Origin of the sequence: Umezawaea sp. NPDC059074 (assembly GCF_042738955.1) — a bacterium.
Taxonomy (GTDB): Bacteria; Actinomycetota; Actinomycetes; order Mycobacteriales; family Pseudonocardiaceae; genus Umezawaea.
In genome coordinates, this window is record NZ_JBHYHC010000011.1 from 53,145 (window position 1) to 108,592 (window position 55,448).

General features: G+C 71.0%; 57 protein-coding genes (2 of these 57 cut by a window edge). 31 read left to right on the forward strand and 26 right to left on the reverse strand.

Annotation, left to right across the window (positions count from 1 at the left end; translation table 11 throughout):
- From ACFWW9_RS08195 to ACFWW9_RS08205, 3 genes are all read left to right on the forward strand, one after another.
- Window positions 1-87: the 3' end of a gamma-glutamylcyclotransferase gene (locus ACFWW9_RS08195; RefSeq protein ID WP_390373167.1), read on the forward strand. It extends 966 nt beyond the left edge of the window; only the last 87 of its 1,053 coding nucleotides appear in the window; its start codon lies beyond the left edge, outside the window; the stop codon is at window positions 85-87.
- A gap of 135 nt (window positions 88-222) precedes the next feature.
- The gene (locus tag ACFWW9_RS08200) at window positions 223-843 is read left to right on the forward strand and encodes a DUF4232 domain-containing protein (RefSeq protein WP_390373169.1); all 621 of its coding nucleotides are present in this window, start codon (window positions 223-225) and stop codon (window positions 841-843) included.
- The gene (locus ACFWW9_RS08205; protein ID WP_390373171.1) at window positions 844-1,632 is read left to right on the forward strand and encodes an alpha/beta fold hydrolase; all 789 of its coding nucleotides are present in this window, start codon (window positions 844-846) and stop codon (window positions 1,630-1,632) included.
- A 668-nt stretch (window positions 1,633-2,300) separates the two neighbouring features.
- Here the strand turns inward: ACFWW9_RS08205 and ACFWW9_RS08210 are convergent.
- Window positions 2,301-2,813 (reverse strand): GNAT family N-acetyltransferase, encoded by a 513-nt coding sequence (locus ACFWW9_RS08210; RefSeq protein WP_390373173.1) that lies wholly within the window; start codon window positions 2,811-2,813, stop codon window positions 2,301-2,303.
- Window positions 2,814-2,865: 52 nt separating this feature from the next.
- Between ACFWW9_RS08210 and ACFWW9_RS08215 the strand changes: the two genes are divergently transcribed.
- From ACFWW9_RS08215 to ACFWW9_RS08240, 6 genes are all read left to right on the forward strand, one after another.
- On the forward strand, window positions 2,866-4,083 hold the full coding sequence (locus ACFWW9_RS08215; RefSeq protein WP_390373176.1) for a hypothetical protein: 1,218 nt from the start codon (window positions 2,866-2,868) through the stop codon (window positions 4,081-4,083).
- Between the two features lie 59 nt (window positions 4,084-4,142).
- A complete protein-coding gene (locus tag ACFWW9_RS08220; protein WP_390373179.1) occupies window positions 4,143-4,943 on the forward strand; it encodes a hypothetical protein in 801 nt (266 codons plus the stop codon).
- Window positions 4,944-5,083: 140 nt separating this feature from the next.
- The gene (locus ACFWW9_RS08225) at window positions 5,084-5,344 is read left to right on the forward strand and encodes a hypothetical protein (protein ID WP_315920625.1); all 261 of its coding nucleotides are present in this window, start codon (window positions 5,084-5,086) and stop codon (window positions 5,342-5,344) included.
- A gap of 1 nt (window position 5,345) precedes the next feature.
- The gene (locus ACFWW9_RS08230; protein WP_390373182.1) at window positions 5,346-5,597 is read left to right on the forward strand and encodes a hypothetical protein; all 252 of its coding nucleotides are present in this window, start codon (window positions 5,346-5,348) and stop codon (window positions 5,595-5,597) included.
- Window position 5,598: 1 nt separating this feature from the next.
- Window positions 5,599-8,370 carry an FtsK/SpoIIIE domain-containing protein gene (locus tag ACFWW9_RS08235; protein ID WP_390373184.1) on the forward strand — a complete coding sequence of 924 codons (2,772 nt, stop codon included), beginning with the start codon at window positions 5,599-5,601 and terminating at the stop codon, window positions 8,368-8,370.
- Window positions 8,367-8,825 carry a hypothetical protein gene (locus tag ACFWW9_RS08240; RefSeq protein WP_390373187.1) on the forward strand — a complete coding sequence of 153 codons (459 nt, stop codon included), beginning with the start codon at window positions 8,367-8,369 and terminating at the stop codon, window positions 8,823-8,825. Before ACFWW9_RS08235 ends, ACFWW9_RS08240 begins: the two co-directional genes overlap by 4 nt.
- Before the next feature lie 10 nt (window positions 8,826-8,835).
- Here ACFWW9_RS08240 and ACFWW9_RS08245 read toward each other — a convergent pair whose 3' ends face one another.
- Complete coding sequence (locus ACFWW9_RS08245) at window positions 8,836-11,019, reverse strand: FtsX-like permease family protein (protein ID WP_390373189.1); 2,184 nt, start codon at window positions 11,017-11,019, stop codon at window positions 8,836-8,838.
- The gene (locus ACFWW9_RS08250) at window positions 11,016-11,705 is read right to left on the reverse strand and encodes an ABC transporter ATP-binding protein (protein ID WP_390373192.1); all 690 of its coding nucleotides are present in this window, start codon (window positions 11,703-11,705) and stop codon (window positions 11,016-11,018) included. The genes ACFWW9_RS08245 and ACFWW9_RS08250 overlap by 4 nt, the downstream gene beginning before the upstream one ends.
- Window positions 11,706-11,861: 156 nt before the next feature.
- Between ACFWW9_RS08250 and ACFWW9_RS08255 the strand changes: the two genes are divergently transcribed.
- From ACFWW9_RS08255 to ACFWW9_RS08270, 4 genes are all read left to right on the forward strand, one after another.
- A complete protein-coding gene (locus ACFWW9_RS08255; RefSeq protein WP_390373195.1) occupies window positions 11,862-13,052 on the forward strand; it encodes a sensor histidine kinase in 1,191 nt (396 codons plus the stop codon).
- The gene (locus ACFWW9_RS08260) at window positions 13,049-13,696 is read left to right on the forward strand and encodes a response regulator (RefSeq protein ID WP_390373197.1); all 648 of its coding nucleotides are present in this window, start codon (window positions 13,049-13,051) and stop codon (window positions 13,694-13,696) included. The genes ACFWW9_RS08255 and ACFWW9_RS08260 overlap by 4 nt, the downstream gene beginning before the upstream one ends.
- A gap of 12 nt (window positions 13,697-13,708) precedes the next feature.
- Window positions 13,709-14,473 carry a GNAT family N-acetyltransferase gene (locus ACFWW9_RS08265; protein ID WP_390373199.1) on the forward strand — a complete coding sequence of 255 codons (765 nt, stop codon included), beginning with the start codon at window positions 13,709-13,711 and terminating at the stop codon, window positions 14,471-14,473.
- Window positions 14,474-14,618: 145 nt separating this feature from the next.
- The gene (locus ACFWW9_RS08270; RefSeq protein ID WP_390373202.1) at window positions 14,619-15,638 is read left to right on the forward strand and encodes an NADP-dependent oxidoreductase; all 1,020 of its coding nucleotides are present in this window, start codon (window positions 14,619-14,621) and stop codon (window positions 15,636-15,638) included.
- On the opposite strand, the gene ACFWW9_RS08275 is transcribed toward ACFWW9_RS08270, so the two are convergent.
- Together ACFWW9_RS08275 and ACFWW9_RS08280 are read right to left on the reverse strand one after the other, a co-directional pair.
- Window positions 15,635-16,837, reverse strand: a complete 1,203-nt coding sequence (locus ACFWW9_RS08275) for an amidohydrolase (protein ID WP_390373205.1) — start codon at window positions 16,835-16,837, stop codon at window positions 15,635-15,637. The genes ACFWW9_RS08270 and ACFWW9_RS08275 overlap by 4 nt on opposite strands.
- Before the next feature lie 9 nt (window positions 16,838-16,846).
- Window positions 16,847-18,466 carry an FAD-binding oxidoreductase gene (locus ACFWW9_RS08280; RefSeq protein ID WP_390373207.1) on the reverse strand — a complete coding sequence of 540 codons (1,620 nt, stop codon included), beginning with the start codon at window positions 18,464-18,466 and terminating at the stop codon, window positions 16,847-16,849.
- Between the two features lie 16 nt (window positions 18,467-18,482).
- Between ACFWW9_RS08280 and ACFWW9_RS08285 the strand changes: the two genes are divergently transcribed.
- Window positions 18,483-19,055, forward strand: a complete 573-nt coding sequence (locus ACFWW9_RS08285) for a TetR/AcrR family transcriptional regulator (RefSeq protein WP_390373210.1) — start codon at window positions 18,483-18,485, stop codon at window positions 19,053-19,055.
- Window positions 19,052-20,527, forward strand: a complete 1,476-nt coding sequence (locus ACFWW9_RS08290) for a glycerol-3-phosphate dehydrogenase/oxidase (RefSeq protein ID WP_390373213.1) — start codon at window positions 19,052-19,054, stop codon at window positions 20,525-20,527. Before ACFWW9_RS08285 ends, ACFWW9_RS08290 begins: the two co-directional genes overlap by 4 nt.
- Before the next feature lie 172 nt (window positions 20,528-20,699).
- Here ACFWW9_RS08290 and ACFWW9_RS08295 read toward each other — a convergent pair whose 3' ends face one another.
- The 3 genes from ACFWW9_RS08295 to ACFWW9_RS08305 are packed head-to-tail and all read right to left on the reverse strand — an operon-like array spanning window position 20,700 to window position 23,163.
- A complete protein-coding gene (locus ACFWW9_RS08295; RefSeq protein WP_390373215.1) occupies window positions 20,700-22,397 on the reverse strand; it encodes a WXG100 family type VII secretion target in 1,698 nt (565 codons plus the stop codon).
- On the reverse strand, window positions 22,394-22,702 hold the full coding sequence (locus ACFWW9_RS08300) for a type VII secretion target (RefSeq protein ID WP_390373217.1): 309 nt from the start codon (window positions 22,700-22,702) through the stop codon (window positions 22,394-22,396). Before ACFWW9_RS08300 ends, ACFWW9_RS08295 begins: the two co-directional genes overlap by 4 nt.
- A gap of 17 nt (window positions 22,703-22,719) precedes the next feature.
- Window positions 22,720-23,163, reverse strand: a complete 444-nt coding sequence (locus ACFWW9_RS08305) for a YbaB/EbfC family nucleoid-associated protein (protein WP_390373219.1) — start codon at window positions 23,161-23,163, stop codon at window positions 22,720-22,722.
- 198 nt (window positions 23,164-23,361) lie between these two features.
- On the opposite strand from ACFWW9_RS08305, the gene ACFWW9_RS08310 reads away from it, so the two are divergent.
- Both ACFWW9_RS08310 and ACFWW9_RS08315 read left to right on the forward strand, forming a co-directional pair.
- Window positions 23,362-24,273: an ABC transporter ATP-binding protein gene (locus tag ACFWW9_RS08310; RefSeq protein WP_390373221.1), complete on the forward strand. Its 912-nt coding sequence runs from the start codon at window positions 23,362-23,364 to the stop codon at window positions 24,271-24,273.
- Complete coding sequence (locus tag ACFWW9_RS08315) at window positions 24,270-25,457, forward strand: ABC transporter permease (RefSeq protein ID WP_390373224.1); 1,188 nt, start codon at window positions 24,270-24,272, stop codon at window positions 25,455-25,457. The genes ACFWW9_RS08310 and ACFWW9_RS08315 overlap by 4 nt, the downstream gene beginning before the upstream one ends.
- Before the next feature lie 30 nt (window positions 25,458-25,487).
- Here ACFWW9_RS08315 and ACFWW9_RS08320 read toward each other — a convergent pair whose 3' ends face one another.
- The 4 genes from ACFWW9_RS08320 to ACFWW9_RS08335 all read right to left on the reverse strand — a co-directional run bounded on the left by ACFWW9_RS08320 (window position 25,488) and on the right by ACFWW9_RS08335 (window position 30,260).
- Window positions 25,488-26,762: a cryptochrome/photolyase family protein gene (locus ACFWW9_RS08320; RefSeq protein ID WP_390373226.1), complete on the reverse strand. Its 1,275-nt coding sequence runs from the start codon at window positions 26,760-26,762 to the stop codon at window positions 25,488-25,490.
- Between the two features lie 99 nt (window positions 26,763-26,861).
- A complete protein-coding gene (locus ACFWW9_RS08325) occupies window positions 26,862-28,175 on the reverse strand; it encodes a citrate synthase (protein WP_390373229.1) in 1,314 nt (437 codons plus the stop codon).
- Between the two features lie 529 nt (window positions 28,176-28,704).
- Window positions 28,705-29,667, reverse strand: a complete 963-nt coding sequence (locus ACFWW9_RS08330) for a carbohydrate kinase (RefSeq protein WP_390373232.1) — start codon at window positions 29,665-29,667, stop codon at window positions 28,705-28,707.
- Complete coding sequence (locus ACFWW9_RS08335) at window positions 29,664-30,260, reverse strand: TetR/AcrR family transcriptional regulator (RefSeq protein ID WP_390373234.1); 597 nt, start codon at window positions 30,258-30,260, stop codon at window positions 29,664-29,666. The genes ACFWW9_RS08330 and ACFWW9_RS08335 overlap by 4 nt, the downstream gene beginning before the upstream one ends.
- 81 nt (window positions 30,261-30,341) lie before the next feature.
- Here ACFWW9_RS08335 and ACFWW9_RS08340 point away from each other — a divergent pair, with 81 nt between their 5' ends.
- Entirely contained in the window at window positions 30,342-31,475 is a 1,134-nt protein-coding gene (locus tag ACFWW9_RS08340; RefSeq protein WP_390373237.1) for an acyl-CoA dehydrogenase family protein, read from the forward strand.
- On the opposite strand, the gene ACFWW9_RS08345 is transcribed toward ACFWW9_RS08340, so the two are convergent.
- The gene (locus tag ACFWW9_RS08345; RefSeq protein ID WP_390373240.1) at window positions 31,472-32,683 is read right to left on the reverse strand and encodes an amidohydrolase; all 1,212 of its coding nucleotides are present in this window, start codon (window positions 32,681-32,683) and stop codon (window positions 31,472-31,474) included. The two genes, ACFWW9_RS08340 and ACFWW9_RS08345, sit on opposite strands and share 4 nt — an antisense overlap.
- 29 nt (window positions 32,684-32,712) lie before the next feature.
- Window positions 32,713-33,594, reverse strand: a complete 882-nt coding sequence (locus ACFWW9_RS08350; protein ID WP_390373242.1) for an aldose 1-epimerase family protein — start codon at window positions 33,592-33,594, stop codon at window positions 32,713-32,715.
- A 254-nt stretch (window positions 33,595-33,848) separates the two neighbouring features.
- Between ACFWW9_RS08350 and ACFWW9_RS08355 the strand changes: the two genes are divergently transcribed.
- From ACFWW9_RS08355 to ACFWW9_RS08375, 5 genes are all read left to right on the forward strand, one after another.
- Complete coding sequence (locus ACFWW9_RS08355; RefSeq protein WP_390373245.1) at window positions 33,849-34,427, forward strand: TerD family protein; 579 nt, start codon at window positions 33,849-33,851, stop codon at window positions 34,425-34,427.
- Between the two features lie 72 nt (window positions 34,428-34,499).
- Window positions 34,500-35,582, forward strand: a complete 1,083-nt coding sequence (locus tag ACFWW9_RS08360; protein WP_390373248.1) for a DUF475 domain-containing protein — start codon at window positions 34,500-34,502, stop codon at window positions 35,580-35,582.
- On the forward strand, window positions 35,540-36,193 hold the full coding sequence (locus ACFWW9_RS08365) for a tellurium resistance protein (protein WP_390373251.1): 654 nt from the start codon (window positions 35,540-35,542) through the stop codon (window positions 36,191-36,193). Before ACFWW9_RS08360 ends, ACFWW9_RS08365 begins: the two co-directional genes overlap by 43 nt.
- Window positions 36,194-36,209: 16 nt before the next feature.
- Window positions 36,210-36,788, forward strand: a complete 579-nt coding sequence (locus ACFWW9_RS08370) for a TerD family protein (RefSeq protein ID WP_390373254.1) — start codon at window positions 36,210-36,212, stop codon at window positions 36,786-36,788.
- 9 nt (window positions 36,789-36,797) lie between these two features.
- Entirely contained in the window at window positions 36,798-37,250 is a 453-nt protein-coding gene (locus ACFWW9_RS08375) for a GNAT family N-acetyltransferase (RefSeq protein ID WP_390373257.1), read from the forward strand.
- Here ACFWW9_RS08375 and ACFWW9_RS08380 read toward each other — a convergent pair.
- The 3 genes from ACFWW9_RS08380 to ACFWW9_RS08390 form a co-directional block, all read right to left on the reverse strand.
- Entirely contained in the window at window positions 37,247-38,203 is a 957-nt protein-coding gene (locus ACFWW9_RS08380) for a hypothetical protein (protein WP_390373261.1), read from the reverse strand. The two genes, ACFWW9_RS08375 and ACFWW9_RS08380, sit on opposite strands and share 4 nt — an antisense overlap.
- 4 nt (window positions 38,204-38,207) lie before the next feature.
- Window positions 38,208-39,950, reverse strand: coding sequence for a lipoxygenase family protein (locus tag ACFWW9_RS08385; protein ID WP_390373264.1), 1,743 nt, complete (start codon window positions 39,948-39,950; stop codon window positions 38,208-38,210).
- A gap of 97 nt (window positions 39,951-40,047) precedes the next feature.
- Window positions 40,048-41,433 (reverse strand): APC family permease, encoded by a 1,386-nt coding sequence (locus ACFWW9_RS08390; RefSeq protein WP_390373267.1) that lies wholly within the window; start codon window positions 41,431-41,433, stop codon window positions 40,048-40,050.
- A gap of 282 nt (window positions 41,434-41,715) precedes the next feature.
- Between ACFWW9_RS08390 and ACFWW9_RS08395 the strand changes: the two genes are divergently transcribed.
- Window positions 41,716-42,531: a helix-turn-helix domain-containing protein gene (locus tag ACFWW9_RS08395; protein WP_390373270.1), complete on the forward strand. Its 816-nt coding sequence runs from the start codon at window positions 41,716-41,718 to the stop codon at window positions 42,529-42,531.
- Window positions 42,528-42,719, forward strand: a complete 192-nt coding sequence (locus ACFWW9_RS08400; protein ID WP_390373272.1) for a hypothetical protein — start codon at window positions 42,528-42,530, stop codon at window positions 42,717-42,719. Before ACFWW9_RS08395 ends, ACFWW9_RS08400 begins: the two co-directional genes overlap by 4 nt.
- Here the strand turns inward: ACFWW9_RS08400 and ACFWW9_RS08405 are convergent.
- The 8 genes from ACFWW9_RS08405 to ACFWW9_RS08440 form a co-directional block, all read right to left on the reverse strand.
- Window positions 42,716-43,990, reverse strand: a complete 1,275-nt coding sequence (locus ACFWW9_RS08405; RefSeq protein WP_390373275.1) for an MFS transporter — start codon at window positions 43,988-43,990, stop codon at window positions 42,716-42,718. The genes ACFWW9_RS08400 and ACFWW9_RS08405 overlap by 4 nt on opposite strands.
- Window positions 43,991-44,043: 53 nt before the next feature.
- Window positions 44,044-44,697 carry a pyridoxamine 5'-phosphate oxidase gene (gene pdxH / locus ACFWW9_RS08410; protein WP_390373278.1) on the reverse strand — a complete coding sequence of 218 codons (654 nt, stop codon included), beginning with the start codon at window positions 44,695-44,697 and terminating at the stop codon, window positions 44,044-44,046.
- Window positions 44,698-44,864: 167 nt separating this feature from the next.
- Window positions 44,865-45,623: an urease accessory protein UreD gene (locus ACFWW9_RS08415; RefSeq protein ID WP_390373280.1), complete on the reverse strand. Its 759-nt coding sequence runs from the start codon at window positions 45,621-45,623 to the stop codon at window positions 44,865-44,867.
- 7 nt (window positions 45,624-45,630) lie between these two features.
- The gene (ureG, locus tag ACFWW9_RS08420) at window positions 45,631-46,341 is read right to left on the reverse strand and encodes an urease accessory protein UreG (RefSeq protein ID WP_390373283.1); all 711 of its coding nucleotides are present in this window, start codon (window positions 46,339-46,341) and stop codon (window positions 45,631-45,633) included.
- Complete coding sequence (locus ACFWW9_RS08425) at window positions 46,331-47,011, reverse strand: urease accessory protein UreF (protein ID WP_390373285.1); 681 nt, start codon at window positions 47,009-47,011, stop codon at window positions 46,331-46,333. The genes ureG and ACFWW9_RS08425 overlap by 11 nt, the downstream gene beginning before the upstream one ends.
- Window positions 47,011-48,714 (reverse strand): urease subunit alpha, encoded by a 1,704-nt coding sequence (locus ACFWW9_RS08430; protein ID WP_390373288.1) that lies wholly within the window; start codon window positions 48,712-48,714, stop codon window positions 47,011-47,013. The genes ACFWW9_RS08425 and ACFWW9_RS08430 overlap by 1 nt, the downstream gene beginning before the upstream one ends.
- Window positions 48,711-49,016, reverse strand: coding sequence for an urease subunit beta (locus ACFWW9_RS08435; RefSeq protein WP_390373291.1), 306 nt, complete (start codon window positions 49,014-49,016; stop codon window positions 48,711-48,713). Before ACFWW9_RS08435 ends, ACFWW9_RS08430 begins: the two co-directional genes overlap by 4 nt.
- A 9-nt stretch (window positions 49,017-49,025) precedes the next feature.
- Entirely contained in the window at window positions 49,026-49,328 is a 303-nt protein-coding gene (locus ACFWW9_RS08440; protein WP_390373293.1) for an urease subunit gamma, read from the reverse strand.
- A 188-nt stretch (window positions 49,329-49,516) separates the two neighbouring features.
- Here ACFWW9_RS08440 and ACFWW9_RS08445 point away from each other — a divergent pair, with 188 nt between their 5' ends.
- On the forward strand, window positions 49,517-50,629 hold the full coding sequence (locus ACFWW9_RS08445; protein ID WP_390373296.1) for a citrate synthase 2: 1,113 nt from the start codon (window positions 49,517-49,519) through the stop codon (window positions 50,627-50,629).
- 36 nt (window positions 50,630-50,665) lie between these two features.
- Here the strand turns inward: ACFWW9_RS08445 and ACFWW9_RS08450 are convergent, their stop codons facing one another.
- Window positions 50,666-51,355: a hypothetical protein gene (locus ACFWW9_RS08450; RefSeq protein ID WP_390373298.1), complete on the reverse strand. Its 690-nt coding sequence runs from the start codon at window positions 51,353-51,355 to the stop codon at window positions 50,666-50,668.
- A gap of 176 nt (window positions 51,356-51,531) precedes the next feature.
- Between ACFWW9_RS08450 and ACFWW9_RS08455 the strand changes: the two genes are divergently transcribed.
- From ACFWW9_RS08455 to serC, 5 genes are all read left to right on the forward strand, one after another.
- Window positions 51,532-52,365: an ABC transporter ATP-binding protein gene (locus tag ACFWW9_RS08455; RefSeq protein ID WP_390373300.1), complete on the forward strand. Its 834-nt coding sequence runs from the start codon at window positions 51,532-51,534 to the stop codon at window positions 52,363-52,365.
- Window positions 52,362-53,150 (forward strand): ABC transporter permease, encoded by a 789-nt coding sequence (locus tag ACFWW9_RS08460; protein ID WP_390373303.1) that lies wholly within the window; start codon window positions 52,362-52,364, stop codon window positions 53,148-53,150. The genes ACFWW9_RS08455 and ACFWW9_RS08460 overlap by 4 nt, the downstream gene beginning before the upstream one ends.
- Window positions 53,147-54,259: a sensor histidine kinase gene (locus ACFWW9_RS08465; RefSeq protein ID WP_390373306.1), complete on the forward strand. Its 1,113-nt coding sequence runs from the start codon at window positions 53,147-53,149 to the stop codon at window positions 54,257-54,259. The genes ACFWW9_RS08460 and ACFWW9_RS08465 overlap by 4 nt, the downstream gene beginning before the upstream one ends.
- On the forward strand, window positions 54,256-54,876 hold the full coding sequence (locus tag ACFWW9_RS08470) for a response regulator (protein WP_390373309.1): 621 nt from the start codon (window positions 54,256-54,258) through the stop codon (window positions 54,874-54,876). Before ACFWW9_RS08465 ends, ACFWW9_RS08470 begins: the two co-directional genes overlap by 4 nt.
- Before the next feature lie 111 nt (window positions 54,877-54,987).
- A protein-coding gene (gene serC / locus ACFWW9_RS08475; protein WP_390373311.1) for a phosphoserine transaminase crosses the window boundary here: on the forward strand, window positions 54,988-55,448 show its 5' portion. The gene runs 676 nt beyond the window's last position; the window shows 461 of its 1,137 coding nt (coding positions 1-461); the start codon lies at window positions 54,988-54,990; its stop codon lies beyond the right edge, outside the window.

Consider the following 55,448-nt stretch of genomic DNA (forward strand, 5'->3'; position numbering starts at 1 on the left):
CTGCCGGACGGGACCGTGAGCTGGACGTACCTGTGGGGCGAGAGCGTCGAGGGGATGCCCGTCCTGCCCCACGGCTGGGCGGTTTAGGCGCTTTCCGGCGGTTCCGCACCCGAACCGGTGAACTTCCGACGATCGGAGCGAACCAGCGGGCAGTCCTCCACGTCCTCCTGATAGGACCACGACCGGGCCGTCTCCACGGACGGCGGATCAGGGAGGACTGACATGAGCCGACGACTGATCGCCTGCGGGTTCCTCGGACTGGCGCTGCTGGTGTCCGCGTGCGGGGCGAAGCAGGCCGCCACGGGCGGGACGCCCTCGACGTCCAAGCAGGCCGCGTCGTCCTCGTCCTCCGCCCCGTCCTCGACGTCGACACCCGCGCCGTCGTCGCTGGCCACTCCGCCGCCCGCCGTCGCGCAGGCCCCGCAGACCACGAAGTGCGTCGGCGACTCGCTGTCGGCGAAGGTCGACATGGAGGACGCGGGCGCGGGCCAGCGGCACGCCAAGCTGGTGTTCACCAACATCGGCGCGGCCCCGTGCACGCTGACCGGCTACAGCGGCTTCCAGCTGCTGGCCAACGGCGCGAACATCACCACGTCGACCAAGCGCGACCTCGACCCCGGCCCGACGACGATCACCGTCGCCCCCGGCGCGACCGCCGTGGCCAACCTGGGCTGGACCGTCGTGCCCAGCGGCGACGAGAGCGTGACCGGCCCGTGCGAGCCCGAGGCGAACGCCGCCGCGGCCATCGCGCCGGACGACACCAAGCAGATCGAGTTCCCGTGGACCTTCGGCCCCGTGTGCGGTGCCGGTGAGATCACCATGAGCGCGTTCTACGCTGCCTAGGTGATCGAATCCAACGTCACCGGCCACGCGGGCGAACTCGCGGTCCACACCTGGCCGAACCTGGAGGCCCGCTGGCTCGCCGTGCTCGTCCACGGCTACGGCGAACACCTCGGCCGCTACGAGCACGTCGCCGCCGCGCTGGGGGCGGCCGGGGCGCTGGTCGTGGGCGGCGACCTGGTCGGCCACGGCGGCTCGGAAGGGCGGCGGGGAGCGGTCGCGGACATCGACGGCCTGGTGGCGGACGTGCACGCGGTGACCCGCTCGATCGCGACGCCGTTGCCGACTGTCCTGGTGGGACATTCGGTGGGTGGGTTGGTCGCCGCGCGCTATGCGCAGGTGCACGGGCACGAGCTGGCGGCGTTGGTGTTGTCGGCTCCGGTGTTGGGGGCCTGGCAGGGGTTGGACCTGTTGGCGTTGGAGGAGATCCCGGACGCGCCGATCGATCCTGGGTTGTTGTCGCGGGATGCTGAGGTGGGGACGGCCTACGCGGCGGATCCGTTGGTGTGGCACGGGGGGATCGGGCGGGAGGCGTTGGAGGCGTTGGAGCGGGCCCTGGAACTTGTCGGGGACGGGGGGACGTTGGGGGAGCTGCCTACGTTGTGGCTGCACGGGGACGACGATCAGGTGGTGCCACTTGCGGATACGCGGGCTGGGACGGATCGGATTCGGGGGATGGGGTTCCGGGAGCGGGTCTACGCCGGGGCTCGGCACGAGGTGTTCAACGAGGTGAACCGGGATGAGGTCCTGGGGGACGTCGTGGGGTTCGTGCGGGAGGCTTTGAAGCTTTGAGGAGCTGAGGCTTCCCGGCCTTTCGCTGGCCTTGGCCACGATCTCGGTCTTGGCGGGAACCTCGGCCACGCTCTTGACCTTGCCCCGACTCCACTCGCAGGTCCGATCGGGACTCGGGTCGGACCTGGTCTTGGGCTGATCTCGGTCACTGTCCTGGCCTTGGCCTTGGCCTTGGCCTTGGCCTTGGCCTTGGCCCTGGCCCTGGCCCTGGCCCTGGTCTTGGCCGTGACCCTGGCCTTGGCCCTGGCCGTGACCCTGGTCTTGGCTGTGGCCTGGTCTTGGGCCTTGTCCCTTCCCGGTCTGGCGTCTGAGTCGCTCGATCGAGTGATCCCGTTTTTGTCGGTGCTCGCTTGTACCTTGTGTATCGGGGGGTCCTGCTCGATGGGGGACCTCTTGGAGCTGTGCGTTATCGAGTCTTGGCGTGGGTCTCCCGGCGGCTGCGATTTCCAGCGTGCTGTGGCCGATTTGACATGGGGACCCCTCATTTCGGCCTTTGTCGGGCTCAAAAGGCGGTCCAAAGAGAGTCCCGCCCGACCACAATTTTAAGGCCGAAATCCCCATGTCAAATCGGCCACGTTCCGTGGCCCCCGCCCGCCAGTCCCAGCGTGGTCGCCACCGACCCTGTGCCTGGGTGGTGGGCCGCCATCTTGTCTTGGGCCTGCTTGTGGCTAATCAGTTGGCCCTGTGTCTGTCAGGTGGGCCACTACGTTGTCTTGGGCCTGCTTGTGGTCACCAATGGGCTGCGTGTCTCGGCGGTAGGCGTAGTGGATCAGGCCTTTGTGGTGTTTGGCGAGCTTGTCGTACAGCTTGCGGGCCGGGGAGTCTTCCAGGGTGTTCCAGTAGAGGCTTGGGTGGCCGTGGTCTTCCGCGTTTTTGGCCAGCCACTGGAGCATCGTCGTGGCTATGCCTTGTCTGCGGGCTTCTGGAATCACGTACAGGTCTGCCAGGTAGCACTTGTCGGAGTACCAGACGCTGGTGTGGAACAGGTAGTTGGCCATTCCGACCGCTTTGCCGTTCAGGGTGGCTTTGACGCCGTGGATCCTGTCGTCGTCCATCAGGCGTCGCCAGGTCCGCTCGTAGGCCTCGTCCGCTCTTGTGGTGCCGAAATGGGTGTCCGCCGCGCGGGCCAGGGCTTCCCAGGTGGTGCGGTCGGATTCGGTTACCGGGCTGATCTCCACCATGCGGCCCATCCTGCCCGGTCGTGGTGGTGTGCGAGGCCTTAAGGTCCCGCGCATGGCGGACTTCGACCTTCCCACTGCCCTCGGCCTGCCGGCTGTCCTTCCGCCGTTGCGGATGCCCTCGACGAGCGAGCTCGCGGGCCTGGCTCGGGGCAGTGCGCTGCTCGGGCAAGCCCTCGCGCTGTCCGCGTGGGCGGACGGGCGGAAGGTGTACGAGGACTCCGACTTCGACGAGTTCGACGGCTCGTTGTCCGACTCGCTGGACCAGGTCTGGTACCTGGCGCACGCGGTCGGGTTCGTCGAGGTGGACGAGGACTCGAACCTGGCGACGCTCGGGCCGAGCGCGGAGCCGTGGCGCAGCGGTGACGACGAGGCCGTGCTGGAGCTGTGGGACGAGGCCTACACGCACCTGGTCATCGAGTCGATGGCGATCGAGTCCGGTGAGGAGCTGGACCTCGAAGGGGTCGGCGGGGCCACGATGACCGCGCTGTTCATGGCCCGCAGTGCCGGGCTCGCTCTCGCCGAGTTCACGGCGATGGCGCGGGCCGCGGCGCTGGAGCAGAACATGCCCGAGCGCTGGACCGCGTACGTCGACGCCCACGGCGACCCCGCGCAGGTGCTGCTGAAGCGGCTGCACGCGCTCGGCGCGGTCGAGTTCGACGACGACACCGCCCGCATGACGCCCCTCGGCGCCACGATCATGCGCGACCAGATGTGCGACGGCGGCTTCACGATCCCGCCGCTGCCCGAGGTCGCCGACATGACCGCCGCCGACCTGGTGGCTGCCACCGCGGCGCTGACCCCCGACCAGCTGCGCGCCGACACCGCCGCCTGGCTGGCGCTGCGCACGCCCGCCGACGCGGCCTCCGAGCTGCTGGCCGCCGCCGTGGACGCGACGGGCCGGGTGTTCGCCGCGACCACGATCGCCGACATCGACGTGGACACCGCGACCACGTGGCAGCCCGCGCTGGCCACGCCCGAACTGCGCCCCTACGCCCAGCAGGCCCTCACCCGGCCCCACGAGCCCGCCGACCGCGCGTGGCTGCTGGTGGACGCGCTGGCCGTCACCACGGACCCGGACGACCCGGCCGCCATCGCCGCCGAACTGGCCAAGGCCGCCGACGGCGACGAGACCGCCCTGTTCGAGCACGTGTGGCGCCTCCCCCACCCCGACGCGGCCGCCGCGCTCACCCTGATCGGCGACCGCCACCCCGAGAAGAAGACCGCCAAGGCCGCCCGCAAAGCCGCGTTCAAGGCCGCGTCGAGGCGCTGAGGGTTCGCTGGAGCCACCGCCGTGCCGTGCCGTCACACGTTCGTGGAGAATTCGCCCTGATGGCTGACGATGACCTGGAGCTGCTGATCACCGTGGTGGTCGGGGCCGATGACGAGCAGCAGGCGCGGGCGTCTTGTGCGGGGCTCATCGCGCTGGTCGGTGGGCGGGTCGTGCAGGCGGGCGACTGCTCCGACGAGGAGCCGGGGTGCTGGTCGGTGACGATCAGCGCGCCGAGCGGTGAGCACGTGTCGGAGAGCGTGGCCGGGGCGTTGGCGCGAGCCGTGCGGACGTTCGTGCGGCTGCTCGGCGACGACGTGGTGGTGCCGCGGGTGGCGTGCGAGCCGCCCACGGCGTGGACCGTGCTGGACGACCCGGACGCGCTGGAGGCGCTGGTGCCGGGGGCCGAGCGGATGCTCGTGGAGGCCTGGGCGGGCGGGGATCCGGATCGGCGTCCGACCGAGGAGGTCGTCGAGGAGCCCGCCGAGGTGGAAACACCGAGCGTGTCGTGGGTGCGGTTGGCGTTGCGGGTCGACGTGGCCGCCGAACGCCGCGCGGGTGCGGAATGGCAAGCGCGGGCGGTAGCCAGTCGGGTCTCCAATGGGGGCAGCATCACCCGAGTGGTGGCGGGTGACCATGTACTCAGCGTGCATCTCGACCTCGGTTCGAGTGTCGACTCGCCCACTACCGCGCTACACACGGCCGTGGCCCAACTGGGCCAGTCGGACTGGTCCGAGATGGTGCACGGTGATGACTCCGCGACTATCCGCTGGTCAGCGACCCCGAGGCCGGACGCCGGGATCGTCGCGCTGGAGATGACCGCCACCGTCGCGTCCACTTCGGTCTGGACGGAGCCCGAGTAAGATCAACAGCAAGGTCCGGGCGAGTGAACTCGCAGGTCCACCCGCCTGGCCGATCTTGCTTGTGAAGCGTCAAACTTTCGGTACTAATAGGGTGGTCGGTCTACGGCCACCCGTTGCACTCGGAGAGGGTCGGAGCCGACATGGCCAGCATCGAAGAGGTCCGTGCCGCGATTGCCCAGGCGATCGAGAAGGCGGGCCAGAGCGCCGCCGCTCTGCAACAGGCAGCCGACCTGGCCGAGGACGCGCAGGCGTTGCTGAGCAGCGCGGTGCAGGGCAGCGCCCAGTCCGACGCCGAGCAGGCCAACGCCCAGTTCGCCGAGGTCATCAACGGCGTCAGCGACCTGCAGAAGCACCTGGGCGCTGGGATTTCCCAGGCCGAGGGCATCAACTCCAGGCTATGACGTGACGTCGGTCGCCGAGGTCAAGGTCGCGCTCGAGCAGAGCTGCGAGCACCTGCGGGACGCCTACCGCAGCGTGCACGAGGCCCAGAAGGCGCTGGACGCCGCCGTCGACCTGCTGGTCGAGGCGGGGGCGAACCACCCGGAGTCCTTGCTGCCCGCGGGTTTCGCGGCGGCCAAGGACCGGTTCCCCGACCAGTTGTCGCTGATGGTGAACAGCCTCGAACTGGTGCAGCGCATAGCGGTGGAGCTGTGACGTGAGCAGGCGGGACGACCGCCGCCGGAAGATAGAGGACTCCTTCGAGGAGTTCCGGCTCTCCGTCGCGGCGGCACTGGGCAACGCCTCGCGCGAGCACCGCGAGCTGGCGGACGAGCGCGCCCGCGACATGTTCGAGGTCATGCTGCGCGGCGAGGGCGTCGACCGCGCGCTCCAGGACCCGCTGCTCGCCGACGCGCTGGCCAACCCGGCGTTCTCCAGCAGGCTCGCGCGGGCGCTGATGGACCGCGTGGACGCGTTCCGCGGCTGGTCCGAGCGCGGCCCGGACCAGCTGTCCTCGTTGGTGCAGACCGTTTCCCCCGGTCCGGCGTCGTGGCCGCACGAGTCGTGGCTCGGCGACGCGGGCGGCGCCGACGGCGGCACGGTGCCGGAGCTGTGGCGCATCGGCACGGGGGTCGTGCGCAGCGCGCCCGAGCAGCGGCCGTTCCCGGTCGCCGTCCCCCTGCTGGACCACGCGCACCTGCACATCGCGTCCACCCCCGCCAGCCGCCACCACGCCGACGGCCTGGTGGAGAACCTGCTGCTGCGGGTGCTCAGCTACTTCCAGCCCGGTCTGGTCCACGTGCACGTGTGGGACGTCAACCAGCTCACCGGCTCGCTGCCGGGCCTGTACCCGTTGACCCGCGCGGGCCTGCTGACCGTGCACGACCCCGCGCGGCTGCACGAGCTGCTGGACGAGCTGTCCGACCACATCCGCCGGGTGCACACCAGCGTGCTGGTCGACGGCCACCTGTCGGTGCGGTCGGTCAGCGGCTCCGGCCGCCGCGCCGAGCCGTGGCGGATCGCGGTGCTGTTCGGCAACCGGCAGGCGCTCAAGGAGGAGCAGCAGCAACAGCTGCAACGCGTGGCGCGCAACGGGTTGGCCTGCGGCATCGTGCTGGTGATCGTGGACATCCCGATCACGGTGAACTCCCCCATCGAGACCGTGACGCTGGCCGCGGACCAGACCGCGACCTGCACCATGACCGGCAAGCATGTGGCCGTGACGCTGGACCCGCCGTTCCCGCGCACGCAGGTGCCGAGGGCGTGCGCGACCATCGCCGAGAAGCGCGAGGAGCGCCGGTCGCGGTTCGGCACGTTCGGCGACCTGCTGCCCGAGCACCTGTGGATGGAGAGCTCGTCCGCGGGCGTCGTGGCCCCGATCGGCTACCAGGACGGCGAACCCGTGGCGCTGGGCCTGGGCGACACGTCGCCGCACGCCCTGATCGGCGGGCCGAGCGGGTCGGGCAAGACGAACTTCCTCTACGCCATGCTCGGCAGCCTGGCCGCCCGGTACTCGCCGGACGAGCTGGAGCTGTACGTCCTGGACTTCAAGGAGGGCGTGTCGTTCGCGCAGTTCGCGCCGGGCCGCAAGGACCCGAGCTGGCTGCCGCACGCGCGGCTGGTCGGCGTGAACGTGAACACCGACCGCGAGTTCGGCGTGGCGCTGCTGAAGTTCCTGTCCGACGAGATGCGCAGGCGCGCGGACGCCGCCAAGCAGCACGAGGTCACGAAGCTGGAGCAGCTGCGCGCGGAGGACCCGCGCGGTCGGTGGCCGCGGATCGTCGCGGTGATCGACGAGTTCCAGTACCTGTTCGGCGAGCGCGACCACGTGACGCAGCAGGCGACGCAACTGCTGGAGGACGTGGCGCGGCGCGGCCGGTCGCAGGGCATCCACCTGGTGCTGTGCAGCCAGGACGTGGCGGGCATCGAGGGCTTCTGGGGCAAGTCCGCCATCTTCGAGCAGTTCACCGTCCGGGTCGCGCTGCCGAAGGCGCGGCGGGTGCTGGCCGAGCCGCAGAACGACGCCGCCGTGGAACTCCCCCGCTGGCACGCGGTCGTGAACCACGAGTCCGGTGTGCGGCACGGCAACGAGATCGCGCGCATCCCGGACTCCACCAGCAAGGGCACGTTCGACTTCCTCCAGCGGGAGCTGCACCGCCGCCGGAGCCCCGACCTGACCGAGCCCATCCTGTTCGACGGCAGCAAGGTCCCCGCCCTGCACGCCGTGGACGACTTCCAGATGCTCACGCCCGGCGACGCCACCCCGACCGTCCTGCTGGGACAGGTCATCGACGTGGCGGGCAGCGCGGCCAAGGTCCGGCTCGCCCGCACGCCGGGACGCAACATCGCCGTCATCGGCTCGCTGGTGCAGGACGCGGCGGCCGTGCTCGGCGCGGCGGCGATCTCCCTCGGCAGGCAGAACCTGCCCGGTGAGGCCAGGTTCACCCTGTGCTGCCTGGTCGACGAGGCGGAGACCGCCGTGCAGAAGCTCGCCAAGCAGCTGTCCACCGAAGGACATACGGTGGACGTCGTGCGGATGGACGGGGCTCGGAAGTTCCTGGACCACACGGCCCAGGGGCTCACGGACACCATCACCGGCGAGACGACCACGCCTCCCCAGCCGCACTACGTGGTGCTGTACGCCGTCGACGCGGCGCACAGCAGGCTGGAGCAGAAGGACCCGACGACGCGGGCGTCCGGAGTGGACAGCCTGCGCACGGTCCTCAAGCACGGCCCGGAGAACCGCACGCACGTCCTCGGCTGGTGGCGCGGCGTGCAGCGGCTCAAGAGCAGCCTCCCCCCCGGCGTCTACGACGACATCGGCGCGTGGGTCGCCTTCGACGTCCAGGGCAAGGAGCTGATCTCGTTCGGTCCGGAACAGGTCATGGCGTGGTCCCCGCGCCCGCGCCGCGGCCTGTACTTCGACCGCTTCGAGCATTCCCGTCCGCAGGTGGTCATTCCGTTCGACACGGGGGAGGACATCCCATGAACACGCAGTCCAACGGAACGTGCGACGTCCCCGTAGTTCCCCACCAGCGCGTCGGCGACGTGCGGCCGCCCGCGCCGGAGCCCGACGGGCGGTCGGCCGTCGAGCGGTACAAGGAGATCATCGGCACCGCGGGCGACGCCATCGCGGCCATGCGCGCCAAGGACGACGAGCGGGTGGCCGACCTGGTCGCCCGGCTCGCCGAGTCGCAGGACCGGATGGCCGAGGTGATCGACCGCGAGAAGGTCGTGAAGCTCGGGGCGGCGCTGCACTGGGAGCAGGCCGTCGAGGCGCTGTGGGACGAGCGCTGGATGGCGATGAGCCCGATGCCGAGGCCGGACGAGCGGGTGCCCGCGCGGGACCAGCGCGAGTACAACACCGCGATGGACGTGGCGTTCCAGGCGTTGGAGGAGTCGTTGCAGAAGCGCACGTTGTTGCGGCGCAAGACGAAGGAGTGACCGGCGTGGCTCAGTCGTCCGAATAGGACGGTGCGGTCACCCGGCGCAGCAGCGGACCGCAGCAGGCGGCGGCCGCCAGCGCGACCACGAGGCCGAGCGCCATCGGGGCGGCGAGCCACGGCGTGAGCACGACGTGGTCGCCCCTGGTCACGGTGGTCAGGCCCGCGCCGACCAGCGCTCCCGCCGCCGTGGCGCCGAGGGTGGCGACCAGGACCGGGAGCACGATCTCCGCGCGCAAGGCCCTGGTGAGCACCCGGACCGGGGTCCCGGCCGCGACCAGCGCGGTCAGCGTGCGGGCTCGGTCGAGGACCGAGCCCGCCGCGGCGACGGTCGAGCTGATCGCGCCGAGGGCCGCGGCGATCGCGAGGCCGATGGCGGTGGCGCGCACCAGGTCGCCGCTCAGCGCCGCGCCCTCCAGGTCCGTCTTCCGGTTGCCCGTGACGGACGCGCCGGGGAACGAGCGCAGCAGGGCCGCGCGGACGGTCTCGCGGGTCGCCGGGTCGGTCACCACGGCGACGGCGGTGGGTTCCGCGGTCAGGCCGGGGATCAGCGCCGGGTCGATGAACACGTACGAGCGCCCCGAGCCGGGCGGGTACCTGCGGACGGGCAGGTGGGCGGGCACGGTGGACGTGCCGGTGCTGAGCGACATCCGGGCCCCGCCCGCGAGCCGGTCGGCCTGCCACTCGGGGGCGTAGGCCATCGGCGCGGCCTGGCAGATGCCGTCCGGCATCACCGCGAGGACCTTCACGGACTCCTGGCAGGGCGCGATCAGCACCTCCGCGCCCTCCTCGTCGGGGTAGTCGGTCAGGGTCGCGTACCCGGTCACCATCGGCACGACCGCGCCGGTGACGCCGTGCCCGGCGAGGTCCGCGCGCAGGGCCGCGACCCCGGCGTTCCCGCCGCCGATGGTCTCGGCGACCAGCACGTCGTCGCGCCAGGTGCCGTCGCTGAAGGCGATCCGGTCGTCCAGCGAGGGGAACAGGACGAGCGCCAGCGACGCGGTGAACACCGCCAGCACGACCCCCGACGCGCTCCGGAACGCGGCCTTCGGGTCGTCGCTCAGCCGTCGGCCGGCCAGCAGCGTGGACGGCCTGCGCCACCACCGGACGAAGATCCGGCCGACCAGCGCGGTCACCAGGGGTCCGGTCAGCACCAGCGCGAGGGCGACCGCCGCGAGGCCGAGGAGGACCGTGGTGCGGTCGGTGCGCATCCCGAGCAGGAACAACGCCCCCGCGCCGACGAGCAGCGCGAGCCGCACCGGGCTGGCCGGGCGGCTCGGCGGCCGTCCGACGACGCCGAGCGGCCGGGTGACCACGCGCCGGAGGCCGAGGACGGCCGCCACGACCACCAGCACCGGGGCCAGGACCGCGACGAGCGCCACGACGGTCGCGCTCGGGGTGAAGTCGCCGGGCAGCCACGTGCCGCCGTCCCACGGGACGCGCGCGGTCAGGTGGCGCAGCGGGATCGAGGCCACCACGCCGAGCGCGCTGCCCGCGACGGCCGCGACGGCGGTCTCGGTGGCGGTCATCGCCACGACCTGCCACGGGGTCGCGCCCGCCAGCCGCAGGGCGGCGAGCCTGCGGTCGCGGCGGGCGGCCGTGAGCCGGGCCGCGGAGGCCACCAGCACCAGGCACGGCACCGCGAGCACGACCAGTCCGACGCGGGTGAGCAGGTGGAGGAGCCCGTCGCCGGTGTCGACGACGGGGTGGCCGAGCAGGTCCGGACGGGCGGGCCCGCGCAACGCGCCGGGGTCGTGGCCGACCACCGCGACCAGTTCGTCCGGGTACCCGAGGGCTTCGACGCCGAGCGAGCCGATCACCTTGTCCGCGAACAGGTCCCCCGTGTCGAGCCTCGCCAACGCCGGTGACAGCAGCACCTCGCCGGGGCCCGGCACGAACGGGATCCCGGCCGCCAGGGCGGTTCCGGGCCGCAGCGCGGCCACGTCGAACCGCTCCACGAGCCTGCCGCCGACGTCGTCGCGGTTGTGCACCACGACCACGGCGTCCGCGCCGGCCGTGGCGTCCGGAACGCGCCAGCTCTCCCGCTCGGCACGGGCCCGCAGCGCGTTCGGCGCGGCGAGCAGCCACAGCACCAGCACGACGCCCAGCGCCACCCCGAGCGCGACGAGGACGGCGGACCACCGGGTGCGGGAGTCGGCGCGCAGCACCCGGAGCGCGAGGCGGACCGGGGTCACGCCGCGACCAGCCCGTCCCTCAGCTCCACGACCCGTTCGGCGCGGGCGGCGACGGCCTGGTCGTGCGTCACGATGACCACGGCCGCCCCGGTCCGCCGCGCCGCGTCCAGCAGCGACGTCACCATCTCCTGGCCGGTGCGGGTGTCCAGCGCGCCGGTCGGCTCGTCGGCGAACACCACCCGCGGCCGGTGGACGAGCGCGCGGGCGACGGCGACCCGCTGCGCCTGCCCGCCGGACAGCTCGCCGGGCCGCCGCCGTTCCAGGCCCTCCAGCCCGAGCCTGGCCAGCCAGTCGCGGGCCGCGCCCAGCGCGTCGCCGCGCGGAACGCCCGCCAGCAGCAGCGGGAGGGCCGCGTTCTCCTCGGCGGTCAGCTCGGCGACCAGCAGACCGGATTGGAACACGAACCCGAACGCCGACCGGCGCAGCAGGCTGCGCTCGGTCTCGCCGAGGGTGGTGATCGGCTTGCCCGCCAGGAACACCTCGCCGCCGTCCGCGGGCAGCACGCCGGACAGCACGTGCAGCAGGCTGGACTTGCCGGAGCCGGACGGCCCGACGATCGCGACGACGTCACCCGCCCGCACGGTGATGTCGACCCCGGCCAGCGCGGGCACGTCGCCGTACCGCTTCACCAGGCCGCGGCCCGCCAGGACCGGGTGGTGGGTCACCTGGCCGTCGAACTCGATCACCGTCGCCTCCTCGTCGTGCCTGCGGGGCCAGCCTGGCGGGGTGGGGGTGTCCGGCACTTCGGCCGAGCGGGTCGGCGGTATCGGCCGGATGACCGAGACGCGTGATGACCGATCGGCTGACGGCGTTCCGCGGTCGCGGGTCGTAGCGTGTCCGGCGTGGACGGACTGCTGGCCCGTGGGCGGGCGTGGACTTACGGCATGTGGCCCGCGGCGGTGGCGCTCGCGGCGGTGCTGGTGTTCGAGGCCGTGCTGCTGCGCTTCGAGGGCTACCGGGCGATGGCGGCCGTGGCCCCGTCCCTGCTGACCTGCCTGATCGCCGTGGTGGCCGTGCGCAAGCCGGTGGCGGCGGCCATGGCGGCGGCGGGCTCGGTGCTGCTCACCACGTGGTGGTCGGGCCTGCTGGACACCTACTCGATGGCCTACTTCAGCCCGCTGTCCCCGGCCGAGACGCTGGCGTGCCTGATCATCACCGCGCTGGTGGTCCGCCAACGCCCCGGCGAGCAGGCCGCGGTGTCGGTGGCCGTGATGGTCGCCGCCGCCATCCACGCCTCCGTCACGCGCGACCTCAACGGGTACTGGTACCTCGGCGAACCCGGCGACGTGTTCCCCACGGCGATGCTGCTCGTGCTGGCGATCGGCGCGGGCCTGTACTTCCGGGCGCGCGACAAGGACCGGGAGCGGTCGATCCGGGTCGCCGTGTCCACGGCGCAGCAGGAGGAGCGGATCGCGCTGGCCCGCGAGCTGCACGACGTGGTCGCGCACCACGTGACCGGGATCGTGGTGCAGGCGCAGGCGGCGCGGACCGTGGCGGACACCGACCCGCTGGCGGCGCACCGGCTGCTGCCCGGCATCGAGCGCAGCGGCAGCGAGGCGCTGACGGCCATGCGCCGGCTGGTGGGGACCTTGCGAGAGCAGGGGACGGGGGTCGGGTCGGCCGAGGTGGCGACCACGGACCTGGACGCGGACGTGCGGGCGGCCGTGGCGCAGGCGCGCGAGGTCGGCACGCCCGTGGAGCTGACGGTCGACCTGCCGAGGCCGGTGCCGCCGGAGGTGGCGCGCTCGGTGCTGCGGCTGGTGCAGGAATCCCTGACCAACGTGCAGAAGCACGCCCGCGACGCGACCTCGGTCGTGGTCGAGCTGTCCACTTCGGACGACCACGTCCGGCTGCGGGTGCACGACGACGGCACGGGTCTGCCTGGCGAGCCGGTGGGCGGGTCCGGCGGCTACGGTCTGATCGGCATGCGGGAACGGGTGGAGCTGCTCGGCGGCCTGTTCTCCGCCGGACCCACCGGGGTCCGCGGGTGGCAGGTGCTGGCGGAGTTGCCGGTCAAGGGGGGCGCACGATGACGATCCGGGTCCTGATCGCCGACGACCAGGAGATGGTGCGGATCGGGTTCCGGATGATCCTGGAGCACCAGCCGGACATCGAGGTGGTCGCGGACGTGCCGGACGGCGTCTCGGCCGTCGCGAAGGCGCGGGAGCTGCGCCCGGACGTGTGCCTGCTGGACATCCGGATGCCCGGCCTCGACGGCCTGGAGGTGACCCGCAAGCTCACCGGCCCCGGCGTGGTCGACCCGATCAAGGTCGTCGTGGTGACCACGTTCGACCTGGACGAGTACGTGCACACGGCGTTGAGCAGCGGCGCGAGCGGGTTCCTGCTGAAGGACGCGGGCCCGGCGCTGCTGGTCGAGGCGGTGCGGGCGGCGGTGCGCGGCGACGCGCTGATCTCGCCGCAGATCACCGTCCGGATGCTGTCGCACTTCACCCAGCCCGGCCCGACGGCGGACCGCCCGACCGAGCACCTCACCGAGCGCGAGCTGGACGTCGTGCGCGAGGTCGCGAAGGGCTCCACGAACGCCGAGATCGGCGCGGCGCTGTTCCTCTCGCTGTCCACGGTCAAGACGCACCTCGCGTCCGTGCAGGGCAAGCTGGGGGCCCGCAACCGCGTGGAGATCGCGTCGTGGGCTTGGCGTTCGGGGCTGCTCTCCTGATCTGATGCGGGTATGCGCGCTCTCCCCACCCCCGACGACGTCGCCGCCGCGAGCCCCGACCTGCTGGTCCGCTGGGCCGCGCAAGCCCTGCTGCCCGGCCATCCCGCGCCGGGCGGCGCCGCGTGGGAGCACGGCGGCGCGGTCGGCGTGCACGCCCCGGCGCTCAACCGCCGGGACCGGCTGGTGCTCGCGGGCCCGCCGGAGGGGGTCGCGGCGATCCTGCGCGACCGGATCCGCGAGCACGGCCCGGACCTGCGCCCGTTGACGACGACCGCGCTGGCGGACGAGGTGCTCCCGCTGCTGCCGGACTTCGTGGCGTGGGGCAGCTTCGGCTGGATGGAGCGCACCGGGCGGCTGCCCACCGCGCCGGGCGTGCGCTGGCTGCGCGAGGACGAGCTGGACGCGGCGGAAGCGCTGCTGCGCAAGGTGAACCCGCACGCCTACGTGCTGCCGCGCGAGCCCGGCGCGCTGCGCTGGGCCGGGTCGTTCGTGGACGACGTGCTGGTCGCGGTGGGCGCGGACGCGTGGACCGCGCCGCACGTCGGGTTCCTCGGCGGGGTGGCGACCCACCCGGACTTCCGCAGGCGTGGCCTGTCCAGGGCGCTGTGCTCGTTCGTCGTGCACGAGCTGCTGGAGGAGCACCCGGCGTGCGCGCTGATGGTCGACGGCGAGAACGACGCGGCCATCGCCTCCTACCGCGGGCTGGGGTTCGCCTACCGCGAGGTGACGATCTCCCTGCCCTCGGACGTCGTGGCCGTTCTGCCGCCGCGGAACTAGGGTCGCTAGGGGTGTTCGGCGGTCGGTGCACGACGTCACACTCGTGCTCTGCGGAGCCGGGAACACCGGTGCACGCTGGAGGCGTTGACCCTTGAGTCAACTACGAGACGTGTCAGTTCCGTAAATCAGGAGAGAGGTCGCCGCCATGACCGTGCCGAACACCGCGCTGGAGATCCACCTCGCGTCCCGCCCCGACGGGTACCCGGCCGAGGAGAACTTCGCGGTGGCCGAGGTCGAGGTCCGCAACCCCGCCGACGGCGAGATCCTGGTGCGCAACCTGTACATGAGCGTCGACCCCTACATGCGCGGCCGGATGAACGACGTCCAGTCCTACTCGCCGCCGTTCCAGATCGGGCAGCCGCTCGACGGCGGGGCCGTCGGCGAGGTCGTCGAGTCGAACTCCCCGGAGTTCCAGGTCGGCGACACCGTGCTGCACGGCCTGGGCTGGCGCGAGTACGCGACCGTGAGCGCGGACCACGCCGCCAAGGTCGACCCGGACGTGGCCCCGATCAGCGCCTACCTCGGCGTGCTCGGGATGCCCGGCCTCACCGCCTACGCGGGCCTGCTGCGGGTCGGCGAGTTCAAGGAGGGCGACGTCGTCTTCGTGTCCGGCGCGGCCGGGGCCGTGGGCGCGGTCGTCGGCCAGATCGCCAGGCTGCGCGGCGCGTCCAGGGTCATCGGCAGCGCGGGGACGCCGGAGAAGGTCAAGCACCTCGTGGAGGACCTGGGCTTCGACGCCGCGTTCAACTACCGGGACGAGGGCCCGGTGGTGAAGCACCTCGCCGAACTCGCCCCCACCGGCATCGACCTGTACTTCGACAACGTCGGCGGCGAGCACCTGGAGGCCGCGCTCACGCTGCTCCGCCCGTTCGGCCACGTCGTCCTGTGCGGCGCGATCTCCCAGTACAACGACAAGTCCGCCGCCACGGGCCCGAAGAACCTGTCCGCCGCCGTCGGCAAGCGCCTGACGCTGCGCGGGATGCTCTCCATCGACCACGGCGACCTGCGCGACGAGTTCATCGCCGAGGTCGGCGGCTGGATCGCCGAGGGGAAGCTGCACTACACCGAGACCGTCGTCGACGGCGGCGTCCGCCAGGCCCCGTCCGCGTTCGTGGGCATGCTGCGCGGCGCGAACACCGGCAAGATGCTGGTCAAGCTCGCCTAGCCCACCAGTTCGCCCTCGGCCGCGACCACGCGCCCCTCGTGCACCACGAGGGTGCGCGGGGCGCGGTCCATCACGGCGGCGGTCACCGAGTCGCCGGGCACGACCACCAGGTCCGCCTGCGCGCCCTCGGTGATCCCGTGGCCGGTCTCGCCGAGCACCGACGCGCCACCGCGGGTGGCGACGTCGACGCACATCTCGATCATCGAGTCGTCGCGGAACCCGTTGCGGTAGGCCAGTTGCCACGTCCGGTCGAGCATGTCGCCGTTGCCGTAGGGCGACCAGTAGTCGCGCATCCCGTCCTGGCCGAGCCCGAGCCGCACGCCCTCCCAGCGCAGCTGCCGCAGCGGCAGCGGTTCCCGCACGCCGGGCGCGACCGTCGTCACGGCGATGTCGTGCTCCGCCAGCATGTCCACGAGTTCGCGCCGCCGGTCCTCGTCCACTGTGGACAGCGCGAAGCAGTGGCTGATCGTCACGTCGCCGCGCATGTCCAGCGCCGCGGTCCGCTCGCAGATCAGCTCGATCTGGAACGCCCCCAGCGAGCCGCCGTCGTGCAGGTGCACGTCCACCCCGCGCTGGTGCTTGTCGGCCAGCCCGAACACGACGTCCAGGTGCCGCACGGGATCCCGGTCGTACCCGGCCGGGTCCAGCCCGCCCACCAGGTCCGCGCCCGCCAGCAGCGCCGCCTCCAGCAGGTCGGCGGTCCCCTTGTCCCGCAGGATCCCGCACTGCGGGAACGCCACGACCTGCACCGACGCCCGGCCCGCGTGCGCTTCCCGCGCCGCCAGCACGCCCTCCAGCCGGTCGAGGCCGGAGTCCACGTCGACCTGCGCGTGGCTGCGCACGAACGTCGCCCCGCCCGCGATGGTGCGCCCCAGCGTGAACGTGGCACGGGCCGTCACGTCCTGCTCGGCGGACCGCCAGTGGCGGCGGTCGTTGTCGATCAGCTCGGCCAGCCCCGCACCGGCGGTGTGCGGCCGGAAGGGCAGTCCGAGGCGGGTCGAGTCCAGGTGCGCGTGCGCGTCGGTGAACGACGGCAGCAGCACCCCACCCTTCCCATCAGCCTCCGGAACCCCATCAGGCGCAGCGATCCCGACACCGACGGCCGACACGACCCCCGCCAGGCAGAGCACGTCGACCTCGGGCGCCTCCCGGCCGCTGGGCCAGGGTCGGACTGAACGGATCAGCAGGTCACCGGTCATCGCCAGAGGCTAACCCCGGAACCGCTCGGACGCGATGAGCTTGCCGGGGTTCAGCACCCCGGTCGGGTCGAGCACCCGCTTCACCGCCGCCAGCACCTCCACCCCGAGCCCGCCGATCTCGGCCTCCAGGTACGGCGCGTGGTCGACGCCCACGGCGTGGTGGTGGCTGATGGTCCCGAGCCCCGCGACGGCCTCGCTCGCCGCCGCCTTGGCGACCCGCCACTGCCCCACCGGGTCGTCGGCGTCCTGCGCGGCCAGCACGGTGAAGTACAGCGACGCCCCGGTCTCGTAGGCGTGCGACAGGTGGCACATCACCACGGACCGCCCCAGCGCGTCCGTCAACGCCCTCCGCACCTCGTCGCGCAACTCCGCCAGCCGGGACCAGTGCGTCGCGGTCTCCAACGTCTCCACGCACACCCCGACGTCCAGCAGCGCGTCCCGCTGCCGGGGCCCGGTGAACCGCCCGTGCCGCCACGCCTCCCCCATCGGCTTCCCCAGCCGAACGGCCCCGCGCACCACGGCCACCGACGCCGCCCGCCGCGCCCGCAGTTCCTTCTCCGACCCCGCGTGCCACCCCAGCACCAGCAGGCACGGCCGTTTCACCCCGCGCGCCTTCAGGTACGCCCGCACCCCGGCGGCCTTCACGCCACCGGAGAGGGCCAGCGACACCTCGGTCTCGTCCTCGTCGGACAGCCGCGTCACGTCCGCGAGCACCCGCCGCTGCGCCAACGCCCGCACGACCTCGGTCCCGGCCTCCCACCCGTCGACGACGAACCCCTCGTACCGCTCCACCACGGGCCGGGGCCGCACCCGCACGGACACCTCGGTGATCACCCCGAACACGCCCTCGCTGCCCACCACCAGCTCTTTCAGGTCCGGCCCAGCGGCCGACGCGGGCGCGCTCCCCAGCACCCACTCCCCCGCGGGCGTGGCCACCCGCACCCCTTCGACCATGTCCTCGAACCGCCCGTACCCCGACGACGCCTGCCCGGCGGACCGCGTCGCCGCGAACCCCCCGATCGTCGCCCGCTCGAACGACTGCGGCACGTGCCCCACCGTCAGCCCGTGCGGCGACAACAACCGTTCCGCCTCCGGCGCGGTAACCCCCGCCTGCAAGACAGCAATCCGCGACACCGGGTCCACCGAAACCAACCGGTCCAACCGCCCAAGGTCCAACGCCACCACAGCCGCCTTGTCCCCCCGCAACGCAGCGACCCCACCAACCACCGACGTCCCACCACCGAACGGCACCACGGCAAGGTCGTGCTCCACACAAACCCCGAGCACCGCCACCACCTGCTCTGGCGTAGCGGGCAACACGACCGCTTCCGGCACGGCCAACTCCCCACCACCCCGGTACCGCAGCAGGTCCACATAGGACAGCCCACCGGCCCGCCCGAGCCGCGACACCGGATCCACCCGCACGTGCCCATCCCCCACGACCGCACCAAGCGCCTCACCGGCAGCCGCAGACAGCCCAGACACCCCCGCCGTCACGTCGACAGCAGCAGGCGTCCGCCTCGCGGCCAGCCCAATCCGCCCACTCAGCCACCGCAGGGCGTGAACCGGCAGCCCGCCCACGTCACCACTCCAGCTACCGCGAAGGTTTTGGTCGATGCGCTCACCCATAGGTACAGTGTTACACATGACGTCTCAACGTCACACCGATGACGCCCTGCTCGACGCCGCCCGTGACTGCGTGGTGGAGGTCGGCGTCCGCCGCACGACCCTGACCGACGTCGCCAAGCGCGCGGGCGTCAGCCGCATGACCCTCTACCGCCGCTTCCCCGACATCAACTCCCTGGTCAGAACCCTCATGACCAGGGAATTCACCACCCTGCTGCACAGCACCATCGACCCCGCCGCCACCGGCACCGCCCGCGACCGCCTGGTCCACCACTCCGTGGCCGCGATCCGCCTGCTGACCAGGAACCCCCTCCTGCGCCGCGTCCTGGACCTGGACGCCGACCTGATGCTCCCGTACCTGGTAGAACGCCTGGGCAGCACCCAACTCCTGGTGGAGCAGTTCCTCATCACCCAACTGGAAGCAGGCCACCAGGACGGCTCGATCCGCCAGGGCGACCCGAAAACCCAGGCCAGACTGATCCTCCTCACCACCCAGTCCCTGGTCCTGTCCCACCGCCCGGCCACCACGGACCTGGACTTCGACACCCTGCTGGACGAACTGACCCTCTACCTGAACGCGGCCCTGACGTGAACACCTCCCTGAACGCCACCCGCAGAGCAACCGACCTGGCAACCGCAGCAGCGGGCGAGGTCTTCGACATCCTGGTGGTAGGCGGCGGCGTCACCGGCACCGGCGTAGCCCTGGACGCGGCTTCACGCGGCCTCACGGTCTGCCTCCTGGAGGCCCACGACCTGGCCTTCGGCACCTCCCGCTGGTCCAGCAAACTGGTCCACGGCGGCCTCCGCTACCTGGCACACGGCGACTTCGCTCTAGCCCACGAGAGCGCGGTCGAACGCGGCATCCTCATGACCCGCACCGCCCCCCACCTGGTACGCGCACTACCCCAGGTAGTCCCCCTGTACAACGACCGAGGCACAGTCGTCATGACCGGCCTCCGCGCAGGCGACCTCCTCCGCAGAACAGCCCGCACCCCCAGCACCCTGCTCCCCCCACCAAGAAGAATCCCAGCGGCAGAAGCCCTGGCCTTGGTCCCCGGCCTACGCCAAGAGGGCCTACGAGGAGCTCTCCTCAGCTACGACGGCCAACTCACCGACGACGCCCGCCTAGTCATCGCCTTGGCCCGCACAGCAGCAGGCTTCGGCGCAAGGATCCTCACCAGAACCAAGGTCACCACCCTCACCGGCGAGGGCGCGGAAGCCGTAGACACCTTGACCAACACCACTTTCCAGGTCAAGGCAAAAGCCGTCATCAACGCCGCAGGCATCTGGTCAGCCACCTTGGTGGACAACATCCAGCTACGCCCATCACGGGGCTCACACCTGGTCCTGGACGCACTCACCAACGGCATCACCACCACCGCCATCACCATCCCCGTCCCAGGCGAACGAAACCGCTACGCCCTGGCCCTCCCCCAACAGGACGGCAGGCTCTACATCGGCCTCACCGACGAACCAACAGACGGCCCACTCCCCGACGTCCCGGAAGTACCACAGTCCGATGTGGACTTCCTGCTCAACGTCGCATCCTCAGTCCTGGAAAGAAAACTCACCCACCAAGACGTCCTGGGCAGCTACGCGGGCCTACGCCCCCTACTAGCGGGCACCGCAACCAAAAGCGCCGACCTCAGCCGCAAACACGCGGTCCTCACCTCACCAACCGGCGTACTCACAGTCGTGGGCGGCAAACTCACCACCTACCGCCGCATGGCAGCAGACGCGGTAGACAAGGCAGTACAAGCCAACAACCTCACCGCAACCCCATGCCGCACCACAAACCTGCCCCTGGTGGGAACGGGCAAAACCACCGCCCCACAACGACTAGCAACCCGCTACGGCACAGAAGCAGAAGCACTACTTGCCCTCAACCGACCCGACAAAATCTCCCACGACATCACAGCGGCAGAAATCCTCTGGGCCATCCACCACGAGGGCGCTCTCACACCAGACGACATCCTGGACAGACGCACCAGAATCGGCCTGGTCCCACAAGACCGCCAAGCAGCAGAGGCAACAGTGACCACCCTGCTGGCTGAGCAGACTTAACGTCCCACCCAGCCCCCAGGGTGGCAGTCTCCCCCGCCCACCCCGATCCTCAGCGCCCTCGTGCCCACAGCAGCTTTGTCAAGGCATCTTTCCCGCCTTGACAAAGCTGCTGTGGGCATTGAGATAATTGCGCGAGCGGGGTGGCCACACGGCACCACAACGGAACCAGCGATCACTCCCCGATAACCGGCTTGGCGGCCTTGGGCGGCTCCATCAACTCTTCACCCTCAAGCCGAATCTTCCGCTGGTGATCCTTACCCCCACCGCCACCTTGAGCACCACCACCCATGGGCGCACCACCCATCATCCCGCCACCAGCGGCTCCACCACCGCCACCACCAGGACCATGTGGCACACCACCGCCACCGCCACCGGCAGCACCAAGACTCGGATTCCCAGGCGTCCCGGAAGGCAGAATCCCAGTAGCCCCACCAGGCTGCGTAGGACCACCACCCCCACCGGCCCCACTGGCACTGGAGAACCCACCAGCTCCCCCACCACCCCCACCGGAGAACGACCCACCGCCGCCCCCACCGGAAAGCCCGGACAACGACCCGGAGAACCCACTAACCGGATGCGTGGAAGCGGTGTGCACCTCACCGGACCCACCCGACGGCATCGACGGCATCGACGGGACAGACGGCATAGGCGGCGGCGTGTACACCGGCCGAACCGGCGTACTCCCACCGGCAACCCCACCAGCCCCAGGCACCTGATACCCAGCCCCGCCAGTACCGGGCAACGTCACCGGCGACCCGGACCGATAAGTCCCACCCCCGACAACGGGCGGCGGCGACACAACACCCCCACCACCGGACGCGGCCGGAGCATCGGGCACCCACCGCCCAGGCTCCCAGTGCCCACCTCCGGACGACCCTCCACCCACCTGCGGCGGAGCCGAAACCTGCCCCCCACTCCCGGCAACACCACCACCAGAAGCCCCACTAGTCCCAGTAGTCCCCGAAGACGGGTTCGTGTACGAAGCCCCAGCCCCGGAGTGCAACTGGTCGACCTGCCCTTGGTTCATCCCCAACCCACCAGCGGACGGCCGAACACTCGAAGGCCCAGCACCACCAGCCCCACCAGCAGCCCCGCTGTGACTCATCGCCGTGATCGCGTCCACCACCTGCTTCGCGGTCTGCGCGATGGACGACACCTGCTTCACCAGGTTCATCAGCTTCGTCAACGACGACGACAGCTTCGACAGGAAGTCCGACAGCTTCTTCGCGTAGTTGCACGCCATCGTCACGATGTCCGCGATGGCCGCGCCGATCGCCGCGCCGAACGTGCAGAACGACGCCGCCAACCACTGGATGATCTTCATGACCATCTTCGCCACGGCGTCCGAGATCAGATCCATGATCATCTTGCGCACGGCGGCGACCAGCTGACCGGCACCCTGAACCGCCGACGACACCCCGGCGCACGCCTTGGACAGCGTCTCCAGCCCGGTCGAGTGGTTCGCCGACGCCGCGCGGTACGAGTCCGCCGTCTTCCCGCGCCAGTTCTGCGTCTCCTGCACCGACGTCCGCCGGTAGTCCGCCGCGATGGACGCCACCTGCGTCCCGGCGGACTTCCAGTTCTCGGCCATCTTCGAGATCGCCTGCGGGTCGCCGAGCAGCGCGTCGAACGGCTCGCGCAGGAAGTCGACGTGCTGGATCGCCCACGAGAACCCGGCCGACAGGAACCCGCTCAACGGGTTGCTCGCCATGCCGACGATGTCCATGGCCGTGTTGGCCATCCCCAACCCGGCGGTGACCCAGTCGCCGCTCTCGACGGCGGCGACGGTCCCCTTCACGTCCCGGAAGAGGTTCGACGGGTCCCGGCCCTGCTGAGCGCCCGTCGTCGCGGGGGCGGCCTGCGCGTTCATTCCGCTGCCTTTCCGGTGAACCCGAAGGCGTTGTCGCGGTCGATCATCTCGTAGAGGTCCGCGACCTCCTTGAGCCCGATCGCCATGTCGTTGACCGTGGTGGCGGCCTTGCCGAGGATGTCCTGCGAGGCGCCGGCCGTCTTGAGCAGGAACTCGGCGAGGAACCCGCCGAACACGCCGAACGCCTCCGTGGACAGCGACGGGTCGGCCATCTTGGTCGCGGCCTGCATGCGCTGGCTCAGCCCGTCGACCGTGGCGGCGTGCGCGCGCACCTCCGCCGGACTCACGTTGAAGGAGTTGAACATCGTCAGGTACCCCCTGCTCAGCCCATGACTTCCGGCGGATTGGTGAAGTAGTCGTCGTCCGGCCTGGTGTCCCGACGCTGCGGCTCGGGCGCCGGTTCCGCCTCGTCCGTGCCGTCACCCGAATAGCCGTGCGGCATCTGCGCTTTCACGAAGTCGAGCGCGGGGCTGTCGCCGATGAACTCGGTCATGATCTCGACCACTCGTCCGGCCGCGTTGCGCTGCGCCTCACCGGACGCCGCGAGCACCGCGCCCGCGATCCGCTCGGGGTCCATCTCGCGCGCGCCGGGCCGGATGACGAGGTTCTCCAGGGCGCCCGCGGCGTTGACCGTGACCGTGATCAGGCCGTCCGGCGAGGTGGCGCTGCCGCCGACCCCGCCGAGCCTGGTCTCGGCCTGGGCCGCGTTCTGCTTGGCCTGTTCGATCTTCTGCCCGTACTGCGCGAGCCACTGGTCAGGCTCCATGATCACCCCTCGTCTGGAGCGGGGCTAGCGCCCACGACACGTTGGACCGCGGGCGACCCGATTCGGTTCCGCGGACCGTATCGTGTCATCGGAATCCTCTGGATCAGGGAACATGTGGTGGGATACAGCCGTTCGGCCGCACTCGATGACACCCGTCCGGCGGATCGCACGAGGCGTGACCAACAGGAGGAGAGCACCGTGGCTGAGGGGGTGCTGGAGATCGACCGGATCTCCAAGCGCTACGGCGAGGTCGTGGCCCTGCGGGACATGACGTTCGAGGTCCGGGCGGGTGAGCTGTTCGGGTTCGTCGGCAGCAACGGCGCGGGCAAGACGACCGCCATGCGGATCGCCTTGGGCGTCCTGGCCGCGGACTCGGGCGAGGTGAGGTGGAATGGAGCGCCCATCACGTTCGAGACGCGCCGCCGCATCGGCTACATGCCGGAGGAGCGCGGGCTCTACCCGAAGATGAAGGTGCTGGAGCAGCTCGTGTACCTCGCCGAGCTGCACGGCCTGACCACGAACGACGCGCACCGGTCGGCGGAGAACTGGATCGCGCGGCTCGGCGTGCGCGACCGGCGCAACGACGAGGTGCAGAAGCTCAGCCTCGGCAACCAGCAGCGCGTGCAGCTCGCCGCGGCGCTGGTGCACGAGCCGGACGTGCTGGTGCTGGACGAGCCGTTCTCCGGGCTGGACCCGGTGGCGGTGGACGTGATGAGCCAGGTGTTGCGGGAGAAGGCTTCCGCGGGTGTGCCCGTGGTGTTCTCCAGCCACCAGCTCGACCTGGTGGAACGGCTGTGCGACCGGGTCGGCATCGTCCGAAGTGGAGCGATGGTGGCCAGGGGGACCGTCGAGGAGCTGCGGGCGGGCGGCGAGACCCGGCTGGTGGTGAACGCGCCGGACGCGGCCGAGGGCTGGTCCGCCGGGGTGCCGGGGGTGCGCGTCGTCGAGGTCCGCGGCCCGCTGACCACCCTGGAGCTGGCGCCGGACGCCGACGACCAGGCCGTGCTGCACGCGGCGCTGGCCACCGGGCCGGTCCGGGAGTTCACCAGGCAGCGGCCGTCGCTGACCGAGCTGTTCCGCAACGTCGTGACCGAGGAGGGTGCGGCATGAACCGACTCAGCCCGAGCCGGGCGGTGCTGCTGGTCGCCAGGCGGGAGTTCCTCGGGAAGATCCGCACCCGCTCGTTCGTCATCGGCACGGTGGTCGTCATCGCGGCGATCGCCGGGTTCGCGCTGCTCCAGGCCGTGCTGTTCGACAAGGCCAGCACCAGCACCGTGGGGTTGAGCGGCCAGTCGACCGTGCTCGCGGAGCCGCTGCGGCAGACCTCGAAGGCCTTCGGCCGCGAGATCACCACCGTCGACGTGACCGACCCGGCGAAGGCCGAGGAGGACGTCCGCAAGGGCGACCTGGACGTGCTGATCACCGGCGCGCCGGACGCGCTGCGGGTCGTGGTGAAGGAGAACCTCAACTCCGAGCTCCAGAACGCGCTCGACGCGATCGTGAAGCAGCAGGTCCTCAACGCCCAGCTCGCCGAGGCGGGCCTGGACCCGGCCGTGGTGGCCAAGAACATCGCGGCGGCCAAGGTGACCGTGGTCGAGCTGGCCCCCGAGGACCCGCAGCAGGGACAGCGCCTGGCGATCGGCCTGGTCATCGCCGTGCTGCTGTACTACTCGCTGCTGGTCTACGGGATGATGGTCGCCCAGGGCGTCGTGGAGGAGAAGTCCAGCCGGGTCGTGGAGATCCTGCTGGCCACGCTCCGGCCGTGGCAGCTCCTGCTGGGCAAGGTGATGGGCCTCGGCGCGGTCGGACTGGTGCAACTGCTGGTGATCGGCGGCGTCGGCCTCGCGGTCGGCTCGGCGACCGGCGCGGTCGACGTGCCCGGCGTGGCGGGCGGGGCGCTCGCCACCGGCATCCTCTGGTACCTGCTCGGCTTCTTCCTCTACGCCACGGTGTTCGCCGCCGCGGCGTCGCTGGTGTCCCGCCAGGAGGAGCTCCAGTCGGTGATCACCCCGATCAGCACGGTGATCATCATCGCCTTCGTCGTCGGCATCAACCTGATGATCCAGGACCCGTCCGGCACCGCCGTGACGGTGCTGTCGATGCTGCCGCCGTTCGCGCCGATCCTGATGCCCGGCCGGATGGCGCTCGGCGTCGCGCCGCTGTGGCAGGTGCTGCTGTCGATCGTCCTGGCGCTCGGCGCGGTCGGCGCGATGACGTGGCTCGGCGGCAAGATCTACTCCAACGCCGTGCTGCGCACCGGTTCCCGCGTCAAGCTCCGGGACGCCCTGCGCTAGCGGGCGTTCCGGGCCCGCGGGCGTTCGGGGCTAGGACTTGATCGCGCCGTACCGCGCGAGCGCCACTTGGCGCTCGTGGGCGTGGTCGACGATCGGGTCGTGCGGCTGGTGCACGGCCTTGCCCTCGACGTCGCGGAGTTCCGGCACGTACCGGCGGATGTAGTCGCCGGACGGGTCGAACTTCTCGCCCTGGGTGATCGGGTTGAAGACGCGGAAGTACGGGGCCGCGTCCGTTCCCGACCCGGCGACCCACTGCCAGCCGTGCTGGTTGGACGCGAGGTCGCCGTCGACCAGGTGGTCCATGAAGTGCTTGGCGCCCCACCACCACGGCAGGTGCAGGTCCTTCACCAGGAAGCTGGCCACGATCATCCGCACCCGGTTGTGCATCCAGCCCTCGGCGAGGAGCTGGCGCATCCCGGCGTCCACGATCGGGAACCCCGTGCGGCCCTCCTGCCACGCCGTGAACCGGCCGTCGTCCTCGTCGTGCTCCATGCGGTCGAACTTGGCGTCGTAGTTCTTCGTCGCGGTCTCCGGCCGGTGCCACAGCACGTCGGCGTAGAACTCCCGCCACGCCAGCTCGCTGCGGAAGGTGGCGTCGCCCTCGTCGTCGCCCAGCTCGGCCAGCAGCGTCCGCGGGTGCAGCAGCCCCCACCGCAGGTACGGCGACAACCGGCTCGTGGCGTCCAGGTCCGGCCGGTCGCGCGCGGTCTTGTAGTCCGGGAGGCGCTCGTCGCGGAACTTCTCCCACAGCGGCAGCGGATCGGCCACCGGCTCCACGTCGGGCAGCTTCTCGCCGCCCCGCTTCGCCACCCAGTCCACAGTGGACGCGTCGGTCTCGGCGGGCTTGCGCCACCCGTGGCCCTCCCAGGCCCGGCGGAACGGCGTGAACACCTTGAACGGCGTCCCGTCGCCCTTGAGCACCCGGCCGGGGGCCACCGCGTACGGCGAGCCGGAGCGGACGAGTTCGACGTCCCCCAACGCTTTCTCCACGGCGGCGTCCCGCTTGCGGCCGTACGGCCCGTAGTCCGCGGAGATGTGCACGCTGTCCGCCTTGGCCGCGACCTCGGGCACCACGTCGACCGGGTTGCCGCGCACCACGTGCAGACGGCCGCCCAACTCGTCGTCCAGCCTGCGCAGGCACCGGTGCAGGTAGTCGGTGCGCGCCTTGCCCGCCGACGCCAACAACCGGTCGTCGAGCACGAACAGCCCGATCGCGGACGACGAGCGCTCGGCCGCGCTCAACAGCGCCGGGTGGTCGGCGGTGCGCAGGTCACGGCGGAACCAGATCACAGTCGGAGAAGCCACCGCCCAACGCTAAGTCGGGCTCGGCACCTCTGCATGACGGGCGGACACGACAAAGGCCCGCACCCCCGATCGGGGCACGGGCCTTGTGCGCGTTTCGACCTACCTCTTGTCCATCGTGAGGAAGTCGCGCTCCGCGGGGCCGACGTAGATCTGCCGCGGGCGGCCGATCTTCGTGGCCGGGTCCTGGATCATCTCGCGCCAGTGCGCGATCCAGCCGGGGAGGCGGCCCAGTGCGAACAGCACGGTGAAGAACTTCGTCGGGAAGCCCATCGCCCGGTAGATCAGGCCGGTGTAGAAGTCCACGTTCGGGTAGAGCTTGCGGGACACGAAGTACTCGTCCGCGAGCGCGACCTCCTCGAGCTTCTTGGCGATCTCCAGCAGCTCGTCGTCACCGCCGAGCTTGGCGAGGATCTCGTCCGCCGTCTTCTTGATGATCGCGGCGCGCGGGTCGTAGTTCTTGTAGACCCGGTGGCCGAAGCCCATCAGGCGAACGCCCTCCTCCTTGTTCTTGACCTTGTTCACGAAGGCGGCGACGTCACCCCCGTCGTTGCGGATCTTCTCCAGCATCTCCAGGACCGCGCTGTTCGCGCCGCCGTGCAGCGGGCCGAACAGGGCGTTGATGCCCGCGGAGATGGACGCGAACAGGTTGGCCTCGGACGAGCCGACCAGGCGCACGGTCGACGTGGAGCAGTTCTGCTCGTGGTCGGCGTGCAGGATGAAGAGCAGGTCGAGCGCCTTCACCAGGTCGGGGTCGACGTCGTACGGCTCGGCCGGGAACCCGAAGGTCATGCGGAGGAAGTTCTCCACCAGACCCAGCGAGTTGTCCGGGTAGAGGAACGGCTGGCCCACGGACTTCTTGTACGCGTACGCCGCTATGGTCGGCACCTTCGCGAGCAGGCGGATCGTGGAGATCTCCACCTGCGTCGCGTCGAACGGGCTCAGGCTGTCCTGGTAGAAGGTGGACAGCGCGGAGACCGCGGAGGACAGCACCGGCATGGGGTGGGCGTCGCGCGGGAAGCCGTCGAAGAACCTCTTGAGGTCCTCGTGCAGCAGGGTGTGCCTGCTGATCTTGGACGTGAAGTCGTCCAGTTGCGCCTGCGTCGGGAGTTCCCCGTAGATCAGGAGGTAGCTGACCTCGTTGAAGTTCGACTTCTCGGCGAGCTGCTCGATCGGGTAACCGCGGTAACGCAGGATTCCCGCGTCACCGTCGATGTAGGTGATCTCAGAGGAGCAGGAGGCTGTGTTCACGAATCCGGAGTCGAGTGTTACGAGTCCGGTTTTCGCCAGCAGTTTCCCGAGTTCGATGCCGGGTGCGCCCTCGGTGGGCTCCACCACGTTCATCTCGAGTTCTCCGCCCTCATGGCGCAGCGCGACGGTACGGGTGTCGTTCGGCGCAGTCGTCGCGTCGGGCATTCAGAGTCCCTCTCACGCTAGGGCGGGGTGGCCGCATCGGCTCGACCGGTCGTGCAGGTCTCACTCGCCGGTAAGCGGATCTGGGTCTCCGCAACCGCAGCACCACCCCGTTGGGGTCCTGTCAGTTCTCCCACGCTAGTCGGCGGCCTCACCGCCTCGCAGCAGTGATGTGAACCGATTCCGTGAGGTGGGACCGGCATCACACGCATCTGTCGCGAACTCCGCACGGTGGCCAGCGTGCACGTTCCCCGAGCGACCGGTGGTCGACCGACCCGTGGGAGCGTTGCGTTCCACGGTAGCCCGTCCGGCACCTTTCGCCACCTCATCAGGGGTGAGAGCTAGGCCATTCCCGTGCTCGTCCGATCACCCCCTGGTGATCACGAACACTGTGAGTGATGCCACGTCACCCTGTTCCGCGACGACAAAACGCATCGGGTGGCGATAGGTTCAGGACTCGGGCCACCACTCACCAGTGGGGGTCGCGAAGAACCGAAGGTGCCCCGGTCACAAAACCGGGGCTCCGAGGTTCCTACTCCACGAACGCCGCGAGTTCCTCGCTGTAGGGCGGCTCCGCCCCGGCTCGAGTGCAGGTGAAGGCGGCCGCGTTCCCGGCGTAGGTCAGCGCCTCTTCCCACCGCTCCGCGGTCAGCGCCTGCACGGCGTCGGCGCTCAGCGCGTCCTCCTGGTGCAGCCACGCGATCAGCGCGCCCTGCACGGTGTCCCCGGCCCCGATGGTGTCCACCACGGTCACCTTGCGCGGCGGCACCCGCAGCACCTCGCCGGCACCGGTCAGCACCGCCAGCCCGTCGCCGCCCCTGGTCAGCACGATCGCCGCGGGCCCGGCCGCGAGCCACTGCCGCGCCACCTCCAGCACGGCGTCCTCGGGCGCGTCCTCCGGCAGGTCCGCGAGCCAGCGCGCGTCCTCGACGGACACCTTCAGCAGCCCCACGTCCGGCAGCCACGACAGGTACCGCGCGCGGTACGCGGCGGGGTCGTGGATCAGGGCGGCCCGGATGTTCGGGTCCAGCACGGTCAGCGCGCCGCGCGCGGATTCCCGCCGCAGCACGGCCTCGTACGCGCTCGCCCCCGGCTCCAGCACCAGCGACAGCGTCCCGAACGACACGGCGGTCACGTCCTCCGCCAGCGCGCCGGGGTCGGCGACCAGCCGGTCGGCCGTGCCCTCGACGTAGAACGAGTACCGCGCCGACCCGTCCGGCCCGATGCCGACGACGGCCAGCGTGGTCGGCTCGGCGCCGCGCTGCACCAGGTCCGTGCCCACGGCGGAGCCGTGCAGGCGGTCGACGAGCGCGTCGCCGTAGAGGTCCGTCGACACCCGCGACAGGAAGCTCACCGGGGCGCCGAGCCTGCCCGCCGCGATGGCCACGTTGTACGGCCCACCGCCCAGGCGCGGCATCAGGTCGGCCAACCCGCCGTCCGCCGTCGAGGGCGACGGGACGAGGTCGACCAACGCCTCACCAGCAACCACGATCACGCGCGTCTCCGTTCGTTCTGCAAGCCGTCGAGGAGCAGTTCGCCGAGCGCCGTGAAGGCCTCCGAGTCCGTGACGCCCGCCCTCCTGGTCAGCACGCCCGTCTGGATGCCCTCGATCAGCAGCCCGGCCATCTCGGCGAACAGGGTCGCATGGACGTCGCGGAACACGCCTTCGCGGACGCCGTCGGCGATGAACGTGCGCAGGCGTTCGGCGGCGGCGCGGGCGTTGCGCTCGTAGGTGGAGCGGGTCGGCGCGAACGCGGACACGTCGGCGATGAACTGGGCCGAGGCGCGGCGCAGCTCGGCGGCCGCTCCGGCGAGGTAGGTGCCGATGCGGACGCGGACGTCGTCGACGTCGGCGATCAGCTCCTCGATGCGCTGGGCCGCTCCCTTGAAGTACCGGCCGACGACGCGGACGGCCAGCTGCTCCTTGCTGGCGGCGAGCGCGTACAGCGTGGACTTGGAGCAGTGCAGGCGGGCGGCGAGGTCGTCGAGCGTGAAGTGCGCGAACCCCTCCGCCAGCACGAGCGCCTCGAGGCGCGCGAGCAGCTCGGTCTGCCGCCCCGTGAGCGGCCTGCGGACCATCGAGGTCATGCGCGAACTGTCCCACATGGCTAGGAGGAGTACTGGGGTACGTCCTACAGTACTGGTTCCAGTACTCACCGGAGGTCGTCGATGCCCGCCGAACGCCTGCTGCCCACCACCGAGGCCGAGGACCTGATCTCGCTGGTCCGCGAGATCGCCAGGGACGAGCTGAAGCCCCGCGCGGCCGAGGCCGAGGAGCAGGAGCGGTTCCCGCGCGACGTGTTCCGCCTGCTCGGCAAGTCAGGGCTGCTCGGCCTGCCGTACCCGGAGCGGTTCGGCGGCGGCGAGCAGCCGTACGAGGTGTACCTCCAGGCCCTGGAGGAGATCGCGTCGGCGTGGATGTCCGTGGCGGTCGGCACGTCCGTGCACGTGATGTCGGCCTACCCGCTGGCCACGTTCGGCACGCCCGCCCAGCGCGACCGGTGGCTGCCGACGCTGCTGGAGGGCGACCTGCTCGGCGGGTACGCGCTGTCCGAGACGCACGCGGGGTCCGACGCGGGCGCGCTGTCGACCCGCGCGGTGCGCGACGGCGACGACTACGTCGTGAACGGCACCAAGGCGTGGATCACCCACGCGGGCGCGGCCGACTTCTACACGTTGATGGCGCGGACGTCCGAAAAGGACATCAGCTGCTTCCTGGCGGACAACGGTCCCGGCATCACGGCCGCCGCGCCCGAGCGGAAGATGGGCCTGACCGGATCCACCACCGCGCAGCTCAGGTTCGAGGACGCGCGGGTGCCGGCGGACCGGTTGATCGGGGCCGAGGGCGACGGGTTGAAGATCGCGCTGGACGCCCTGAACTCCGGCAGGCTCGGCATCGCCGCGTGCGCCGTGGGCCTCGGGCAGGCCGCGCTGGACGAGGCCGTGACGTACGCGAAGCAGCGCACGCAGTTCGGCAAGCCGATCATCGAGTTCCAGGGCTTGGAGTTCCTGCTGGCGGACATGGCCGCCGGCGTGGAGTCGGCCCGCGCCACGTACCTGGAGGCGGCCCGCCGCAAGGACCGCGGGCTGCCGTTCCAGCGGCAGGCGTCGATCGCCAAGCTCGTCGCCACGGACATGGCGATGAAGGTGACGACCGACGCCGTGCAGGTGCTGGGCGGAGCCGGCTACACCCGCGACTTCCCCGTGGAGCGGTACATGCGGGAGGCGAAGGTGCTGCAGATCTTCGAGGGCACGAACCAGATCCAGCGCTTGGTGATCGGCCGCGCGCTCCGCAAGCTCTAGCGCACGTCCTGGTAGAACGGGTCGACCACGTCACCGACACCGGTGGCGTGGTTGAACGTGTAGACCTCGCGGCCCTGCACGAACACCCGCAGCGCGCGGCTCATCACGTCGAGCGGGTCGCCGGACCAGATCACCACGTCGCCGTCGAGACCGGGCTTGAGCGAGCCCACGCGGTCGTCCAGGCCGAGGATCTTGGCGGGCGTGGTGGTGATCGTCCGCAACGCCGTCGACCGCTCCAGGCCCTCCTTCACGGCCAGGGTCACCTGGTGCACCAGGAAGTGGATCGGGATCACCGGGTGGTCGGTGGTGATCGCCAGCTCCACGCCCGCGCGCTCCAGGATGCCGGGGTTGCGCAGCGACCGCTCGCGCAGCTCGACCTTGGAGCGGGTGGTGAACAGCGGCCCGATGACGACCGGGATCCCCTTCTCCGCCAACAGGTCCGCGATCTTGTGGCCCTCGGTGCCGTGGTTGACGACCAGCCGGTAGCCGAACTCGTCGGCCAGCCGCAGCGCCGTGGCGATGTCGTCGGCGCGGTGGCAGTGCTGGGCCCACGGGATCTCCCGGTCGAGCACGCGCACGAGCACCTCGAGGGTGTTGTCACGGTCGAACGGCTTGCCCTCGGACTGCGCGTGCTCGCGACGGGCCTGGTAGTCCTGCGCCTTGGTGAACGCGTCGCGGATGACCGCGGCCACGCCCTGGCGGGTCGACGGCAGTTTCTTCTGGTCGCCGTAAACGCGCTTCGGGTTCTCCCCGAGAGCGCTCTTCACGCACACCGGTTCGCGGATCAGCATTTCGTCGACGGTGCGGCCCCACATCTTCAGCGCGACCGTCTGACCGCCGATCGGATTGCCCGAACCGGGCTTCACGTTGGCCGTGGTGACACCACCCGACAACGCGTCCCGGAATCCCATGTCGTCCGGGTTGATGGCGTCCAACGCGCGCATCCTGGCGCCGTTGGGGTCGGTCATCTCGTTGGTGTCCTGCCCCGCCCAGCCCTCGCCCTCCTCGTGCACGCCCATGTGGCCGTGCGCCTCGACGAAGCCCGGCAGCACCCACGACCCGGCGGCGTCCACGACCTCGACGCCGTCGGGGATCTCCACCTCTGCCCCGACGGCGACGATCTTGCCGTCCTGGACCAGCACGGTTCCGCCCTCGATGGGGTCCCCGTCGACCGGAACGACATATCCACCCGTGATAGCGACATTCATACTTAGCGACGCTAACGGGATTCCCCGGCTCACGCCAACGGTCGCACGCCCCAGCGCGCCGCCCACGCCTCGCCGGGCGCGAGCACGATCAGGTCGACACCCGAGTTCAACGCGTCCGGCGGGCACGTCATCGGCTCGATCGCGACCGCGCGACCGCGACCGGGGAACGCGTCCGGCGTGTACACCTGCACCCACTTGAAGTCCGGGTCCGCCCACAGCTCCACGCTCTGCCGCGGCCCGCGCACCTCGTGGCGCACCAGCCCGTCCGGCCCCGGCTCGCAGCCGCCGAACGCGGTGTCCAGCTGGACGCCCTTGAGCGGGCGGGCCTCGCGGAAGTCGTACTCCGTGCCCTCGACGTGCTGCGGGACGCCGTTGGGGATCATCGACTCGGCGTCGACCGGGACGACGGTCGTCGCGGCGAGCCTCAGCGTGCAGTCGTCGTTCTCGGACAGCCCGGCCCGCGGGTACGGGTGCGTGCCGACGCCGAACGGCGTCGAGCGGTCGCCCACGTTGTGCACGCCGTGCGCCACCGTGAGGCCGTTCTCGTCGAGCGCGTAGCTCGTCGTCACGTGCAGCGGCACCGGCCACCCGGCCTGCGCGGCGATCGTGGTCTCCAGCGACACCAGCGACCCGGTGTGCTCGACGACGTCCCACTCGGCGTGCCGCACGAGCCCGTGGATGGCGTTGCCGCGCGCGGGCTCGGTGACCTCCAGGTGCTGCGGGTCGCCGTTGAACGTCCACGTGGCGGCCGCGGTCCGGTTCGGCCACGGGATGAGCACCGCCCCGCAGCCCATCGGCGGCTCGTCGTCGTAGGTCTCGACGTACGGCGCCCCGTCCACCTCGAAGGAGCGAAGCCCGGCACCCGTGCGCGCGATCACGGCACGCGACGCGCCGTAGGAGATCTCCAGCATGGCGAAAGCCTAGTCGGGCCGGGGCCCCCGGTGGACGGCGAGCTGCGGGGTTTTCTGTCCACTAATTGGCACGTGCATTCTCGAAAATGACGTCTAACATGCCGTCGGAAATCCGCAAAAATAGGCCGGGAACAAGGCGTTACGTTTTCCGGACCGCCACCGATACAGGGTCAGCAATCGGAAAAGCGGCGCAATCCGGCGTGACGCTTTTCCATTGGCGGCACATCGAGACAATCGCGTTCAGGAGGCAGCACATGTCCGTCATGCTCACCAAGGGTGGCAACGTCTCGCTCAGCAAGCAGGCCCCCGGCCTCAAGTCCGTCGTCGTCGGCCTCGGCTGGGACGAGCGCACCACGAGCGGCGTCGAGTTCGACCTCGACGCCAGCGCGCTGATGGTGAACGAGTCCGGCAAGGTCATGTCGGACGCGCACTTCGTGTTCTTCAACAACCTGCGCAGCCCCGACGGCTCGGTCGAGCACACCGGCGACAACCTGACCGGCGGCGGCGACGGTGACGACGAGAAGATCATCGTCGACCTTTCGAGCGTCCCCTCCGACTGCGACAAGATCGTGTTCCCGGTGTCGATCCACGAGGCCGCGAAGCACGGGCACTCGTTCGGCCAGGTGCGCAACGCGTTCATCCGCGTGGTCAACCAGGACGGCGACGCCGAGCTGACCCGCTACGACCTCAGCGAGGACGCCTCCACCGAGACCGCGATGATCTTCGGCGAGCTGTACCGCTCCTCCGGCGAGTGGAAGTTCCGCGCCGTGGGCCAGGGCTACGCGTCCGGTCTCGAAGGCATCGCCCGCGACTTCGGCGTCAACATCGGCTAGCCGTCGCGACGGTGGTGGGCCGCCCCGGCTCACCACCACCGTGCTCGGCCGGATCCGAAGCGAAGGAAAGCCATGTTCCTCAGGACTTTCGGCGGCTCGTTCCTCCTCACGGCGGTCGGTCTCACGGCCGCGTACCTCTACGCGGGCCCGACGGGTCTGCTGATCGCGGCGATCCTCGGCGTGCTGGAGGTCTCGCTGTCGTTCGACAACGCGGTCGTCAACGCGACCGTGCTCAAGTCGATGAACCCGTTCTGGCAGCGGCTGTTCCTGACGCTCGGCATCCTCATCGCCGTGGTGGGCATGCGGTTGGCGTTCCCGCTGCTCATCGTCGGCATCTCCGCGCAGATGTCCCCGGCGTCCGCGATCGAGCTGGCGATGGCCAAGGGCGACCCCTCGGTCGAGGGCACGTACGGGTACCTGCTGCACGAGGCCCACCCCGCGATCGCCGCGTTCGGCGGGGTGTTCCTGCTGTCCCTGTTCTGCGACTTCGTGTTCGAGGAGCGCGAGGTCACGTGGCTGAGCTGGCTGGAACGGCCGCTCGCCCGGCTCGGGAAGCTCAACCAGCTCTCGGTCGTGGTGGCGCTGGTCGCGGTCACGCTCGCCGCGTTCAAGCTCGCCCCGGAGGGCAAGACGGCGACCGTCATGGTCTCCGGTGTCCTCGGGCTCGTCACCTACGTGCTGGTGAAGGCGCTCGGCGACGTGTTCGAGCCCAGCGGCAACGGCGAACTCGTGGCGAAGGCGGGCAAGGCCGCGTTCTTCTCCTTCCTGTACCTGGAAGTCCTCGACGCGTCGTTCAGCTTCGACGGCGTGGTCGGCGCGTTCGCCATCACCTCCGACCCGATCGTCATCGCCGTCGGCCTCGGCCTGATCGGCGCGTCGTTCGTCCGCTCGCTGACGGTGTACCTCGTCCGGCAGAAGACGCTCGACGAGTACGTCTACCTGGAGCACGGCGCCCAGTGGGCGATCGGCGCGCTGGCCGTGCTCCTGCTGTGCACCATCGGTTTCGAGGTCCCCGAGGTGGTGACCGGTCTGGTCGGGATCGGCTTCATCGGCGTGGCGTTCCTCTCCTCGGTCCTGCGCAACCGCCGGTCCCCCGACCAGAAGGGCGAGTCATGGCCATCGACTACACCAAGCGCTCCCGTCCCGTCTCGCTGAACAAGATCACCCTCACCCGCTCGGCCCGCACGGTCTCCCTGGCCAAGCAGAGCGGCACGACCGGCGTCCTGCGGGTCAACCTGAACTGGAACGCCCGCCCCGCCAAGACCGGCTTCTTCGACCGGTTCACCTCCGGCCCGGCGATCGACCTCGACCTCGGCTGCCTCTACGAGTTCGCCGACGGCTCCAAGGGCGTCGTGCAGGCGCTCGGCAACGCGTTCACCGCGAGCCCGGACGGCGTGCGCGACCACGTGATCCGACTGGACGGCGACGACCGCTCCGGCGCGAACTCCGGCGGCGAGAACCTGTTCATCGACCTCCGGCACGTCAAGGCGATCCGCCGCGTGCTGGTGTTCGCGTTCATCTACGAGGGCGTCCCGAACTGGGCCGAGGCCGACGGCGTCGTGACGCTGCACCCGGTGTCCGGCCCGCAGGTCGAGGTGCGCTTGGACGAACCGCGCGCGGGCGCCCGGATGTGCGCCGTCGCGATGCTCGAACCGACCGGCGACGGCCTGTCCGTGCGCCACGAGGTGACCTACCTCAACGGCGGCCAGCGGCTGCTCGACGAGACCTACGGCTGGGGCCTGCGGTGGACCGCGGGCAGCAAGTGACACCAGGAGGAAGACCATGACAGTCACCCTGACCAAGGGCCAGCGCGTCTCGCTGGAGAAGCGCGGCGGCGGCACCCTCACGAAGGTCCGCATGGGCCTCGGGTGGGACGCCGTGAAGAAGCGCGGCCTGTTCGGCTCGCGCGCCCAGTCCATCGACCTGGACGCCTCCGCGCTGCTGTTCGACGCGGCGGGCGTGCTCGTCGACCAGGTGTGGTTCAAGCAGCTCGTCAGCCAGGACGGCGCGGTCCGCCACACCGGCGACAACCTCACCGGCGACGGCGAGGGCGACGACGAGTCCATCCAGGTCGACCTGTCCCGCCTCCCGGCGGCGGTGGAGACCCTGGTGTTCACGGTGAACTCGTTCACCGGACAGGACTTCTCGCAGATCGAGAACGCCTCGTGCAGGCTCCTGGACGAGACCGGGGGCGACAGCGAGATCGCCAAGTTCAACCTCACGGGCTCGGGCAGGCACACCGCGCAGATCATGGCCAAGCTGTCCCGCGACGGCGCGGGCTGGACCATGACCGCGCTCGGCATCCCCGCCTCCGGCCGCACGTTCCGCGACCTCCTGCCCGCGTTGGCGGGCACTGTCTAGGCTGGCCCGGTGCCCGACGTGTCGCTCCGCCCCCTGACCGACGACGAGATCACCGCCCTCAGCGCGGAGCAGTTCGACGTCTACGTGGCCGCGCGCGTCTCGGCCGGTGAGCCCGAGTCGGTCGCGCGGGAGATCGCGGGCGCGCAGTTCGCCGAGTTCCCCGCGCCCGGCCACCGGGTGCACGCGATCGTCGACGGCGGGGAGCGGGTCGGGTCGCTGTGGCTCGGGCCCGGTCCGAACCGGCGGGCCGACGTGGAGTGGATCTACCTCGTGGAGGTCGCGCCCGCGTTCCGGGGGCGCGGGTACGGGAAGGCGGCCGTGCGGCTCGCGGAGGAGGACGCGCGGGCGCACGGCGCCGTCGAGCTGACGTTGAACGTGTTCCACGACAACACGACGGCGCGGGCGCTCTACCGGTCGGCCGGGTTCGAGGTCCGGTCGGAGCAGATGGGCAAGCGGCTCTAGTCCGCGCCCCGGTTCTCCTGGCTGGGGCGGTACGCGACCTTGCGGGCGCGCATGACCTCGCCGAGCGGGCGGTGGTCGACGACGGCGTTCCACGGGTCGAAGCGGGCGGCCTCGACCTTGGCCGCGAAGGCCTCGTCCGGCTCCTGCTGGGGGATCACCAGCCGCGCGACCGTGACGTACGGCGAGTCCCACGTGGCCGCGGCGTCCTCGATCGGCGTCCGCTCCTCGTCCAGGAAGAACTGGAGCTGCACCTCGTGCACGAGCGGAGCGGTGGCCAGCCTGCCGTACACGTCGGCGGGCCAGTCCTCGTGGGCCGCGGGGTTCACGTCGGTCGACGCGGCGAGCACGCGGACCCGTGCGGCGTAGGGCCCGCACTTGATCGGGGCGGCGCTGAAGAAGTCCTCCGTGGCGAAGCCGCCGAACGGCTTGCGCACCGCGCCCACGACCTCCTTCAGGCCGCCGACGATCCGCGGCGAGCGCACGACGGCCTTGAGCACGCCGACCGCTCCCCCGCCCGCGCCGGTCGTGATGGCGGTGAACTCCTCGCTGGTCGACGAGCTGAAGTGCTCGTGGTTGATCAGCGCGAAGTCCTGCGACGCGGCCGGGCCGCCGAACACGGACTCCCCCGGCACGCCGAGGACCTTGATCGCGAAGCCGCGGATGTCCGGCTTGCTGTCCGGTGCCACGTCGAAGCCGCCGTTGGACAGCCGCAGCCACACCTCGTAGGTCGCGGCCGAGGCGAAGACGCCCTGCCGAGCCGCGGCGGGCAGGTCGGCCGGGACCTCCAGGGTCGCCCGCAGCGCCACCCGCTGCCTGCGGTGCAGGGCGCGGCCGACGCCGAACTCGGCGGACTTGCGGAGCTGCATGGCGGTGAACGCCTCAGCCTGCTTGACGTGGCGGTGCTCTTCGTCCGGCGCGACGACTTCCCGCCACGCGGTGCTGGGTTCGGTCATCGCCTTAGATGTTGGTGCTGTTGGGGATGAGGGACGGCTGGAGGTACTCGTAGGGCATGGTTCGCCTCCGGTTGCGGGCCTTGATCTCGTCTTCGACGCTCGTCAGGTGGGTCAGGAAGCGCTGGTGCGCGCCGCTCGCGGGGCCGCCGCGGAAGTCGTCCTCGTAGTCGCCCAGCACGGTGTGGTGGACGGACCCGAGGAACGTCATCACGCAGAACTGCTGCACGGCGACGTCCAGCGGCGGCAGGTTCGCCAGCCAGTCGGCCTCGGTGTGGCCCTTGCCCTTCGGCTCGGGCGTGTAGCCGGCGAGCGGGTTCGCGGGCAGGAACGCCATGTGGTCCTTCTGCGCGAAGTTCACCGCCGCGTGCTGCGGGCCCGCGGTCCAGATCACCATGGTGAGGATCTCCACCAGGTCGTGCAGGTCGCCGACCTGCCCCGGCGTCGCGCCGAAGTCGCGGACCTGACCGGCCGTGGCGACCTCCGCGGCCCACGCCTGGAGCTCGTGGTCGGCGCGCACGTCGTTGTCGTCGCGGTAGTAGGCGGACACGAAGTCGGTCACCCACGCCGAGATCGCGTTCCACACCAGCAGGCCGTCGTCGCGGTACGGGAAGTGCGGCAGGTGCTGCTGCCCGTCCGTGCCGCTGCTCGCGAGCTTCGACGGCAGGTAGTTGTCGCGGAACGAGTGGTTCGCGCGGTGCTTCGCCAGCCACGGGTAGGTCGACTTCAGGTCGGACCCGATCAGGTACTCCACGGCCTTGCCCGGCTGGATCAGCAGCTCCACGGCCAGCTTGTTGATCGAGAACGTGCCCTCGAAGTGCCTGCGCAGCAGCACGCACACCGGGTGGTTGGCGGCGAAGTTGCGGACCGCCGCGAGCAGCACCGGCTCGCTCATCAGGTGCGTGAAACCCAGGTGCGTCAACACCTCGTGGTACGTGTTGTGCGCGGCGAGCACGCAGTTCTTGGCCAGGCTCCACGAGTGGCCGTCGGCGGGCGTGTAGACGTCCCGGCCCGCCGGGTCCTGCCCGGTCTGGATCGCGAACGGCCGCAGCGCGCCGCCCCGCCGCGGCACGCAGAACGCGACCATGGGCGAGTACATGTACTTCTGGGCCTGCGGGTGGACGCCGTCGTCCAGCTCCAGCATCGCCTCGTAGTCGACCCAGTAGACGCGGCCCGCCGCGATCGCCGTGTCCAGGTCGTCGGTGGCGAACTCGGGCAGCGCGGTCAGGTGCCCGGACGTGATCGGGAACTTCCCCGGAATCGCGGTCATCCGCTTCAGCCGGGTCGGATCGGGGCCCGCGACGAAGCACTCGGCGAAGTACTCGTCGCTGCGGAACCGTTCCACGATCGACGGCGGCTGGGACAACGCGAATACGTCTCGGAAGTCCTGGAGGCTCTTTTCCCGGACATCGCCGACGATTCCGCCGGGAACGGGCATGAAGTAGTCGACGATGCCCGCCATGTCGTCCGCGCGGATCATCGACGCCAGCTTCAGCGGGGCGAGCGGCTGGAGGTCGTTGACGAAGTTCCACTTCCCGCGGCGCTTGAGCACGCGCAGGTTCATCCGCAGCCTCTCCTGCGCCTCCAACGACTTGACCTGCCAGCGCAGCGCCGGACCGTCGTCCTCGGACGTGCCCGCGGCGACCGGGAAACCCATCTCCAGGTTGTAGCCGTAGGTCGCCCGGACGGCGGCGACCTGTTCGGCGCGCTCCACCCGTTCATCGCGTTGGGAAATCAAGTAGTCGACCACGGGGGAATGATGGCACGACTCCCGATAAACGCCACCCGGAGTCCGTTTCACAGATGCGAAACGGACTCCGGGGTCTCAATAGGGGTTGACAAAAAGGCTACTTCGCCAACTTCTCCGGATCGAACTCCTCGGTCTTGCCGTGGACGAAGTAGTTGACGAGCCAGAGCACCACGCCCGCGCCGAGCAGGTAGAGCGCGATCTTGTAGTCGGCCCACGGCCGACCCGACAGCGGGCTGGCCAGGAACGCGCAGGTGACCGCGCCGAGCACCGGCACGACCGTCGGCGCCCGGAAGTGCTGGTGGTCGGCCTTCTCCTTGCGCAGCACCAGGACCGCGATGTTGACGATCGTGAACACGATCAGCAGCAGCAACGACGTGGTGCCGCCGAGCTGCGCGATGTCCACGAAGGACACCAGGATGACGGCGATGCCGCTGGTGAACACGATCGACGTCCACGGCGTCCGCCGGGCCGGGTGCACGACCCCGAAGAACTTCGGGATGATCTTCTCGTTCGACATGCCGTAGAGCAGCCTGCTCGCCATCAGCATGTTGATCAGCGCCGAGTTGATGACCGCGAACAGCCCGATGAGCGAGAAGAGCCACAGCGGGAAACCGGGCGCGCCCACCGTGACGACCTTCAGCAGCGCCCCGCTGCCCGACTTCGCCAGCTCGTCGGCGGGGATCAGCAGCGACGAGGTGATCGCCACCAGCACGTAGATGGCGGCCGCGACCCCCATGCCCAGCAACATTGCGCGCGGGAAGATCCGCACCGGCTCGCGGCACTCCTCGGCCATGTTGACCGAGTCCTCGAACCCCACCATCGCGAAGAACGCCAGCGCGGTCGCCGACGTGATCGCCAGCAGCGCGCCCTGGCCGGGAGCGGGATCGATCTGGGTGAGGCGGCTCGGGTCGCCGTCGCCCTGCATGACGGCCCAGATCCCGATGCCGATGATGATCAGCAGGCCGGACAGCTCGATGCAGGTGAGGACGACGTTCGCCTTCACCGACTCCGAGACCCCGCGGAAGTTCACCGCCGCGAGCCCGGCGATGAACAGGATCGCCACCAGCGTGGCGGGCACCGCGACGGAGTCGGAGAAGAACTCCCGCAGCACGGCCTGGAGGTAGGTCTTGCCGAACGCGAGCGCCGCCGAGGCCGCCGACGTGATGCCCGAGCTCATCACCGCGAACGCCACCATGAACGTCAGGAACTGGATCCCGAACGCCCGGTTCGTGTACAGCGCAGCCCCCGCGGCCCTCGGGTACTTGCCGACGAGTTCGAGGTAGCTGAACGCCGTCAGGAAGGCGACGACGAACGCGAGCAGGAAAGGCAGCCACAAGGCGCCGCCGATCTTGCCCGCCACGTTTCCGGTGAGTGCGTAGATACCCGTGCCGAGGATGTCCCCGATCACGAAGAACAGCAGCAGTTTCGGACCGATGGCCCTTTTCAGTTCCGGTTGCGCCGGTGCGCTCGTCGCGTCCGCCATACCCGAGGAGTGTGCCGCATCACATGAACAGCCGGTAGTCGGGCGACTCCCGGTTGGGCAAGCCTTAAGGTTGATTCGTCCTTTTCGCCCGCCGGCCGGACGGCTTCCCCGCAGGAGATGCCCTGGTGGCCCCGCTCACGCCGGGTGACCGCCTTCGGACAACCGAACACCGCTGCCGCGATTCGTCGGCGATTCCGGCGCGAAGGGCGATTTCCGCGGAATTCCCGCTCTCGCCCGATCAGGCAGTGGCTGGACCATTGGTCCACGGTTAGGATGAATTGCATGGAAAAACGCGCCGGAACCCCCGCGCACTCCCGCAGAATCGCGCTCGCGCTGCGCCGGTTCCGGCGTGCGTCGGGGCGGAGCGGAGCCGAGGTCGCGGCGGCGCTCGGCGTCTCGGCGAGCAGGGTGAGCCGGTGGGAGACGGCGGCCGCGGGCATCCGCGTGGAGGAGCTGGAGAGGCTGCTCGACCACTACCGCGTGCCCCCGCCGTCGCGCGAGGCGCTGCTCGACGCGGCTCGGCGGGCGGTGGGGCGCGGGGGTCGCGGCGACCGGCCGGAGTGGGTCGACTTCGAGGAGGACGCGGCCGCCCTGCGGAACTACGAGCCGCTGCTGGTCCCCGCCCTGCTCCAGACCGCGGAGTACGCGCGGGCGATCATCCGCGAGACGGGCCCGGAGCTGAGCCACGCCGAGGTGGACGCGGCGACGGCGCGCCGGATGGCGCGGCAGAACACGCTCACCCGCACCAAGCCCGCGCTGCTGGACGTCCTCGTCGACCAGTCCGTGCTGGACCGCCCCTTCGGCGATCCGGGAACCCACCGCCGCCAGCTGCGCCGCCTCGCCGACCTCGCGGAGCTGCCCAACGTGTCGGTCCGGGTCATCCCGACCGCCGCCGGGCTGCACCCCGGCCTGACCGGCCCGTTCGCCATCGTCGACCACGTCGAGGAGACCAGCCTGGTGCTGCTGGAGACGCGGCTCTCCACGGTGGTCCTCGACGACGAGGAGCGGGTCGAGGCCTTCGAGAAGACGTGGACCGCGCTCGGGGACCGCGCTTTCAGCACGGCCAAGACGGAGACCTACCTGCGTGGCAGGAGGTGATCCCCGACGAAGGCAAGGCCGCCCACCTCGTGCTGGACCTCGACGCCGAGTCCGTCGGCGTCCTGGCCGGGGCGCTGCTGTCCGGCGAGGGTTGCGCCGTGCCGGTCCACCACGGCCACGCCCGCCTCCTGCTGTCCGCCCGGTCGGACGCCTACCGCACGCGCCTGCACCTCGGTCCGTCCGACTAGGACGGGGTCGTGGCGGCGGGCTCCTCGTCGGGCGTGAACCGGTAGCGCCACACGGCGGGCAGGGCGAGCACGGCGATGATCGTGAACACCACGACCAGCACGCCACCGCCCGCCACGGCCGCGCCGGGTCCGGCGATCGCTCCGGTGGTGCCGTGCAGCAGGTCCGCGAGCCGGGGCCCGCCCGCCACGACGACGATGAACACGCCCTGCATCCGGCCGCGCATCTCGTCGGTGGCGGCGTTCTGCAGGATCGCGCCGCGGAACACCATGCTGACCATGTCGGCGGCGCCGGCCAGCGCCAGGAACACGACCGCGAGCCACAGCGAGTGCGACAGGCCGAACCCCGCGATCGCCACGCCCCAGGCGACGACGGAGAGGGTGACGCCGGCACCGTGCCGGTCCAGCCTGGTCAGCCAGCCGGACAGCAGCCCGCACGCCATCGCGCCCAGCGGCACGGCGGCGAACAGCCAGCCGAGCGCCAGACCGCCGCCGGGCGGGTCGCCGAACGTCTTCTCCGCCATCTCCGGGAAGAGGGCGCGCGGCATCCCGAACACCATGGCGATGATGTCCAGCAGGAACGACGCCGCCAGCAGCTTCTGCGTGCCGAGGTAGCGGAAGCCCTCCAGCACGTCGCGGATCCCGGCCCGCCGGGACTGGCCGCTGAGCGGCGGCATCGAGGGGAGCCGGAACACCGCGTAGATCGTGATGGTGAGCGCGATGGCGTCGACCAGGTAGAGCGTCGACAGGCCGACCAGCGGCATCAGCGCGCCCGCGAGCATCGGTCCCAGCACCGCGCCGAACGTCATGACGGTGCTGTTCAGGGCCACGGAGGAGGCCATCAGCTCGGCCGGGACCAGCCGGGCGATGACGGCGCTGCGCGCGGGGGCGTTGAGGGCGAAGAACACCTGCTGGAGGCCGAGCAGGGCGATGATCAGCCACACGGACTCGACGTGGAACGCGGCCTGCAACCACAGCAGGACGGACGTCACGGCGATGCCGGCGTTGGTGACGATGAGCAGCTTGCGGCGGTCGACCGCGTCGGCCACGGCCCCGCCGTACAGGCCGAAGATCAGCAGCGGGACCAGCGCGACGGCGGCGGCGATGCCGACCCAGCCGGACGACCCGGTGAGGTCGTACACCTGCTTCGGGACGGCCACGGCGGTGAGCTGGCTGCCGACGGCGGTCACGACCGTCGACAACCACAGCCGTCGGTAGGCGACGATCTTCAGTGGTCTGGTGTCGATGGCGACCTTGCGCAGCAAACCGCTCACGACTCGTTAGCTTAGGACAACTAACGAGTCGTGAGCGGGTGAAGTCGCACAGGTCACGGCGCTACGCGCTGCAACTCCCAGCCGTCGCGGCCGAGGCGGAAGCGGAGCCGGTCGTGCATCCGGTCCCGACGGCCCTGCCAGAACTCGACCTCCTCCGGGCGGATGCGCCAGCCACCCCAGTGCGGGGGTACCGGTACTCGCTCGGAGTCGGCGAACTGGCGCTCGATCTTGTGCAGGGCACTCTCCAAAGTGGAGCGACCCGACACGACCCGCGACTGCGGGGACGCCCACGCGCCCATCTGGGAGCCGCGCGGGCGGCTGTTCCAGTACTCCGCGGTCTCCACCGGACCGACCTTCTCGACCGTGCCGCGCACGTGCGCCTGCCGCTGCATGGCGAACCACGGGAACGTGGCCGAGGCGTAGCGCGTGGCCATCAGGTCGTGGCTCTTGGAGGAGGTGTAGTTCGTGAAGAAGACCAGCCCGCGGACGTCCAGTCCCTTGGCCAGGACCGTGCGGGACGACGGGCGCCCCTCCGTGTCCGCGGTGGCGAGCACCATCGCGTTGGGCTCGGGCAGTCCGGCGCCGGTCGCCTGGTCCAGCCACAGCTGCAACTGCTCGTGCCACGTGGTGGCGAGATCGTCTTCCGTCAGCGAGCCCTGTTCGTACGACACGCGCATGGACGGCAGTGCGATGTTCGTCTCCGACATCGGCGAAACCTCCCTGGGAGAACAGGCACTCGTGGCACCCCGTGGGTGGCGACCGTACGGGTTCCGGGCCCTGTGCGGAACCGCCTGGCTGGTGATCCGTCCCACCTGGATGGTCACTGTGCGTGTGATCAATTCTTCTGAATCGCGAACGTGATCGAGTCAGATGATCAGCCGACACGGGAACGCCATCCAGGGTGAACATCCAGTGCCGCCTCGAGCCACGCCTGAGCCGTCACGGCGTCGCCCGCGAGCGAGGTCGCGAGGCTCCCGCCCCGCGCCAGCGGGACGAGTGACCACCAATCGTGTGAAAACGGTTCGGCCGGATCTTCGCCCCAGCACAGGACTTCCGTCCCCAGGACGCGTCTACCCGCGAGGTGCGCGGCGCTCGCGTCGAGGGACGGGGTGCCGATCCGGAGTGATTGGTCCAGTAGCGGGCCCCCGTCGCGGCGCACTCGCACGGTGCTCGTCAGCGACCCCGGCCGTTCACCCGCCCTTCCGAGCACCAACACCTCGCGGGTGCGCAGCAGCGCGCTCGCGGCCAGCTCGACGATCAGCTCGGCCTCGTGCCGTGCACGCGCTGTGACGACCGTCGGCTCCGGGACGAACTGGACACTGGCCTTCGAGCCGACCTCGATCCGGACGCGAGCGCGGCTCCCCCCTGGGAGGTGTCCGGGCAGCGCCAAAGTCGCCGCGACGCCCCGCAGGACGAGGTGCGCGCCGTCGGCGACGACGACGTCGAGTTCGAGGTCGTCACCGCCGAGCGGAGCGGTCACCGAGCTGACGAGGTGCACCAGCGCGGGCTCGTTCGCGGACCGCACCCGGCTGCGGTGCGGCACGAGCGTGATGGGCGCCATGGACCGCAGGTCGCGGACGACGTTGCGGCCGTCCGCGTCCCGCTCCACGACGAGCCGGGCTTGCGCCTTCACGGGTGTCCTACCTGGACGCCGGGGCCGCGGCCACCGTGCAGTCGTGCAGCTGGGTCCGCACCCAGCCCGCCACGTCCGGCGCGTTCGGCGTCGCCACCAGGGACTGGCTGATCACCGGGAGGTCGCCGCGCATCCGGTGCGCGTCGGACGTCATCACGTCCAGGTCCGCGCCCACGAGCGGGGCGAGGTCGATCTTGTTGATCACCAGCAGGTCGGCCGTGGTGACGCCGGGGCCGCCCTTGCGCGGCACCTTGTCGCCGCCCGCCACGTCGACCACGAAGATCTGCCGGTCGACCAGGCCGCGGCTGAACACGGCGGTGAGGTTGTCGCCGCCGCTCTCGATGATCACCAGCTCCAGGCCGGGGACGCGCTCCTCCAGCAGTTCCACGGCGTCCAGGTTCGCGGTGATGTCGTCGCGGATCGCGGTGTGCGGGCAGCAGCCCGTCTGCACGGCCTCGATCCGGTCCACGGCCAGCACGCCCGCCTTGCGCAGGAAGTCCGCGTCCTCGGTGGTGTAGATGTCGTTCGTCACCACCGCGAGGTTCACGGTGTCGCCCAGCGCCCGGCACAGCGCGGCGGTGAGGGCGGTCTTGCCGCTGCCCACCGGTCCGCCGATGCCGATCCGCACCGCGCGGCCCATCGGCGCGTGGTGGTGGTGCGGGTCGTGGCCCGCGTCGGTGGGGTCGAAGTTGACCGGGTGCTCGTGGTCAGCTGACAAAGAGACGCACCTCTTCTCGGTGGTGCCGGTCGTGGGCCTCGGCCAGGAGGTCGAGGCCCGGCGCGCCGGGCGCGGGGAGGTCCCGCGGGTCGTGGTCGGCGGTCTTCGCCGCGGCGGCGGCGACGTCGCGCATCTCGGGCGCGAGCCGCGCGATCACGGCGTTGACCCCGAAGGGATCGAGGCCCAGCAGGCGGATCGCGGCGCTCGCCGGGCCGCTGACCGCGAGGTAGCAGACCGACAGGGCCGCGTCCTGCGGCTCGCCGCCCGCCAACGCGGTCAGGGCGCCGAGGATGATCGGGTGGTGCGGGCGCGGGGTGTCCTTCAGCAGCCGGTCGAGCGCGGGCGACGGCCACGCCCTTTGCCCCGCCCGCGCGGTGCCCCTCCCCTGCGCCCGTGACGACTTCCGCTGCGCGGGCGAGGGGGTGCGGGCGTCCAGTTCGGCGTCCAGCTCCAGCCACGGCGTCGTCCCGTGCTGCACGGCGTGCGCGGCCGCGGCGGCGAACACGGCGGCCAGCTCGCCCGCCGTGTGCAGCCTGCCGACCAGGAACGAGGCCAGGTCGGCCTCGCCCGTGACGAGCCCGCGCGCCGCGGCCTCCTCCAGGCCGCCGGAGTGCGCGTGTCCGCCGCCGGGGAACCGGGAGTCCGCCAGCAGCAGGCCGGAAACGTCCATCAGAACAGGAAGTAGCGCTGGGCCATGGGCAGGTCGCTCACCGGCTGCGGCTCGACCAGCTCGCCGTCGATGCGCACGGCGAAGCTGTCCGGGTCCACGCGGACCCGCGGCATGGCGTCGTTGAGCAGCATGTCCTCCTTGCCGACCCGGCGGGTGTTCTTCACCGGCAGCATCTTCCGCATCAGGTTCAACCGGCCCGCGAGGTCCGAGTCGATCGCCTCCTGCGACACGAAGTGGAAGCTGCTCGCCGCCGCCGCGCTCGGGTAGGAGCCGAACATCGGCCGCGCCAGGATCGGCTGCGGGGTCGGGATCGACGCGTTCGCGTCGCCCATCGCGGCCCACGCGATGAACCCGCCCTTGAGCACGATCGCGGGCCGCACGCCGAAGAACTTGGGCTCCCACAGCACGAGGTCCGCCAGCTTGCCGACCTCCACGGAGCCGACCTCCTGGTCGATGCCGTGCGCGATGGCCGGGTTGATCGTGTACTTGGCGACGTACCGGCGGGCGCGCAGGTTCGTCTCCAGCTCCCCGCGCCGCCGGTGCATGACGTGCGCGGTCTGCCACGTCCGGATGATCACCTCGCCGACGCGGCCCATGGCCTGCGCGTCCGAGCTGATCATCGAGATGGCGCCCATGTCGTGCAGGACGTCCTCGGCCGCGATCGTGGTCGGCCGGATCCGGCTCTCCGCGAACGCCAAGTCCTCCGGCACGGACGGGTTGAGGTGGTGGCACACCATCAGCATGTCGAGGTGCTCCTCGAGCGTGTTGATCGTGTGCGGCCGGGTCGGGTTCGTCGACGACGGCAGGACGTTCGGCTCGGACACCACCTGGATGATGTCCGGCGCGTGGCCGCCGCCCGCGCCCTCGGAGTGGTAGGCGTTGATCGACCTGCCGCCGATGGCGTCCAAAGTGGACTCGACGAAACCGGCCTCGTTCAACGTGTCCGTGTGGATCGCGACCTGGACGCCGGACTCGTCGGCGATGCGCAGCGCGGCGTCGATCGCGGCGGGCGTGGTGCCCCAGTCCTCGTGCAGCTTGAACCCGCCCGCGCCGCCGACGAGCTGCTCGCGCAGCGCGTCGTCGCGGACGGTGTTCCCCTTGCCCAGCAACAGGACGTTGACCGGCATGCCGTCCATCGCGGTCAGCATCCGGCCGAGGTTCCACGCGCCCGGCGTGACGGTCGTGGCCTTCGTGCCGTCCGCGGGCCCGGTGCCGCCGCCGACCAGCGTCGTGAGGCCGGACGCCAAGGCCTGGTCCACGATCTGCGGGCAGATGAAGTGCACGTGGCAGTCGATGCCGCCCGCGGTGAGGATCTTGCCGTTGCCCGCGATGATCTCGGTCGACGGACCGATCACCAGCGCGGGGTCGACGCCGTCCATGATGTCCGGGTTCCCGGCCTTGCCGATGCCGACGATCCGGCCGTCCCGCACGCCGACGTCCGCCTTGACGACACCCCAGTGGTCCAGGATCACCGCGCCGGTGATCACCAGGTCCGGCGCGCCCTCGGCGCGGGTCGCCATGCCCTGACCCATCGACTCGCGGATCACCTTGCCGCCGCCGAAGATCACCTCGTCGCCCGCTCCCGCGCCGCGGCTGCGGTCCTCGGTCACCTCGATCAGCAAGTCGGTGTCCGCCAAGCGGATCCGGTCGCCGGTCGTCGGCCCGAACAGCTCGGCGTACCGCGCGCGGTCGATGTTCGTCACAGCTCTCCCGCCCACTCGGGTCGCAGCCCCGGCACCACGCGGCGGCCGGTGATGGGCACCAGCACGACCTCGCGCTCGATGCCCGGTTCGAAGCGCACGGCCGTGCCAGCGGGCACGTCGAGCCGCTGCCCCCACGCCGCCTTCCGGTCGAACTCCAGACCGGGGTTGACCGCCGCGAAGTGGTAGTGCGACCCGACCTGCACCGGCCGGTCCGCCTTGTTCACCACGACGAGCGTCGTCCGCGGCCTGCCGGGGTTCAGCTCCACCGGCTCGGCGCCGGGGACGATCTCTCCTGGACGCACCGCTCCCCCTCAGCTGATCGGGTCGTGCACGGTCACGAGCTTGGTGCCGTCCGGGAAGGTCGCCTCCACCTGGACGGACTCGATCATCTCCGGGATGCCGTCCTGCACCTGGGCGCGGCTGAGCACCGTGCGCCCGCTGTGCATCAGCTCGCTGACGGTCAGCCCGTCCCGCGCGCCTTCGAGCACGTGGGCGGTGATCAGCGCGACCGACTCCGGGTAGTTCAGCAGCACCCCGCGTTCGAGCCGCCGACGTGCCACGTCGGCCGCCACGTGGACGAGGAGCTTGTCCCGCTCGTGGGGCGTGAGATGCATGGGTCATGGTGTATCACCTGACCCGTTCGGAGTGCGCCCCCGAAACAGGCCGTTAACCAACCCGAACGGGCGACCTGGTCTGAATCGTTGACTGGATCGTGACCCACGACACCGCCCGGCGCGATTGCCTCGCCCCGGATCCGGGAGCAGTGTTGCCGCACCGTGCTTTTGAAGGAGGCGTGCACAAGGTGGTGCAGGAAGACTCTGACGGATTCCGTCCGGGGCTCGAGGGCGTCGTCGCCTTCCGGACCGAGATCGCCGAACCGGACCGCGACGGCGGCGCTCTGCGCTACCGCGGGGTCGACATCGAGGACCTGGTCGGCCGGGTCACCTTCGGCAACGTGTGGGCGCTGCTGGTCGACGGCCGCTTCGGCCCCGGCCTGCCGCCCGCCGAGTCGTTCCCCATCCCCGTGCACACCGGCGACGTGCGCGTCGACGTGCAGGCGGCGCTGGCGATGGTCGCGCCGATCTGGGGCTACCAGCCGCTGCTGGACATCTCCGAGGAGGTGGCTCGCGAGCAGCTCGCCCGCGCCTCCGTGATGGCCCTGTCCTACGCGGCCCAGTCGGCGCGCGGCATCGGCAGGCCCGCCGTGCCGCAGGCGCGGATCGACGAGTGCACGACCGTGACCGAGCGGTTCCTGACGCGCTGGCGCGGCGACCCCGACCCGGCCCACGTGCGGGCGCTGGACGCGTACTGGGTGTCGGCCGCCGAACACGGCCTGAACGCCTCCACCTTCACGGCCCGCGTGATCGCCTCGACCGGCGCGGACGTGGCGGCGGCGATGTCCGGCGCCATCGGCGCGATGTCCGGCCCGCTCCACGGCGGCGCCCCCGCACGGGTGCTGCCGATGATCGACGAGGTCGAGAAGACCGGCGACCCGAAAGCCGTGGTGTCCGCGATCCTCGACCGCGGCGAACGGCTCATGGGCTTCGGCCACCGCGTCTACCGGGCGGAAGACCCCCGCGCCCGCGTCCTCCGCCGCACCTGCCAGGAACTCGGCGCGGAGCGCTACGAGGTCGCCGCGGCCCTGGAACAGGCCGCCTTGGCGGAGCTGCGCGAACGCCGCAAGGACCGCGCGATCGAGACCAACGTCGAGTTCTGGGCCGCGGTGATCCTCGACTTCGCCCAGGTACCCCCGCACATGATGCCCGCGATGTTCACCTGCGCCCGCACAGCGGGCTGGGCGGCCCACATCCTGGAGCAGAAGCGCACCGGCCGCCTCGTCCGCCCGTCCGCGAAGTACATCGGCCCCGCACCGCGCGGCCCCGAGGACGTCGAGGGCTGGGACACGATCGCCTGACGGTGTGGGGGCGGGGTTCCTCGCCCCCACCCGCCGTCACTTCGACGGCTTGCCCGCCTCGTCGTCGGCCGGCTGCGGTTCGAAGACGAACGGCCACCTGTCGCGGTCCATCGGGTTCCACGGGGGTTTCGGGACTTCGAGGTTCGCGGTGTCGACGCGCATCTCCGGCAGGGGTTGGGCGAGGGCCTGTTCGTGGCGTTCCAGCCAGCGCAGCACGTCTCCCTTGCGCACGACCTCCGCGACCTTCTCGCGGAACACGGGCCGGTGGGCCGGGTCGACCAGCGCTTTCGCGCACGTGTCGACGAGGTCCGGGTTGCCCGTCATCAGCACGCCCAGCGGCATCGCCGCCCTGGTGATCACCTGCCCGTCGCGGACCACGAGGTCGCAGTAGCGCAGGTCGTGGGCGGCCTGGCGGGAGCGGGTGGCGAAGCTGTCGAAGAAGTCGTGCGGCTCGACCTCCACGTCCTCCACCACGTACGTGCCCCCTTCCGCGGTCCCGACCGACGGCAACGTGAGCGTGGTCCCCTCGGTCCCCTCGACGACCACGAGCGTGACCCGCAACGGCTTCGGCAGCGGCGGCGGTTCCTCGGCGCGGAAGGGCGTGGGCGGAGGCTCGGCAGGCACGACGACGGGGGCCTGCTCGACCGGGCGCGACCGGCTCCACCGCAGGAGCGCGAAGCCCGCGGCTCCCGCCAGAGCGCTGACGACGAAGAGGACGTATGCCACGGCCAGCCCCCTGACCTGTTGAAACTTCCATCGTCCCGGACGAAGTCGTGCTCGGGTGGGCTAATTTCGCCCGCCCAGCTGACTGCGCGTCACGGTCCTTGTCCACCGATCGGTGGACGCCCGCGGTCCGTCGTCAGGTCGTCCCTGGTCAGGGCGGTAATCGCCACGATTGCCCCATGAGCGCAATCAGGGTCAGGGGCCTGCGGAAGGCGTACGGCGGGGTGGCCGCGGTGGACGGGGTGGACCTCGACATCGCCGCGGGTGAGGTGTTCGCGTTGTTGGGGCCCAACGGGGCGGGGAAGAGCACGTCGGTGGAGATCCTCGAAGGGCACCGGAAGCGGGACGGGGGTGAGGTCCACGTGCTGGGGCAGGATCCCGGCAAGCCGTCCGGGGACTGGCGGGCGCGGATCGGGATCGTGTTGCAGTCGGCCACCGACGCGGCCGAGTTGACGGTGCGGGAGGTCGTGTCGCACTTCTCCGTCTACTACCCGAACCCGCGGCCGGTCGACGAGGTGATCGACCTGGTGGGGCTCACCGACAAGGCCGGGGCGCGGGCGGGGAGGCTGTCCGGCGGGCAGCGGCGGCGGTTGGACGTGGCGCTGGGGATCGTGGGGCGGCCCGAGCTGCTGTTCCTGGACGAGCCGACGACGGGGTTCGACCCGGAGGCGCGGCGGCAGTTCTGGAGCCTGATCACGCTGCTGGCGAGCGAGGGCACGACGATCCTGCTGACCACGCACTACCTGGACGAGGCCGAGGCGCTGGCGGGCCGGGTGGCGGTGATCGCCCGAGGGCGGATCGTGGCGGAGGGGACGCCGAAGACCCTGGGCGGCCGGGCCACGGCCGAGGCCACCGTGCGGTGGCGGGGAGCGGACGGGCCGCAGACGCGGCAGACGGCGGACCCGCAGAAGCTCATCGTGGAACTCAGCAGGCACGAGGACCTGGCCGAGCTGACCGTGTCCCGGCCCACCCTCGAGGACGTCTACCTGGACCTGATCGGAGAACGGGCATGAGCACCCTCACCATCGGAGCGGCCCGCGGCAGGCTGGAGCTGCGGGAGTTCTTCCGCCGCAAGGAAGCGGTCGTGTTCACGTTCGCGCTGCCCGCGTTCATCCTGCTGCTGCTCGGCAGCGTGTTCTCCGGCGACGTGCCGCACCTCGGCGTGTCGATGAGCCAGCTCCTCACCGGCAGCATGGTCGGGGCGGGCATCCTGTCCACGTCGTTCATCACGCTCGGCGTCGGCGTCGCCACCGATCGCGAGGACGGCACGCTCAAGCGCCTGCGCGGCACGCCGATGCCCGCCGCCGCCTACTTCCTGGGCAAGTTGGCGCTGGTCGCGGTCGCCAGCCTGGCGGAGGTCGTGCTGCTGCTCGCCGTCGGCATCGGGCTCTACGACGTGAAGCTGCCGACCGACGCGGCGCACTGGCTCACGTTCGCGTGGGTGTTCACGCTCGGCGTCGTCTCCTGCTCGCTGCTCGGCATCGCGGCCAGCGGACTGGCGAAGTCGTCGCGCAGCGCCCCGGCCGTGATGAACCTGCCCTTCATCGGGCTCCAGTTCATCTCCGGGGTGTTCATCAGCCCGATCACGGTCCTGCCCGCGGCGATGGTGGGGGTGGCGTCGTTCTTCCCGCTCAAGTGGATCGCGCAGGGCATGCGGTCGGTGTTCCTGCCGGACCAGGCCGCCGCGCTGGAGATGGCGGGCACGTGGGAGCACGGCACGACGGCACTGGTGCTCGGGGCGTGGTGCGTGGTCGGCTTGGGCCTGTGCCTGGCGACCTTCCGGTGGACCCACAAGTGAGCGACCCCTGGCGGCGGATGTCCGCGGCGGCCTACCTGGTCGCCGCGGTCATGGTGCTGATCGGCGGCTCGCCGCCGGGGAACCGGCTGGGCGCGGCCGGGCTGGTGCTCGCCTGCGCCGCCTGGGAGTTCTCGTTCGGGCCGAGCGTCACGGCGTGGCGGCACGAGCACCGGCCGGGCCGGGCGGCCGCCTACCTGTCGGTGCTGGTGGCGCTGTTCCTCGCCGCGCTGTGGCTGGCACCGGCGGGGGCGTTCCTGCTGTTCGCGGTCATCCCGCAGATCTACATGGCGCTGCCGCTGCGCTGGGCGCTCGCCCCGGTCGCGGTGGTCTCGTTCCTGCCGTGGCTCGGGTTGTTCGGCCACGAGGGCGGGCTGCTGGACGTCCTGCCGATCGTGCTGCTGATCATCCTGCTGTCGCAGGTGTTCGCCTGGGTGATCACCACGATCCACGAGAAGAACACCCAGCAGGCCCTTCTGGTGCGGCAGTTGCAGCGCACGCAGGAGTTGAACGCGAGGCTGTCGCACGAGGCGGGCGTGGCGGCCGAGCGGGAACGGCTGTCCGGCGAGATCCACGACACGCTCGCGCAGGGGTTCACCAGCATCGTCACGCTCGTGCAGGCCGCGCAGGGCAACCCGGCGGGCGCGCCGAAGCTGCTGGACCTGGCGTTGGCGACGGCGCGGGAGAACCTGGTCGAGGCGCGGACCCTGGTGGCGGCGCTGGCCCCTGCGGCGCTGAGCGGGTCGACGCTGGTGGAGGCGATCGGCAGGCAGGCCGACCGGTTGGGCGACGAGTCGGGTCTGGTGGTGCGGCACCGGGTGACCGGCGAGCCCGCCGCGTTGCCGACGTCGGTCGAGGTGGTGCTGCTGCGGGCGGCGCAGGAGGCGTTCCACAACGTGCGCAAGCACGCGGGGGCGGACGCGGTGGAGGTCGAGTTGGCGTTCGAGGAGGAGACCGTGCGGCTGTCCGTGGGCGACGACGGGCGCGGGCTCGGCGGGAGCCCGGAGGGGTTCGGGCTGCGGGGGATGCGGGCGCGCGTCGAGCAGGTCGGCGGCACGCTGGACGTGGCGAGCGAGCAGGGCACGACGCTCACCGTGCGGGTGCCGCGGTGATCCGGGTGCTGCTGGTGGACGACCACCCGGTCGTGCGGCAAGGCCTGCACGCGATGCTCGACGCCGAGGCCGACCTGACCGTGGTCGGCGAGGTGTCCTCCGGCGCGGAGGCGGTCGAGTTCGTCGCGAACGACCCGCCGGACGTCGTGCTGATGGACCTGCGGATGCCCGGAATGGACGGCGCGACCGCCACGGCGAAGATCGTCGCTTCGGGTTCCCGGAGCCGCGTGGTGGTCCTGACCACGTACGAAACGGACACCGACATCCTGCGGGCGGTCGAGGCGGGGGCCGCGGGCTACCTGCTCAAGGACGCGCCGCTGGCGGAACTGGTCGCCGCGATCCGCGGTGCCGCGCGCGGGGAGACGGTGCTCGCGCCGTCCGTCGTGGGCAAGCTCGTCGGCCGGGTCCGCACCCCCGCGCGACCAGCGCTGTCGGCCCGCGAGATCGAGGTGTTGCGGCTGGTCGGACGCGGTTTGTCCAACGCCGAGATCGGCCGCGAGCTGTTCATCGGCGAGGCCACGGTGAAGACCCACCTGCTGAGGGCGTTCGGCAAGCTCGGCGTGTCCGACCGGACCGCCGCCGTGACGACCGCCATGCGGCTCGGCGTCCTCGGATGAGTGACCAGGGACACCCGGACGTCACGTCCCGGCCACCCGGCTGCAACACTTGTGGCCCCGGCAACGGCGCCGGTCAGGCAGTCCCCTGAACCCGCCCCCGGAGGCGTCGACATGACCCAGACCGCCGATCCGACCACGTTGATCGTGCCCGCCGACCTGAAGCCGTCCGACGGCCGGTTCGGCTGCGGCCCGTCCAAGGTGCGTCCCGAGGCCCTCCAGGCCTTGGTGACCGAAGGCGCCGCGCTGCTCGGCACCTCCCACCGCCAGAAGCCGGTGAAGTCGCTGGTCGGCCAGGTCCGGTCCGGCCTGCGCGAGCTGTTCTCGCTGCCCGAGGGCTACGAGGTCGTGCTCGGCAACGGCGGCACCACGGCGTTCTGGGACGCGGCGGCGTTCGGCCTGGTCCGCGAGAAGGCGCAGCACTTCACGAACGGCGAGTTCTCCTCGAAGTTCGCGAAGGTCACCAACGAGGCCCCGTTCATCGGCCCGTCGCACATCACCAAGGCCGAGCCGGGCTCCGCGCCGGAGATCTTCTACGAAGAGGGCTCCGACCTCGTCGGCTGGGCGCAGAACGA

Bases quoted from the DNA above. Each gene is read 5' to 3' on its own strand.
- ACFWW9_RS08260 (WP_390373197.1), top strand. From the start codon at position 13,049: ATGACGATCCGGGTCCTGATCGCCGACGACCAGGAGATGGTGCGGATC.
- ACFWW9_RS08380 (WP_390373261.1), bottom strand. From the start codon at position 38,203: ATGACCGAACCCAGCACCGCGTGGCGGGAAGTCGTCGCGCCGGACGAA.
- ACFWW9_RS08220 (WP_390373179.1), top strand. From the start codon at position 4,143: ATGGCTGACGATGACCTGGAGCTGCTGATCACCGTGGTGGTCGGGGCC.
- ACFWW9_RS08200 (WP_390373169.1), top strand. From the start codon at position 223: ATGAGCCGACGACTGATCGCCTGCGGGTTCCTCGGACTGGCGCTGCTG.
- ACFWW9_RS08425 (WP_390373285.1), bottom strand. From the start codon at position 47,011: ATGGACGTTTCCGGCCTGCTGCTGGCGGACTCCCGGTTCCCCGGCGGC.
- ACFWW9_RS08370 (WP_390373254.1), top strand. From the start codon at position 36,210: ATGACAGTCACCCTGACCAAGGGCCAGCGCGTCTCGCTGGAGAAGCGC.
- ACFWW9_RS08270 (WP_390373202.1), top strand. From the start codon at position 14,619: ATGACCGTGCCGAACACCGCGCTGGAGATCCACCTCGCGTCCCGCCCC.
- ACFWW9_RS08285 (WP_390373210.1), top strand. From the start codon at position 18,483: ATGACGTCTCAACGTCACACCGATGACGCCCTGCTCGACGCCGCCCGT.
- ACFWW9_RS08460 (WP_390373303.1), top strand. From the start codon at position 52,362: ATGAGCACCCTCACCATCGGAGCGGCCCGCGGCAGGCTGGAGCTGCGG.
- ACFWW9_RS08395 (WP_390373270.1), top strand. From the start codon at position 41,716: ATGGAAAAACGCGCCGGAACCCCCGCGCACTCCCGCAGAATCGCGCTC.
- ACFWW9_RS08365 (WP_390373251.1), top strand. From the start codon at position 35,540: ATGGCCATCGACTACACCAAGCGCTCCCGTCCCGTCTCGCTGAACAAG.
- ACFWW9_RS08325 (WP_390373229.1), bottom strand. From the start codon at position 28,175: ATGCCCGACGCGACGACTGCGCCGAACGACACCCGTACCGTCGCGCTG.
- ACFWW9_RS08345 (WP_390373240.1), bottom strand. From the start codon at position 32,683: ATGAATGTCGCTATCACGGGTGGATATGTCGTTCCGGTCGACGGGGAC.
- ACFWW9_RS08265 (WP_390373199.1), top strand. From the start codon at position 13,709: ATGCGCGCTCTCCCCACCCCCGACGACGTCGCCGCCGCGAGCCCCGAC.
- ACFWW9_RS08295 (WP_390373215.1), bottom strand. From the start codon at position 22,397: ATGAACGCGCAGGCCGCCCCCGCGACGACGGGCGCTCAGCAGGGCCGG.
- ACFWW9_RS08390 (WP_390373267.1), bottom strand. From the start codon at position 41,433: ATGGCGGACGCGACGAGCGCACCGGCGCAACCGGAACTGAAAAGGGCC.
- ACFWW9_RS08440 (WP_390373293.1), bottom strand. From the start codon at position 49,328: ATGCATCTCACGCCCCACGAGCGGGACAAGCTCCTCGTCCACGTGGCG.
- ACFWW9_RS08225 (WP_315920625.1), top strand. From the start codon at position 5,084: ATGGCCAGCATCGAAGAGGTCCGTGCCGCGATTGCCCAGGCGATCGAG.
- ACFWW9_RS08350 (WP_390373242.1), bottom strand. From the start codon at position 33,594: ATGCTGGAGATCTCCTACGGCGCGTCGCGTGCCGTGATCGCGCGCACG.
- ACFWW9_RS08455 (WP_390373300.1), top strand. From the start codon at position 51,532: ATGAGCGCAATCAGGGTCAGGGGCCTGCGGAAGGCGTACGGCGGGGTG.
- ACFWW9_RS08210 (WP_390373173.1), bottom strand. From the start codon at position 2,813: ATGGTGGAGATCAGCCCGGTAACCGAATCCGACCGCACCACCTGGGAA.
- ACFWW9_RS08360 (WP_390373248.1), top strand. From the start codon at position 34,500: ATGTTCCTCAGGACTTTCGGCGGCTCGTTCCTCCTCACGGCGGTCGGT.
- ACFWW9_RS08300 (WP_390373217.1), bottom strand. From the start codon at position 22,702: ATGTTCAACTCCTTCAACGTGAGTCCGGCGGAGGTGCGCGCGCACGCC.
- ACFWW9_RS08335 (WP_390373234.1), bottom strand. From the start codon at position 30,260: ATGACCTCGATGGTCCGCAGGCCGCTCACGGGGCGGCAGACCGAGCTG.
- ACFWW9_RS08315 (WP_390373224.1), top strand. From the start codon at position 24,270: ATGAACCGACTCAGCCCGAGCCGGGCGGTGCTGCTGGTCGCCAGGCGG.
- pdxH (WP_390373278.1), bottom strand. From the start codon at position 44,697: ATGTCGGAGACGAACATCGCACTGCCGTCCATGCGCGTGTCGTACGAA.
- ACFWW9_RS08340 (WP_390373237.1), top strand. From the start codon at position 30,342: ATGCCCGCCGAACGCCTGCTGCCCACCACCGAGGCCGAGGACCTGATC.
- ACFWW9_RS08275 (WP_390373205.1), bottom strand. From the start codon at position 16,837: ATGACCGGTGACCTGCTGATCCGTTCAGTCCGACCCTGGCCCAGCGGC.
- ACFWW9_RS08240 (WP_390373187.1), top strand. From the start codon at position 8,367: ATGAACACGCAGTCCAACGGAACGTGCGACGTCCCCGTAGTTCCCCAC.
- ACFWW9_RS08305 (WP_390373219.1), bottom strand. From the start codon at position 23,163: ATGGAGCCTGACCAGTGGCTCGCGCAGTACGGGCAGAAGATCGAACAG.
- ACFWW9_RS08280 (WP_390373207.1), bottom strand. From the start codon at position 18,466: ATGGGTGAGCGCATCGACCAAAACCTTCGCGGTAGCTGGAGTGGTGAC.
- ACFWW9_RS08355 (WP_390373245.1), top strand. From the start codon at position 33,849: ATGTCCGTCATGCTCACCAAGGGTGGCAACGTCTCGCTCAGCAAGCAG.
- ACFWW9_RS08215 (WP_390373176.1), top strand. From the start codon at position 2,866: ATGGCGGACTTCGACCTTCCCACTGCCCTCGGCCTGCCGGCTGTCCTT.